Source organism: Clostridium sp. AF29-8BH (assembly GCF_003478145.1).
Classification (GTDB): domain Bacteria; phylum Bacillota; class Clostridia; order Lachnospirales; family Lachnospiraceae; genus Otoolea; species Otoolea fessa.
The window spans coordinates 1-57,671 of record NZ_QUEL01000017.1; the positions used below are offsets into that span (position 1 = coordinate 1).

Annotated in this window: 43 protein-coding genes, 2 tRNA genes and 2 pseudogenes (1 of these 47 running past the window's edge); 6 read left to right on the forward strand and 41 right to left on the reverse strand. The window is 47.8% G+C overall.

Features of this window, described 5'->3' with window-relative positions:
- From DWZ16_RS10425 to hrcA, 21 genes and pseudogenes are all read right to left on the reverse strand, one after another.
- A partial coding sequence (locus tag DWZ16_RS10425; RefSeq protein ID WP_147353417.1) for a restriction endonuclease subunit S occupies nucleotides 1-1,301 on the reverse strand: 1,301 nt, incomplete at its 3' end.
- The gene (locus tag DWZ16_RS10430; RefSeq protein WP_118522741.1) at nucleotides 1,261-1,881 is read right to left on the reverse strand and encodes a hypothetical protein; all 621 of its coding nucleotides are present in this window, start codon (nucleotides 1,879-1,881) and stop codon (nucleotides 1,261-1,263) included. The genes DWZ16_RS10425 and DWZ16_RS10430, both read right to left, overlap by 41 nt.
- Nucleotides 1,882-3,444 (reverse strand): type I restriction-modification system subunit M, encoded by a 1,563-nt coding sequence (locus DWZ16_RS10435; RefSeq protein ID WP_118522742.1) that lies wholly within the window; start codon nucleotides 3,442-3,444, stop codon nucleotides 1,882-1,884. It lies immediately after the preceding gene.
- A complete protein-coding gene (locus DWZ16_RS10440; RefSeq protein ID WP_118522743.1) occupies nucleotides 3,437-3,664 on the reverse strand; it encodes a helix-turn-helix domain-containing protein in 228 nt (75 codons plus the stop codon). Before DWZ16_RS10440 ends, DWZ16_RS10435 begins: the two co-directional genes overlap by 8 nt.
- A gap of 245 nt (nucleotides 3,665-3,909) precedes the next feature.
- Nucleotides 3,910-4,458 (reverse strand): Uma2 family endonuclease, encoded by a 549-nt coding sequence (locus DWZ16_RS10445; RefSeq protein WP_118522744.1) that lies wholly within the window; start codon nucleotides 4,456-4,458, stop codon nucleotides 3,910-3,912.
- 170 nt (nucleotides 4,459-4,628) lie between these two features.
- Entirely contained in the window at nucleotides 4,629-7,700 is a 3,072-nt protein-coding gene (locus tag DWZ16_RS10450) for an N-acetylmuramoyl-L-alanine amidase family protein (protein WP_147353418.1), read from the reverse strand.
- A gap of 156 nt (nucleotides 7,701-7,856) precedes the next feature.
- A complete protein-coding gene (locus DWZ16_RS10455) occupies nucleotides 7,857-8,348 on the reverse strand; it encodes a hypothetical protein (RefSeq protein ID WP_118522746.1) in 492 nt (163 codons plus the stop codon).
- Nucleotides 8,349-8,513: 165 nt separating this feature from the next.
- A pseudogene (locus tag DWZ16_RS10460) lies at nucleotides 8,514-10,354 on the reverse strand (ATP-dependent helicase).
- 281 nt (nucleotides 10,355-10,635) lie between these two features.
- Nucleotides 10,636-12,093: a glutamate--tRNA ligase gene (gene gltX, locus DWZ16_RS10465; protein WP_118467759.1), complete on the reverse strand. Its 1,458-nt coding sequence runs from the start codon at nucleotides 12,091-12,093 to the stop codon at nucleotides 10,636-10,638.
- 162 nt (nucleotides 12,094-12,255) lie between these two features.
- On the reverse strand, nucleotides 12,256-13,611 hold the full coding sequence (gene mgtE, locus DWZ16_RS10470) for a magnesium transporter (RefSeq protein WP_107001090.1): 1,356 nt from the start codon (nucleotides 13,609-13,611) through the stop codon (nucleotides 12,256-12,258).
- A 371-nt stretch (nucleotides 13,612-13,982) separates the two neighbouring features.
- Nucleotides 13,983-15,092: a hypothetical protein gene (locus DWZ16_RS10475; protein ID WP_118522747.1), complete on the reverse strand. Its 1,110-nt coding sequence runs from the start codon at nucleotides 15,090-15,092 to the stop codon at nucleotides 13,983-13,985.
- A 3-nt stretch (nucleotides 15,093-15,095) separates the two neighbouring features.
- Nucleotides 15,096-16,289, reverse strand: a complete 1,194-nt coding sequence (locus DWZ16_RS10480) for an ABC transporter permease (RefSeq protein ID WP_118522748.1) — start codon at nucleotides 16,287-16,289, stop codon at nucleotides 15,096-15,098.
- 10 nt (nucleotides 16,290-16,299) lie between these two features.
- Nucleotides 16,300-18,114: a zinc ribbon domain-containing protein gene (locus DWZ16_RS10485; RefSeq protein ID WP_118522749.1), complete on the reverse strand. Its 1,815-nt coding sequence runs from the start codon at nucleotides 18,112-18,114 to the stop codon at nucleotides 16,300-16,302.
- A 65-nt stretch (nucleotides 18,115-18,179) separates the two neighbouring features.
- Nucleotides 18,180-18,851: an ABC transporter ATP-binding protein gene (locus tag DWZ16_RS10490; protein ID WP_118492299.1), complete on the reverse strand. Its 672-nt coding sequence runs from the start codon at nucleotides 18,849-18,851 to the stop codon at nucleotides 18,180-18,182.
- A 165-nt stretch (nucleotides 18,852-19,016) separates the two neighbouring features.
- Nucleotides 19,017-21,116, reverse strand: coding sequence for a polyribonucleotide nucleotidyltransferase (locus DWZ16_RS10495; protein ID WP_107001095.1), 2,100 nt, complete (start codon nucleotides 21,114-21,116; stop codon nucleotides 19,017-19,019).
- Nucleotides 21,117-21,332: 216 nt separating this feature from the next.
- The gene (gene rpsO / locus DWZ16_RS10500; RefSeq protein WP_022358577.1) at nucleotides 21,333-21,599 is read right to left on the reverse strand and encodes a 30S ribosomal protein S15; all 267 of its coding nucleotides are present in this window, start codon (nucleotides 21,597-21,599) and stop codon (nucleotides 21,333-21,335) included.
- A 197-nt stretch (nucleotides 21,600-21,796) separates the two neighbouring features.
- Nucleotides 21,797-23,869 (reverse strand): L,D-transpeptidase family protein, encoded by a 2,073-nt coding sequence (locus DWZ16_RS10505; protein ID WP_118522750.1) that lies wholly within the window; start codon nucleotides 23,867-23,869, stop codon nucleotides 21,797-21,799.
- A gap of 459 nt (nucleotides 23,870-24,328) precedes the next feature.
- Nucleotides 24,329-25,483: a molecular chaperone DnaJ gene (gene dnaJ / locus DWZ16_RS10510; protein WP_118522751.1), complete on the reverse strand. Its 1,155-nt coding sequence runs from the start codon at nucleotides 25,481-25,483 to the stop codon at nucleotides 24,329-24,331.
- Between the two features lie 385 nt (nucleotides 25,484-25,868).
- On the reverse strand, nucleotides 25,869-27,737 hold the full coding sequence (gene dnaK / locus DWZ16_RS10515) for a molecular chaperone DnaK (RefSeq protein WP_022359496.1): 1,869 nt from the start codon (nucleotides 27,735-27,737) through the stop codon (nucleotides 25,869-25,871).
- A gap of 144 nt (nucleotides 27,738-27,881) precedes the next feature.
- The gene (grpE, locus tag DWZ16_RS10520; protein WP_118471934.1) at nucleotides 27,882-28,493 is read right to left on the reverse strand and encodes a nucleotide exchange factor GrpE; all 612 of its coding nucleotides are present in this window, start codon (nucleotides 28,491-28,493) and stop codon (nucleotides 27,882-27,884) included.
- 31 nt (nucleotides 28,494-28,524) lie between these two features.
- Nucleotides 28,525-29,568, reverse strand: a complete 1,044-nt coding sequence (gene hrcA, locus DWZ16_RS10525; RefSeq protein ID WP_118471932.1) for a heat-inducible transcriptional repressor HrcA — start codon at nucleotides 29,566-29,568, stop codon at nucleotides 28,525-28,527.
- A 469-nt stretch (nucleotides 29,569-30,037) separates the two neighbouring features.
- Here hrcA and DWZ16_RS10530 point away from each other — a divergent pair, with 469 nt between their 5' ends.
- Nucleotides 30,038-30,721 (forward strand): 3D domain-containing protein, encoded by a 684-nt coding sequence (locus DWZ16_RS10530; RefSeq protein WP_182427335.1) that lies wholly within the window; start codon nucleotides 30,038-30,040, stop codon nucleotides 30,719-30,721.
- A gap of 225 nt (nucleotides 30,722-30,946) precedes the next feature.
- Here the strand turns inward: DWZ16_RS10530 and DWZ16_RS15495 are convergent, their stop codons facing one another.
- Nucleotides 30,947-31,090 (reverse strand): hypothetical protein, encoded by a 144-nt coding sequence (locus DWZ16_RS15495; RefSeq protein ID WP_022358601.1) that lies wholly within the window; start codon nucleotides 31,088-31,090, stop codon nucleotides 30,947-30,949.
- Between the two features lie 318 nt (nucleotides 31,091-31,408).
- Here DWZ16_RS15495 and DWZ16_RS10535 point away from each other — a divergent pair.
- Both DWZ16_RS10535 and DWZ16_RS10540 read left to right on the forward strand, forming a co-directional pair.
- Nucleotides 31,409-31,482, forward strand: a tRNA-Pro gene (locus DWZ16_RS10535).
- Nucleotides 31,483-31,500: 18 nt separating this feature from the next.
- Nucleotides 31,501-31,572, forward strand: a tRNA-Glu gene (locus DWZ16_RS10540).
- Between the two features lie 41 nt (nucleotides 31,573-31,613).
- Here DWZ16_RS10540 and DWZ16_RS16890 read toward each other — a convergent pair.
- A complete protein-coding gene (locus tag DWZ16_RS16890; RefSeq protein WP_412694332.1) occupies nucleotides 31,614-31,745 on the reverse strand; it encodes a hypothetical protein in 132 nt (43 codons plus the stop codon).
- 67 nt (nucleotides 31,746-31,812) lie between these two features.
- Between DWZ16_RS16890 and DWZ16_RS10545 the strand changes: the two genes are divergently transcribed.
- Nucleotides 31,813-32,442, forward strand: a complete 630-nt coding sequence (locus DWZ16_RS10545) for a DUF4397 domain-containing protein (RefSeq protein ID WP_118522752.1) — start codon at nucleotides 31,813-31,815, stop codon at nucleotides 32,440-32,442.
- 181 nt (nucleotides 32,443-32,623) lie between these two features.
- On the opposite strand, the gene DWZ16_RS10550 is transcribed toward DWZ16_RS10545, so the two are convergent.
- The 4 genes from DWZ16_RS10550 to DWZ16_RS10565 all read right to left on the reverse strand — a co-directional run bounded on the left by DWZ16_RS10550 (nucleotide 32,624) and on the right by DWZ16_RS10565 (nucleotide 37,259).
- Entirely contained in the window at nucleotides 32,624-33,034 is a 411-nt protein-coding gene (locus tag DWZ16_RS10550; RefSeq protein ID WP_118522753.1) for a metal-dependent transcriptional regulator, read from the reverse strand.
- Nucleotides 33,035-33,275: 241 nt separating this feature from the next.
- A complete protein-coding gene (locus tag DWZ16_RS10555) occupies nucleotides 33,276-33,563 on the reverse strand; it encodes a DUF2325 domain-containing protein (protein ID WP_022358490.1) in 288 nt (95 codons plus the stop codon).
- A gap of 211 nt (nucleotides 33,564-33,774) precedes the next feature.
- Nucleotides 33,775-34,761 (reverse strand): glycyl-radical enzyme activating protein, encoded by a 987-nt coding sequence (locus DWZ16_RS10560; protein ID WP_118522754.1) that lies wholly within the window; start codon nucleotides 34,759-34,761, stop codon nucleotides 33,775-33,777.
- 110 nt (nucleotides 34,762-34,871) lie between these two features.
- Complete coding sequence (locus tag DWZ16_RS10565) at nucleotides 34,872-37,259, reverse strand: glycyl radical protein (RefSeq protein ID WP_118522755.1); 2,388 nt, start codon at nucleotides 37,257-37,259, stop codon at nucleotides 34,872-34,874.
- Nucleotides 37,260-37,438: 179 nt separating this feature from the next.
- On the opposite strand from DWZ16_RS10565, the gene DWZ16_RS10570 reads away from it, so the two are divergent.
- Nucleotides 37,439-38,347, forward strand: coding sequence for an AraC family transcriptional regulator (locus DWZ16_RS10570; RefSeq protein WP_118522756.1), 909 nt, complete (start codon nucleotides 37,439-37,441; stop codon nucleotides 38,345-38,347).
- A gap of 96 nt (nucleotides 38,348-38,443) precedes the next feature.
- Here the strand turns inward: DWZ16_RS10570 and proC are convergent, their stop codons facing one another.
- The 14 genes and pseudogenes from proC to DWZ16_RS10640 all read right to left on the reverse strand — a co-directional run bounded on the left by proC (nucleotide 38,444) and on the right by DWZ16_RS10640 (nucleotide 57,007).
- Nucleotides 38,444-39,274: a pyrroline-5-carboxylate reductase gene (gene proC, locus DWZ16_RS10575; RefSeq protein ID WP_118522757.1), complete on the reverse strand. Its 831-nt coding sequence runs from the start codon at nucleotides 39,272-39,274 to the stop codon at nucleotides 38,444-38,446.
- A gap of 105 nt (nucleotides 39,275-39,379) precedes the next feature.
- Nucleotides 39,380-39,994: a GntR family transcriptional regulator gene (locus DWZ16_RS10580; protein WP_182427336.1), complete on the reverse strand. Its 615-nt coding sequence runs from the start codon at nucleotides 39,992-39,994 to the stop codon at nucleotides 39,380-39,382.
- Nucleotides 39,995-40,184: 190 nt separating this feature from the next.
- On the reverse strand, nucleotides 40,185-41,156 hold the full coding sequence (locus DWZ16_RS10585; RefSeq protein ID WP_118522759.1) for a hypothetical protein: 972 nt from the start codon (nucleotides 41,154-41,156) through the stop codon (nucleotides 40,185-40,187).
- Nucleotides 41,157-41,191: 35 nt separating this feature from the next.
- Nucleotides 41,192-42,250 carry a TRAP transporter substrate-binding protein gene (locus DWZ16_RS10590; RefSeq protein WP_182427337.1) on the reverse strand — a complete coding sequence of 353 codons (1,059 nt, stop codon included), beginning with the start codon at nucleotides 42,248-42,250 and terminating at the stop codon, nucleotides 41,192-41,194.
- 30 nt (nucleotides 42,251-42,280) lie between these two features.
- Complete coding sequence (locus tag DWZ16_RS10595; RefSeq protein ID WP_118467183.1) at nucleotides 42,281-43,561, reverse strand: TRAP transporter large permease; 1,281 nt, start codon at nucleotides 43,559-43,561, stop codon at nucleotides 42,281-42,283.
- 16 nt (nucleotides 43,562-43,577) lie between these two features.
- A complete protein-coding gene (locus DWZ16_RS10600) occupies nucleotides 43,578-44,087 on the reverse strand; it encodes a TRAP transporter small permease (RefSeq protein WP_118467181.1) in 510 nt (169 codons plus the stop codon).
- A gap of 68 nt (nucleotides 44,088-44,155) precedes the next feature.
- Complete coding sequence (locus tag DWZ16_RS10605) at nucleotides 44,156-44,872, reverse strand: hypothetical protein (protein ID WP_118522761.1); 717 nt, start codon at nucleotides 44,870-44,872, stop codon at nucleotides 44,156-44,158.
- A 16-nt stretch (nucleotides 44,873-44,888) separates the two neighbouring features.
- Nucleotides 44,889-45,968, reverse strand: a complete 1,080-nt coding sequence (locus tag DWZ16_RS10610) for a Gfo/Idh/MocA family protein (protein ID WP_107001112.1) — start codon at nucleotides 45,966-45,968, stop codon at nucleotides 44,889-44,891.
- 383 nt (nucleotides 45,969-46,351) lie between these two features.
- On the reverse strand, nucleotides 46,352-48,928 hold the full coding sequence (locus tag DWZ16_RS10615) for a transglycosylase domain-containing protein (protein WP_243021998.1): 2,577 nt from the start codon (nucleotides 48,926-48,928) through the stop codon (nucleotides 46,352-46,354).
- A 283-nt stretch (nucleotides 48,929-49,211) separates the two neighbouring features.
- Nucleotides 49,212-49,934 (reverse strand): cation transporting ATPase C-terminal domain-containing protein, encoded by a 723-nt coding sequence (locus tag DWZ16_RS16895; RefSeq protein WP_412694333.1) that lies wholly within the window; start codon nucleotides 49,932-49,934, stop codon nucleotides 49,212-49,214.
- Nucleotides 49,889-51,826: an HAD-IC family P-type ATPase gene (locus DWZ16_RS10620; protein WP_412694334.1), complete on the reverse strand. Its 1,938-nt coding sequence runs from the start codon at nucleotides 51,824-51,826 to the stop codon at nucleotides 49,889-49,891. The genes DWZ16_RS16895 and DWZ16_RS10620 overlap by 46 nt, the downstream gene beginning before the upstream one ends.
- A gap of 217 nt (nucleotides 51,827-52,043) precedes the next feature.
- Entirely contained in the window at nucleotides 52,044-53,006 is a 963-nt protein-coding gene (locus DWZ16_RS16225; RefSeq protein WP_243021999.1) for a hypothetical protein, read from the reverse strand.
- 288 nt (nucleotides 53,007-53,294) lie between these two features.
- Nucleotides 53,295-55,247: an oleate hydratase gene (locus DWZ16_RS10630; RefSeq protein ID WP_118522763.1), complete on the reverse strand. Its 1,953-nt coding sequence runs from the start codon at nucleotides 55,245-55,247 to the stop codon at nucleotides 53,295-53,297.
- Nucleotides 55,248-55,817: 570 nt separating this feature from the next.
- Nucleotides 55,818-57,007, reverse strand: a pseudogene (locus tag DWZ16_RS10640) (MFS transporter).
- A gap of 116 nt (nucleotides 57,008-57,123) precedes the next feature.
- On the opposite strand from DWZ16_RS10640, the gene DWZ16_RS10645 reads away from it, so the two are divergent.
- Nucleotides 57,124-57,671 carry the 5' portion of an AraC family transcriptional regulator gene (locus DWZ16_RS10645; RefSeq protein WP_118522764.1) on the forward strand. 352 nt of this gene lie beyond the right edge of the window, so 548 of the gene's 900 nt are visible here — the first part of the coding sequence; its start codon is at nucleotides 57,124-57,126; the stop codon falls past the right edge of the window.

A 57,671-nucleotide genomic window follows, 5' to 3' on the forward strand; every position in this document is an offset into this window, starting at 1 on the left:
GTCTGTCTGTCTGTCTGTCTGTCTGTCTGTCTGTCTGTCTGTCTGTCTGTCTGTCTGTCTGTCTGTCTGTCTGTCAAGACGGTGCTACCTTTTTCTGCAAATGTCAAGAGTAAATCACGATAGTATTCATATTGTTTTTGGCGTGCTTCGATTTCAGCAGGCAATCCAATGTTCAAGTCAGTGCAAATAGCTTCAAAATTATCTAATACTCGAACCAAACGTTCTTGTACATTCAACGGTGGGAGCGGAATAAAAAAATCATTAAGCTGTTTCAAATTTAAATTCGGTTGTGCAGAACCCTTGATATTTTTTTGCATATACCGCTTCATCAAATCTGATTGCAATAAATACATTACATATTTGGGGCAGTTGCCTTTTGCAAGTCTAATGATTGCAAGAGCTTGATTAGTATTTGCTGGTAAAATCTCTTTAGGAACTATTGCACATTTCCCAATTGTTGCTCCTGCAATGGTAATAAGGATATCATTTTCTTCCAACATAGATCTTCTCAAAAATGTGGTATGCGTTTCTTCATCCACATAAGACAGCTTATTTGGAATAATCTTCGATCCATCAAATGCTTCAGTTTTTACAAAAGATACCCCTGTTTTAGTATAGCTTTTAGGTGTTGTACCTTTGGTAATAACAGAACATATATCCCCCAAACGAACGTGTTTGATTGTAGTATCAAATGTAAGTATATTATCTCTGTAATACTCATACTGTTTCTTCCGAGCTGTAAGCTCGGCTGTAAGCTCGGCTGTAAGTAACGTGAAAGAGTCCAAAATATGGACTATTTCACGTTGTACCTCCAGAGGAGGTACAGGGAGCATAAACTCTTCTGTGACTTTCAAGGAAATTTGTGGTAAAGACCCCATTCCCGATGCTGCATCCCGGAAAGTTTGAATACTATTCTTTAAAACATAATATAAAAATTTAACACTGACAATATCCTCTGATGTGTATGCCCACATTTCATTTTTAAATGTAAAAGGCTTATCATAATACACAACATCTATAACTCCACGGCTTTGAACCAAGACTGCTGGCACTCGTGTAATGTTAGCTTTTGGAATATCTTTTTCATGAGCATCAATGATTGTTTTGCCACCTGCAAATATTCTAATTTCACCATCATCACACGCTATTTCTTTCATTTTTCCAGCAGTTATTGATGTCCCCTTTACTCTCGTATAGATATCTTTCACCTTTTGGAACGGCACACCATCTGGGCAATATTCCTTTATTAGTTCATTTACTCTATTCATTTTCGCCCATTTTCCTTCCTTGATAAAATTCATTATCTCTTTTAGCCAACTCTGCAAAGACTTTCTCCATGTCTATTGGCGGTAAATGTGAGGTAACTTCGTCCCAATCGATAATTTCATAATTGAAATGAAATTTATCGCCATTCTCTTTATAATAGGCTTCTGCTACAGCACATAAGATCATGCATATTCTTCTAATATTCATTCTATATTCACGTTTCTGTTCATTTCCAAATCGAGTAATTGAACTGGAATCTGAATAAATATCAAACGGTTTAGCTTTTTCAATAACCAACGAAAAATGATCTATTGGTTGATTGGTTCGTAAACTATCATTTTTCATATTGGGATTTCCTTCATGTAACAATGAACAGCGCAAACTATAAATTACCTCTCCTGACAAATACGGCATATCATCTTTGTCTTCTGGATTCTTTTCATATTTACCTATTTCTTCGTCATACCATAAAATATATCGTTTTCTGCTGCTTCGTTCAGTTGGATATGCGGCCTTACCACAGATGTCTGGCAAGGTGAGTGCAGAACTTAATGCTACAAAATATAGTTCGTTTTCCAATGCCTTTCTTATGTCTTGAACCAGTCGAATTATCATTTACACCTCGATTTCTGCGATGATCTTATCAATCTCATCACGAAGCACCTGCTCACGAGCAACAATTTCCTTGATTTCCGCATTCAGCTTCTCAATATCAATTTTTTCTCTTGTATCTTCGGCTTCGACATAAGTGGATACCGACAAATTATAATCATTACCGGATACTTCTTCATAGCTTGCCAGATGTGCAAAATGCTCCTCTTCTTCACGCTTAGCAAACACATCCACGATACGGTCAATATTCTCTGGTGTCAGCTTGTTATTGTTAGTCACCTTCACACACTCACTTGTGGCATCAATAAACAGCGTTTTATTATCCGTCTTATTCTTTTTCATTACCATAATACAGGTTGCAATCGAAGTACCGAAGAACAGATTACTCGGCAACTGAATAACGCAATCCACATAGTTGTTATCTACCAGATATTTACGGATTTTCTGCTCTGCACCACCACGGTACATGATTCCCGGAAAACATACAATGGCGGCAGTTCCGTTAGACGCAAGCCATGACAGGCTGTGCATGATAAATGCCATATCTGCTTTACTCTTAGGTGCCAAAACTCCTGCCGGAGCAAAACGAGGGTCATTAATGAGCAATGGATTTTCGTCTCCCGCCCACTTGATAGAATATGGTGGATTAGACACGATCAGCTCAAACGGCTCATCATCCCAATGTTGCGGACTAAGCAATGTATCTTCACATGCAATGTTAAATTTATCAAATCCCACATCATGCAGGAACATATTAATACGGCACAGGTTGTAGGTTGTGATATTAATTTCTTGTCCGTAAAAACCGTTACGTATAGCGTCCTTGCCAAGAATTTTCTCAGCCTTTAAAAGCAATGAACCCGAACCACAAGCCGGATCATATACTTTATTAATTTCCGTTTTGTCTACAGTTCCAAGGCGTGTGAGCAGTTCGGACACATCTGCCGGAGTAAAGAACTCTCCACCAGATTTTCCGGCATTCGATGCGTACATGGTCATAAGGTACTCATAGGCATCGCCAAAGGCGTCAATGGAATGGTCTTTTACATCTCCCAGATTCATTTCGTCTACGCCATTCAGCAGTTTTACAAGCTTCTCATTACGCTTTGCAACGGTAGAACCCAGTTTATTGCTGTTTACATCATAGTCATCGAATAGTCCGGCAAAGTCGCTCTCTGCCTCACTGCCTTTCGCTGATTCCTCTATGTGACGGAACACACGCTCCAGTGTTTCATTTAAGTTTTCATCATTCGCAGCATTGGCACGGACATTACAGAAAAGTTCACTCGGAAGGATAAAAAAACCTTTTTCCTCTACCAGTCCTTCTCTTGCTTCTTCTGCATTCTCATCCGGCATTTTTGCAAAGTCAAAATCAGTGTTGCCCGCATCAATCTCACCGCAGTTTATGTAATTACACAGGTTTTCGGAAATATAGCGATAGAACATCGTGCCAAGAACATAATTTTTGAAATCCCAGCCATCGACTGCTCCTCGCAATTCATCTGCAATTGCCCATATTGCACGGTGCAGCTCATCTCGTTCCTGTTCCTTTTTGGTATCAACCATTCTCTTTTCCTCCGTTATCCTCTGGTACAAATTCCAGAATATCGTCAACGCCACAGTTCATAACACGGCATATACTCTCTATACTCTCGAGGGAAATATACCCATTACGTTTCAGCCGTGTGATAATATTTGCAGAGAAACCAGCCTCCTTCTGCAACTGTGCATTTGTCATATTTTTTTCTATCAATAAATGGAATAATTTTTTATAACTGACCGCCATGTCATTCCTCCATTCGTCTGCCAACAGATATATAGAAAGTGTATCACGAAAACGTGAATAATTCAACTTATGAAATAATACCATCTGTCTAAAATTCCCACCTAGAATTCCATACAATGATAATTTTTTCCGTAAAGAAAAAACGGCTGATCAACACCTTAATCAACCGCTTTAACTATTCCTTATAATCTGCACAAAATTCTTCTTTTTATATTTCCCAATCCGGTATACAAACCATTCAACACCTACAGCAATTCATCAATCTTCGTAAAATCAACTTGCAGATCATCATAAATCCCTGCCGGAACAAGATCGGAAAATGTATATTCGTTCATATCATTTTTTTCAAAATTATATACAATAATCCTGTTTTTCGTTTTATCCACGATCCAATATTCACGGACACCGGCTGTACGATATTTAAAAAGCTTTATCATATAGTCAATTCGCTGACTTCCCGGTGAAACCACCTCAATAATCCAATCTGGTGCTCCCGCACATCCTTTATCATTTAATTTAGATGGATCGCAGATCACGCTTACATCCGGCTCTACGTAAGTATGATCATCCTCATTTAAAAATACTGCAAACGGAGCGACATAAGGCCTGCATATCCCGCCTTTCTCCTTAATATAGTCCCGAATAGCTGCAAATAATTCGCCTACAATTTCCTGATGAGCCCGGCTTGGAGGTGCCATCATATACATGGTACCATCTATCAATTCTGCACGGGTTCCTTCCGGAAGATCATATATATCTTGTACTGTATACGTTTTGTATTTAGGTAATGGCATAGCTCCTCCTTTCTCGGCTAAAATATACTTTCCTCTATAATAAATAGTTTATCGTATCTCCGTTCTTTTATCAATCGATTCATTGATACGTTTTCAATTTTTAAAGCCAAAATGTTGTCAAAAAAGCGGCTGACCTCCCGATCAACCGCTTTAAATAACTCTTTTACCTATTATCTTCTCACTTCTTCATCCCAGCTGCCGTCTTCTTTCACATACCAGCCGTCCGGTGTCCGGCGTTTTGAATACATAATGCCGGCACTGCCGTCGTGATTCGAATTCAGATAATACCATTTTCCATTGATGAACTGCCATCCTGTAAGCATACCCTGGTTTTCGTCCATATAGAACCATCCCTGGTACAGGGTGTCATAGATCCAGCCGGTACTCAGATATCCCTCAGCGCCAAATGCCCACCATCTGCCGTTGACTTTTTCCCAATGAAATGCACCGGTATTGCCCATAGGCCAGGTGCCGTCACTGTAGCGGAGCCACCAGCCTCTGGCATCCTTTATCCAATGGCTGTAACCGTCATTCACTGCCTGATTCGATGCACCGGTGATAACCCCCTGCTCCTCGCTGCGGTAGCCTTTCTGGCTATCTTTGGTTACTGTGCCGGAACTTACGCTGCTGCTTTTTCCACTGCTGCTTTTTCCACTGCTGCCTTTTCCGCCGCTGCCTTTTCCGCCGCTGTCTTTTCCGCCGCCTGAATGACTGCCTGAGCTTGAAGGCGCTTGCTGAACCGTCACATTGACTGTTTTTACAGCATCATTGAAATTGGCCATCGAAGCTTTCACATATACCTGATAAGTTCCCGCATCTGTAAAGCCTGGGATCTCACTCTGGTAATCCACTCCATTCTTAGAATAAGTAAATACCACTGCATCCGGACTCACATTTGAAAGACCGGTTTTCACAGATGCATGGATCTGCGGTTTCTGTTCGGTACCATTATAGGTAAGCGGATCTGCCGATACAGTCATGGATGCAAAATCACGTGCTACGATATTGCCTTTGATAGATGTGCTATTTTCTGTCAGCTCATAATTCTTTGCATTGTCACCTGCTAACGTAATATTTGCCGCCTCAATATCATGCTCTCCAACATCCGCACTCTGATATGCCCAATTTACCTGGTCAGCACGAACATCCTGAGAATCAGGAGTACCGGAATCACTGTAAAGCTGAACAGATAAATTCTGCTCCTCCCTAATATCTGTCGTTCCATCATAGACTTTATCGAAAGAGTTTCCTGTTATCCGCGCATTTAATTTACACTTGTCGATTGTAAATATAGCTTGTTTCGATTCATTCGTATAATTTCTCTGACCCAACAGATAGACAGTGTATATTCCAGCATCTTTTCGCTCTGTAACTTTACTATTATCAGTTCCTGTCCAATATGTCCAATCTTGGATTATATAATCCGCCCTATCCACTGCATCTCCGCCCTGCCAGTTCTCAACCACTTTGATCTCCGGGCTCCAGGATTGACCATTATAAATGACGGTCTCTGGTTCGAGTGTTACTTTTGTATCTGCAAACCTCCGTTTGATAATACTCGTTGGGTTGCCAGAGCAAAATACCTTCGACTTGTAATTATCTACTGTCACTCTTACAAATACAAACTGACCCGACTCTGCTACATTCACAATCTTCGGACACTCCGACTTCCACTGATCTTCTTGTAAATCATCCGTACTACTTGTACGCTTCAGCTGATATTCATACCTTGCACCACTAGGAATGCCACTTGCGTTAATGGCAGCTGCCGGATATCCTTTAGATCCATTATATATACCGCTGGTAGCCGTTACGATCAAATTCCAGGAAGCAGGAAAAGCTGCTTTATTAACCGTCAATGTTATATAAACCGGATTTTCTCCGGCTTTATAGAATCCACTTGCCTGTGTATTCACCTTGATTTTAAATACACCAGCCTTGGTCACCGTCAACTGACCTGTTTTCTTGTCAATCGTTCCTTCTCCCTTATCACTTCCTGTATACTTAACAAGTTCATATTGCAGGTCTCCGGCGTTAACCGGTTTCTGAATAGTCGCAAGGTTTTGAACATTGATCGACATATTGTTGCAATAATCTGCACTTATTTTCGTTTTATGACCTGTAATTTTATCTGGAGTCTGCTTTACATCATCGGGCAGACTTCCGTTTCCGCTGATTGTGCCGGTATTGATAAATCTTCCGTTTTCTTCTTTTACAAATGGACCGTTTGAAACAAATTCTCCTTCATTGGTAAGTGTGCCACTATTAATTATCGTACTTCCAGAGGTTACCTTTCCGCCTCTTGCAACAGTGAAGGAACTATTTCCAGTAATGTTTAATCGATCAGTATTCAGTTCGTTGGCTTTGATCGTTACAGATCCACGCCCCTGCAAAAATCCTATTCCACCACTATTAGATTTTGTTGAAATTGTTCCGTCTGAAAGTTCAAAAATACCCTCATTCTCAATTCCGGGTTTTCCACTTCCAGTTGCCGTTAATGATCCACCCTTCATCCGGAAATTTCCACGGACAAACACGCCATTCTTGCCTGTTCCCGCAGCAGTAACAGCGCCTCCGTTAATATTTAAAGTTCCATTTCTTCCCACAACAATGCCCCCTGAGAATGAAGCGCTATTTTTTCCCCCATCGGCAGTTGCTTCTATCGTTCCACTTTCTATCGTCAAGTTACCTTCGACTGCTATTCCGCTGGATCCATCACTACTTGTTCCTGTCGTTGGATAATTCTTAGCTGTCAAAGAAGCGGGTGCTGTTCCTTCCTTAATCGTCGCTCTTACATTTTCCTTAATTTTGAGGCCAACTCCTCCAACACCTTTTCCTTTCCCCTCTAATACATTGCTTCCCTTTAATACTATCTCCCATGTTCCCCGGCTTAACTCAAGGTTCTGTATGGTAGTAGCATTCGTCATTCTTAATTGAAAGCTATTTTCTCCTGAATTAGTAACCTCTATACCGCGAGCGTTCAATAAATTCATTACGTCGTCGTTAAGACTAGAAAACCCACTCTCATCATAGGCAAGACCTTTACAAGTTTTCCCTTCGTCAAAATTTACATTTAACACAACATTTTTATAATCATACACCGGCATCGCCGCCTGGTCTCCCGTCACAGACACTTCCACCACCAGTGCCTCTACATCTTCCGCCAGTTCATATGCCTCCGGCAGCTCTGCTGCAAACTCATAGGTGCCTTCCAGAGGCCAGCGGCCTTCTTCATCCTGCACGTACTCGTTACAGTTCCAGCCAGTGATCGAAATTTTTTCCTCTTCTTCCCCCCCCCACTTCGCTTTCTTCTCCGACCTGGGCAATAATAGCCTGTGGTAAGTACTCCGTGACCTCTTCGAAGGATGGCTGGGATTCCTCGGTAACTCCGTTAAGCTCTAATTTTCCATCCAGCAGGTTCTCTTCCGGATCATACCAGGACCAGGAGAAGATCTGGACTTCACAGCCGGTATCACTGTTCCGCCTGGAACTGTCGTATCTTCCATATCCGATGGTGTACTGACGGAAGGAGCACCTTCCTGTTTCTCGTCATCCTCTGCTTTGTCAGCAGAATCTTTCTGATCGATGGTTTCTTCATCATCCGGCCCGGTTTCAGAATCGTCCGCGCCCGTACCGGAAGACGAGGCTGTATTCCGTATGCATCCGCTTTCTACAGTGCAGACGTGGGTACATTCCGTCGGCTCTTCTCCTATCTGGGACGAGGTTGCTTCCTCATCCGGCTCGCCGTAGCACTCCTCGGTATGCACATGGACACATTTTTTCCTCTCCGTCTTCTGCGGCATATCCGCCCATGCTGTATTTCCAAATAATGTCGATACTGCCAATGTCATTGTCAGACACACCGCTGCCGCCCTTCGTATATCTTTCATTCTCCCATCTCCTCTCTGTTTACCTTTCATCTCTTTTGACGCCCATGAAGATTAATTCTCATGATGTTATTATTAAACAATTTTCAAAAAATGTCAATAAACCGTACACAATATATGTTTAATACCGTCATTTATATGATTTCCCGATTTTCATTGTGAATTTCGTTACCTGCTATCTCCATCCCGCCCCAGATACTCCCACACAAACCGCGATACTTCCGCCTTTTTATGGTATCTCTCCCGCACCGCATACACATGCAGCCGGGTCTTTGCACGCGTCATTGCCACATAGAACAGACGTCGTTCTTCCTCCATATCCTCGTCCAGCATCGCGCGGCTGTGCGGCGTGATGCCTTCATTGGCATCGAGAATATAGACAATGGGAAATTCCAGCCCCTTGGCACTGTGCATCGTCGCGAGCGTGATCGCGTCCGTCTCCGTCCGCCGCTGCGCCGCCTGCCGGAGCAGTTCCTCCTTGTACGCCTCGATGTGTGCAAACCACTCGTCAAAGGTCTTGAAACCCGCCGCACTTTCTTTTAGCTCATCGGCAGTCTCTAAAAGCTCCTCCGGCCGCATCCGCCGGAATGCCGCATACTCGATCAGATATTCATCGTATCCCATGCCCTGGCGGATATAATTGACGGCTGCCAGAGGTGACATCCGGGCGATGGCCCGCAGATCCCCTTCCAGGCTCTCGATCCGCTCGGCAATCCAGTCTTTCTCCGCATAGAATGCCTTCATCTTCTCGAACGAAACCGTCTCATCCGGCATCACATCCCGGCTGATATAACGCTTCGGACGGTTGATGACCTGCAAAATATCTTCCCGCGCCCGGCTTCCCAGGGCGATCCGGATATAGGTCAGAATATTTCGCGAAATCCAATGTTCATAGAGGTTCGGCACCGTATCCCGTGTCCGGAAGGGAAGGTTGTATTCCATCAGCTTTTCCATCAGAAAACGAGGACCAGCATTGGTCCGGTATAAAACTGCGATATCCCCCGGCCGCACTCCCGACTGCAGATACAGCTGTATCTCCCTGGCAATGGCCAGATTTTCTTCCCCCGGATCCTGCCAGAGCTTCGTGATCACGTTCTTCCCATGACGTCCCGTTGTATGGATGGCCTTTGAAAAACGTTTCTGGTTTTCCCCGATCAAGCGCAGAGCCGGTGCCACGATCTCCTCGGTGCTTCGGTAATTCACATCCAGAAGAATCCGTCCGGCACCCGGATAATCCCGCTCAAACCCCAGCATAATCTCCGGTTTGGCCCCACGAAACCGGTAAATCGACTGATCATCATCGCCCACGATAAAAAGATTATCTTCCGGCTTGGCTAACATCCGCACGATCTCATATTGAAGTCGGTTGATGTCCTGAAACTCATCAATCAGGATGTACCGATACCTCCTCTGCCAGGCAGACAGGATATCTTTTCTTTCCGTAAAAAGTTCCAGACACAGCACCATCATGTCATCGAAATCGATGAGTCCGGCCCGGCGCATTTTCTCTTCATAGCCCGCATAGAGCTGACGGAAAACTGTATCCGGACAGTTTTTGGAATAGTAATGTTCCAGTGCAATCCTCTCTCCCTTGACAGAGCTTATCTCACTTAAAATGGAGGCTGCAAACTCATTTTCATCCTCCGGCTCCAGACCTCCGGCCTGAGCCAGCTCCCGGACAAACTGCATCTGCTGCTCTTCCCGGACAATATTGTCAGCGTATATCGGTATGCCAGCTTTAAGATCCTAAAAAAGATCGAATGAAAAGTACCGAAGGTGACTCTGGAGCCGCCGCCGGTCAATGCTTCATACCGCTCCCGCATCTCCTCGGCTGCTGCCCGGGTAAAGGTAATCACAAGAATATCCCCCGGATCGATTCCGTACTCCTTCGTCAGATACTGGACCCGATGGGTTATCACCGTTGTTTTCCCTGATCCCGGTCCCGCCAGAACCATCATGGGACCATCTTTATGCATGATTGCCTGTGTCTGTGCTTTACTGAATGCCATTTCCTGTTTCCTTACTCCACAATTCAAGAATATCTCGGCATATTTGCTTCGAAATTCGCATTTTGACGTGCAAGACATCCTTCTGCCGCGCATCTGAAGCAAATCTGTCAAGTACAAATGTAAGAAAAGTGCGCCTTGGAATGTATTTCTCACAAAGCGCACCTTTTCACTGCTTTTCATGCATCTACGATACATGAAAAAGCAGTTGTTTATTTACTACCTACTGATTTAATCTGCGAAGCCAAACTTGCTTCAAGTCGAACATCGACGGTTACGACAGCCTACTGCTGTGCCTCCAGAAGTTCAATCCCCTTCTTGATACGGCTGATCGACTCCTCCTTGCCAAGCACTTCCATGATCTCGGTCGCGCCTGCCGGCGTCATCTGCTTGCCGGATACAGCGGTACGGATCGGCCACATTACAAAGCCGGTCTTAACGCCCTCTTTGGATACATACTCGGACAGCGCCGCGTACAGGGCGTCGTTGGAGTAATCTTCCTGTGCTTCCAGAATCGGCAGAACATCTTTTAATACCTTTAAGGATGTCTCCAGATTGGTCTTCATCTTCTTGTGAACATACATCTGCGGATCATACTCCGGCAGTGTCTCAAAGAAATCGATGTGTCCCTCGATATCCGGGAAAATCTCGATTCTCGTCTTAACCATCGCCGCGATCTTCTTCAGATCCAGATCCTTGGTGATTACTTTCTTGATGTACGGCTCTGCCATCTCATAGAACTTATCAAAATCCATCGCCTTGATGTACTCGCCGTTCATCCATTTCAGTTTTACCATATCGAAAACAGCCGGAGATTTGCTGATATTCTTGTAGTTGAACTCTTTTACCAGCTCATCTAAGGAGAAAATCTCCTGATTATTTTCCGGTGACCAGCCAAGCAGGGCAACGAAGTTGACAACTGCCTCGGAAACGAAGCCCTGATCGATCAGATCCTGATAGGAAGAATGACCGCTTCGCTTGCTCAGCTTCTTGTGCTCCTCGTTCGTGATGGTCGGGCAGTGCACATAAACCGGAACCTTCCATCCGAATGCGTCGTACAGACGGTTGTACTTCGGTGAAGAAGACAGGTACTCGTTACCGCGGACTACATGGGTGATCTGCTGTAAATGATCGTCCACCACATTTGCGAAGTTGTAGGTCGGGAATCCATCCGATTTGATTAAAACCATATCGTCCAGCTCGGAGTTATCTACGGAAATATCCCCATAAATCTCATCGTGGAAGGTAGTCTTTCCCTCGGTCGGGTTGTTCTGACGGATGACAAACGGCTTTCCTGCCTTTAAGTTTGCCTCTACCTCTTCCTTGGAAAGGTGCAGGCAGTGCTTATCATAGGTCATGATCTCTTCGCCGTTTACTTCTCTCTTTAAGCTGTTTAAGCGTTCCTGATCGCAGAAACAGTAATAAGCTTCGCCTTTATCGATCAGCTTCTTCGCATATTCCATGTAGATGCCCTGTTTCTGACGGTCGCTCTGTACATACGGGCCAACCGGACCTCCGATGTCCGGACCTTCGTCATGCTTCAGTCCGGTATCGCGCATCGTATTGTAAATGATCTCGGTCGCGCCTTCAACGAAACGCTCCTGATCGGTATCCTCGATTCGCAGGATAAAATCGCCGCCCTCATGTTTTGCAATCAGGTATGCGTATAATGCAGTTCTTAAGTTTCCTACATGCATTTTGCCTGTCGGGCTCGGTGCGTATCTGGTTCTGATCTTTGTCATACTTTTCACACGGCTGTCTGGAAGCTTATGTTCCAAACAGTTTTTCCTTTCCTAGAAATAATTAAAATATTGGAATTATAAAATAAAGTAACTGTTCCGTAAGTCTGCGCATTTACTGCGCTGACCATACGAAAACATGGGCCAGCAGGCAGGTAATTTATATCACGCCTTCATATTCAGCAGATGGCACGCCAGCTGGAAATAAATCATCAGGCTGCACGCATCCACGATCGTCGTGATCATCGGCGACGCCATGATCGCCGGGTCGAGATGGATCGTCTTCGCCGCAATCGGAAGCACACATCCGATCGTCTTCGCGATGATAACCGTGCAGAACAGGCTGATAACTACCGTCAGGCAGATGAGTACCTGCCCCGGATACTGGATCATCAGACGCACGAAATTGACAAGCGCCAGAGAAAGTCCACAGAGCATTCCCACGCGGATCTCTTTCCACATAACCTTCAGAATATCCGCCGGTTCTACCTCGCCGACCGCCATACCACGGATGATCATCGTGCTCGCCTGGCTGCCGGAGTTTCCGCCCGTATCCATCAACATCGGAATAAACGTAACCAAAAGCGGAATCACCGAAAAGGCATTCTCATATTTTAACAAAATACCGCCGGTCACCATACTGCTCAACATCAGGATCATCAGCCACGGAATACGATTTCTCGCAAGCTGGAACACGCCCGTCTTCAGGTACGGCTTCTCACTCGGCAGCATCGCCGCCATCTTCTCGAAGTCCTCCGTCGCCTCCTGCTCCATGACATCCATGACATCATCGACCGTGATGATGCCGACCAGACGGTCTTCGCCGTCCACAACCGGTAAACTCAGGAGGTTGTACTCATTGAACGTCTCCACGACCTTCTCCTGGTCTTCCGTCGTATATGCCTTGATCACATGCGGATCCATGATATCGCCCATGAGCGCCGCATAATCATTCATCAGAAGATCCTTGACCGTCACAACGCCCTCTAAGCGGCGTTTTTCATCCATGACGTAGCAGGTGTAGATCGTCTCCTTGTCCACACCATATTTCCGGATATAAGCAAATGCCTGCTCCACCGTCATATTTTTCTTGAGTCCCACGTACTCCGCCGTCATGACGCTTCCAGCGCTGTTTTCCGGGTAATTGAGGAACTGGTTGATCAGTTTTCTCGTATCCGGGCTGGAGTTCTGAAGTACACGCCGCACGATCGTCGCCGGCAGCTCCTCCAGCATATCGACCGCATCATCGACATACAGGTCGTCAATGATGGCACGCAGCTCATTATCCGTGATACTGGTAATGATGTGCTGCTGCTGTTCGACTTCCAGACAGGCAAATACCTCCGATGCCAGCTCTTTCGGCAGCATACGGAATACAACGACCGTCTTTTCTGAATCCAATTCTTCGATAAATGAGGCAATATCCACCTCATTCATCTCGACCAGCTGGCTTTTCAGCTCCCGGTACTTCTTCCCGGTCAGCAGAGCCAGCAGCTCTTCTTTCTTCTCTTCTTCTAACATTCCCGTCTCCTTCCAAAATATTGTCATTTTGGAAATCGGACAGGCTGCTCCCTTCCTGCTCCTGCACACAGGCAGAATGCCGGAAACTTATCCACAGATGCGGCAGTGTACACAAGGAATCCGCTGTTTGCAGCTGTCATTCCTGCAAATGCATGTGTACGCTGCCTTCGGTTCTGGGTAGCTGCCGTCTGATTCCGCCTTATGACTCCGGCTTTCCATTGTGTTCACTCCTCTCCTGATTTTCTCGCATGAAAACATCCGGCAGATTGATGTTCGATACCGGATGTCTCTTTTTATTATAATAATTGAATGAAAAAATAGCAATCTTTTTATCGAAGTTATCCAAAAAAACGTTGTTAAAAAGTAATTATTCACGGGTAGGCACTTTTGGAACCGAAAATGCCGCTCAGATACCACCACGGCGGCAGCAGCTTTCGCATACCCGCGGCTCCCGGCAAAAAGAGCGAAGCGTCAAAAAAGATCGGGCAGAGCAGGAGGCTCGCAAGGATAAACACCGGAATCAGCGCCGCCAGAAATCCCGGCTTCCGGCAGACTGCCAGGCATCCAAAGGCATACATGGTCACGAAGAAGAGATAAAAAAGCAGCTTTCCCGCCTCTAAAAGCGGCTCTGCCCCATTTCCCGACGCCAGAAGCGCCGCATAGGCCGAAATGGATGCTAAAAATACAAACGCCGCGATCTCCGCCGTCTGCAGAAGCCACCGCTCCCGGCTCCGGACCGCCGTATAAAGCCCGCGCTCCGCATCCTCGCCCGCCATGACAGTTGCCGCCAGCCCCATGATAAAAAGGAAAACCGCCGTCAGCCCGCGCACCGGAAAGACCACCTTCATCGCCCCTGTCTGCAGTGCCGTTCCTCCCTGTAAGGTCTGATAATCAAAGGTAAAGGTGCTTCCGTTGCTGCGGTATTTTTCATAGAGTTCCATCAGCACGCCGCACGCCTTTTCCCGCGCCTCCGTCGTCTGGCAGCGCGCCATCACCGTCTGGAATGCCGCTCCATTTTTCCCATAGTCCGCCAGCAGTTCCCGCCCGTACACCTCGAACAGTTCAGAAAATATCTTTTCTGATATAATTTTCTCTGCCACTGTGGATGGCGACACCAGCACGCGGACCGCACGGGTATAACGCCCCTCGTCCAGCCGTTCCTTTAATCTCTCTGGAAACAGGTAGGCGCACTCCGCCCGTCCGGTCATAACCGCCTCCTTTGCCTCTTCCTCCGTCCCGCACGGATAAAAGAAAAATGAACGGCTCTCTTCCGATTCCAGTCTTTCTGCAAGCGCCTGATTCCACGCATCCGTTCCCGGGCAGAGCGCCACCGCGATCCGCCCGGAATCCCGTTTTTCCACCTGATGGAGCGCGCCCATTCCCAATGGAAAGATCAGAAGAAACAGGAGGAACACCGGGCGGTAAAGAGCCCGCCGCAGCGTCATTCCAAACATACAGAACCACCACGCCAGCTTCCGCATCCGTCAATCCCTCCTTTTTCCGGCGGCAAGCGCCAGTGCAAAGCATGCCAATGCCGCCGCAGCCAGTTTCCACAGCACCGGAACCGTCCCTGTCTCCTCGCCCGAAGCGATAAAGCGGATTCCATCTATCCAGAGCGCCGTCACCGTCATATTTCCGACTTTCTGAACCAGTTCCGGCAGAAAGACGGACGGGATGATGCCGCCCGCCAGAAAGAGAAATACCACATTGACCGCAAACAACGTCAAAATCGCCGCTGCCGAACTTCTGCACACCTCATAAAACAGCAGAATCCACGCCGAAACTGCCGCGCAGGTCAGCCCCCACGCCGCCAGTTCTTCCCGCCCCGCCAGCGCATATCCCTTCTGCACCGCCCAGCCATAGCCGCCCGCCGTGACTGCCATCAGAAGAAGCGTCATGCACAAGCATTTGCAAAAAAGCGGATACCACCGCCGGATCCCGATGCGCCGAAGCCCCTGTTCCAGCGCCTCCGTCTGGGGAGCCAGAAACGGTGCTGCCGGGATTCCGGTGAGAATCATCAGAAATACAATCCCCGAAATTCCATAAAAGACCGCCGTCGATACATTCCCTGCAGCGCTGACCGTTTTCTTCCGGAAAAGTGCCTCGCGGTTCATCGCATATTTTAAAAAGATACGGTTCAAATCCTGTTCAGACACCGAAATCTGTTCCGGCACTCCCTGGATATTTAAACATTCATTTGCCGCGTAGATCGCCGCCTGCGAAGTGCCAAGCATCGAACTGCCCGACTCTGCCAGCTCCCGGAAAACGGCGCCTTCCAGCCCGCTCTCATCCGGAAACCAGATCGTGGCGGGCTGGTTCGTTCCGTCCAAAATGCCGCGCGCCATGCCGGACGGCACCTCGAAAACCGCCTGAAGCTCCCCGCTTTTCATCTTTTGGAACGCTTCATCGTGTTCCAGATATGAAAAGTCGCAGAGACTTTCCACGCTGTCCAGCGAGGCAATCATTTTGGTTATCTTTTCCGAAAGCGCATCGTCCTCCGGAAGCACCACGCCCACCTCAATTTTCTTTAATGAAGTTTCCCCATATAAAACCTTAGATGCCGAAAACGCCGCCATGCCGACGAGCAGCACCATCACCGCCAGCCCTGCCAGAAAATACGGCAGCTGGCGGAGCAGGCGCTTTCCGGTCAGCAGCAGATATATCATATATGTTCGCATTTTCCGCCGCCTATGACATGACTTTCAGGAGAATTGCGAACAGGTTGCCTGTTATCTCCGTTGTGACCTGGTTATAATCCTCCTCGGAGGAAGCCAGCACATCAAATGGAACGCCGTCCGGCTGCGCGATCTCATCCTCCAGCGGGTTGACATAATAGGAACCGGCAAATTCAACATAAGAACTGCTTCCATTTAACAATGTAGTTTCCAGACGCAGGGAATCCATATCGATATGGACGCTCTCGCCCTTTGAAAGGTCGCTGACCGCGCCATTCGCCGTGAGCGACGCCTGAGACGCACCGTTACTCTGCAAATCCAGCTTTACCTCATAGCTGCCGTCCGCGATCTGATAATCGCCATCCAGGATAAACTGGTATTTCTCTTCGTCATCTTCCAGGGTCGCAATTACCTGACCACTCCAGCTCTTTCCAGCCTCGTAAGCGCCTGTTTTATCCAGGGAAACCGTGATAATCTGACCGTCCGAATCCTCAATATTTAACGCCCCATTCACATTCGACAGCATGTTGTAACCGCCGCCAAAGGAAACATCGCCGTAAAAACGGACATTTTCTTCCTCAACCGTTGCATCCGTCTCATAGGAAAATCCAGCCATTTTGCCATCTTTTCTCACATAGACATCCATCGTCACATCCCCGATGGTATTTTCCATTCCCTCTACCAGATTGTCCAGCACCGCTTCCGCCTGCGCCCAGAGTTCCTTCTGCTGTTCCTCCGGATCCACGCTCTCTCCGTCCCCGTCCGCTGCATAGATGCTGCTTGCGTCGCCTGCCAGTTCCAGATAGCGCACCACATCCTGTTTGAGTGTCTCATCATTCAGGAAAAATTCTCTCGTCGTCTTTGCAAAGCGAATCAGCGCATCCTTCGGCAAAGTCACATGGTAACCGCGGCAGTTCTCGCTCTGTCCGTCGATCGTAAACTCTTTTTTGTCATTCTTAGTGACGGTCATAGCCGTTTTGAGGTCATCAATCGCCTTACTTCCCTCTTTGTAGCGGTTCCAGAGTGCTTTCAGATCCATCATCGGCTCCTCGTCCGAAAGCGCCGCCTTGTACTGTCCCAGATAATTTGCCAGCCCCTCAATATCAATCCCCTGCTCTTCGAGCTTCTGCGCCGCATACGGAGAATTAATGAGCTGTCCTTCCAGATCATTGACATAGTCAAGGGTAAACATGCGGCTGGAAAGTGCCGGAATCGCCGCCATGATCTGTGTATCATCCATGTAAAGCTGTGCGTCCGCCAATTCTCCGCCGCCATACTGCAAGGAAAGATTTAGCAGCTGCCGTCCGCTGTCCACATCGCGCTTCACATCCAGACCGATGCCCGCACCGCTCATCTGGTTCAGGGATTCATCGGAAATACCTGTCATGCTTAATTCCATCCCCGTCTGCGCGGATCCCTTCTGTAAAAGTTTTTCCAGCTCTTTCGTCCCAAAGATCTCCTCAGACGGATTTAACTGCCCTTCCGCCGTGATGCTCTTGAACGCATCGATCACTGTGTCCTTCGGGTCTGCCTGATGGCTGAGCATCACACCGCCGCCGACCACGGCCACCGCTGCGGCTGCTCCGGCTGAAATGAGCCATTTCTTCCTGCCAGAACCATTTCCGCCCGTTCTGCCACCGTCACTGCCGCCTGCAGCATTTCCACCGATTCCGCCGCCAGCACCAGCGGAGCCGCCTGCACCGGTTCCATCCGCTGTGTCAGATGCGGCCGTAAGCGCCTGTGCCGCTGCCTCTGCCGGGTTTAGCGGGGTTGAATTGCTTGACATGTTTGCATTGTTTGTATTGTTTGTGTTGTTTCCCTCTTCCATCTTGTACCTCCTCCTGTTTTCTCACTCCTAAAACGTTACTGTTCACGCATACGTGCCCAGTAACCTTAAAACCTCTGTATCAGCTCCCGCGCCGAAAGCCCTGCCTCCGTTGGAACCAGCACACCGTCCTTTAATACATAAAGGGTTGTACACGCCCCTATCTCTCCCATCTCATGGGACGTTAAAAGAACTGTCCCCCCTGCTTTCACATAGCTCCTGATATAAGTCAGGATCTGCTCCTTTGCCTCCAGGTCAAGCGCTGCCCCCGGTTCATCGAGAATCAGGATATCCGCGCGCCCGGAGAGTGCCGCCGCGATGCTCAGCCTCTTTTTCTCTCCGCCGGAAAGCCGTCCCGCCTGCGTTTTCAAGAATCGGTCCACGCCCAGCACACGACCGACGCCGCATTCCAGATCCCGCTCCATCTCCCGCCGTTTCCCCCGGAACCAGAGACGGTAATTATCAAATGCCGTCAGCTCCGGGATCAATGGATTTTCCTGAGGCACATAGGCGATTTTTTCTTCTAATAGACGATGTCTTCCAAGCGCCTCCTGCCCGTCAATCCGAATACTCCCCCGATTCGGCTTGCGGATCCCCGCGAGGATCGAGAGCAGCGTCGTCTTGCCGCATCCATTTCCGCCGACAATCCCGATGCATTCCCCTGGATTTGCCCGAAAAGAGACATCTTTTAGGATCGTCCTTCCGCGGTACCGTTTTTCTATCCCTGTTACCTCTAACATATTTTTCCTCTTTGTAAAGTAAAAAGGAACACCGCAAAGCAGAAGCGAACCGCTTCTCTGCCTTGCAGCATTCCTTACTTTATCTGGTCTGCGCCGCAGTGATGCAGGCACATTGATTTTATGATGGATGATTGCAGCACATCGTGTGCATTTGCAATCTATTTATTATTTATTTTCAGCCAGATCGCCTGGTTTCATGCTCAGGTTGATACGACCCATCTTATCGACCTCGATTACCTTTACAGTAACTTCATCGCCGATGTTGACAACATCCTCTACCTTCGCTACGCGCTTGTCCGAAAGCTTGGAAATATGAACCATACCATCTTTGTTCGGAGCCAGCTCTACGAATGCACCAAAATTCATGATACGGACAACGGTACCTGTCAGAATCTGACCCGGCTCGATGTCGGTCACGATGCCCTTGATGATGGAAACTGCCTTGTCGATCATTGCCTGATCGGTGCCGCATACAGATACGCTTCCGTCATCCTCGATATCGATCTTAACGCCGGTCTGCTCGATGATCTTGTTGATTACCTTGCCCTGTTTGCCGACTACATCGCCGATCTTCTGCGGATCGATGGAGATCTGAACGATCTTCGGAGCATACTGGCTGACGGTCTTTCTCGGCTCGGAGATAACCGGCGCCATAACTTCATCCAGAATGTAGAGTCTTGCCTCTCTCGTCTTAGCGATTGCCTCCTCGATGATCGGGCGGGTCAGACCGTGGATCTTGATATCCATCTGGATGGAAGTAATACCCTTGTGAGTACCGCCTACCTTGAAGTCCATATCACCGAAGAAGTCTTCCAGACCTTGGATATCGGTCAGAACGATGTAATCATCATCGGTGTCGCCTGTTACCAGACCGCAGGAAATACCAGCTACCGGAGCTTTGATCGGTACACCTGCTGCCATCAGGGACAGAGTGGATGCACAGATACTTGCCTGGGAGGTAGAACCATTGGATTCCATCGTCTCAGATACGGTACGGATTGCATACGGGAACTCTTCCGCAGTCGGAAGTACCGGCACAAGCGCACGCTCCGCCAACGCACCATGACCGATCTCACGGCGTCCCGGTCCTCTGGACGGTTTGGTTTCGCCTACGGAGTAGGACGGGAAGTTGTAATGGTGCATATATCTCTTGGATGTCTCATTCTCATCCAGTCCGTCGATCTTCTGTGCCTCAGACAGCGGAGCCAGTGTACAGATATTTAAAATCTGTGTCTGTCCACGGGTGAACATACCGGAACCGTGTACACGCGGCAGAATGTCGATCTCTGCTGCCAGCGGACGGATCTCGGTGATACCGCGGCCATCCGGACGCTTGTGATCTTTGAGGATCATCTTACGGACAGTCTTCTTCTGGTACTGATATACAGCCTCACCCAGAACAGCCAGCCACTCCTCGTTATCAGCGAATGCCTCTTCCAGGCGCTCGGTGATTGCGCGGATATTCTCTTCTCTCTTCTGTTTCTCGTCTGTAAATACAGCCTCTTCCATCTCTTCCTGCGGAACCAGCTCACGAATCGCTGCAAACAGCTCTTCCGGAACTGCACAGCTCTCGTAGGAATGTTTCGGCTTGCCGCACTCTGCTACGATGGTGTCGATGAATTTGATGATCTCCTGGTTTACTTCGTGTGCCTTGAAGATCGCGTCGATCATGATGTTCTCCGGAACTTCCTTTGCGCCAGCCTCGATCATGATAACCTTCTCGCGGGTGGAAGCAACGGTCAGAGCCATATCAGATACTTTCTTCTGTGCGTTAGTCGGGTTTACGATAAACTCGCCGTCGATCATGCCGATCTGGGTGGTCGCACACGGACCATCAAACGGGATATCGGAAATGCAGGTTGCGATTGCAGAACCTAACATTGCGGTATACTCCGGGCTGCAGTCCTGGTCAACGGATAATACGAGGTTATTTAAGGTAACATCGTTGCGGTAATCCTTCGGGAACAGCGGACGCATCGGACGGTCGATAACACGTGCAGTCAGAACTGCGTTCTCAGATGCCTTTCCCTCTCTCTTGTTAAATCCGCCCGGAATCTTTCCGACCGAATACATCTTCTCCTCAAACTCAACGCTTAACGGGAAGAAATCAATACCGTCACGCGGCTTGTCAGAAGCTGTCGCGGTTGATAATACGGTTGTATCTCCATAATGCATAAATGCAGCACCATTTGCCTGAGCTGCTACACGGCCAACATCCACTGTTAAAGTTCTGCCAGCCAGTTCCATCGAAAAACTCTTGTACATCTCATATCTCCTTTCATCTTGTTTTGCAGAAGAACCTTCACATTCTCATACGCCGCTTTCGGTTCCAAAAGTGCCTTTCTGTGAAAAGTAATACCGAAACTACTGCTCTGCCCGCAAATATGTTTTTCCGCTTTACGGGTACAGCAGCGGTCTCGGACTTTTCTTCTACATAAACAACTAGGGTGGATTGCTCCACCCTATACGTTTTAATCTTAATTACTTTCTGATGCCTAACTTCTCGATCAGTGCACGGTATCCTTCCAGATCGGATTTCTTTAAGTAATCCAGAAGACCACGTCTCTGTCCTACCATCTTCAGAAGTCCGCGGCGGGAATGATGATCCTTCTGATTGGATTTTAAATGCTCTGTAAGCTCAGCGATTCTAGCGGTCAGAATTGCGATCTGAACCTCCGGTGAACCTGTATCGCCTGCTTTTCTTCCGTACTGTTCGATAATAGCTGCTTTCTTTTCCTTTGAAATCATTGTGATTTCCTCCTTAAAATTATTCTTACCGTATGCTAAGTTTATGTCGGAGTCGTCAAAAAACTGAGCACCGGCGGACTCATACGTATTTAGTATAACACAATATGTTTTCGGTGTAAATCATTTTATGCAGGTTTTTTCTCGATTTTATTCCCGTTTCTTCCTATGCTCCTGGTCCCACTGCAATATTTCCACCATTATCCCCCGAGGACCTCCCGGTCCTGCCTGGTCGGTGCCGCAGTCTCCGGCGCTTTCGTCTCCGCCTGCGTCGGCGCTGTGGTCGGTGCCGGACCCGGTGCCTGTGTTTCTGCCGGTGCTGGCGCCTGCGTCTCTGCCGGAGCTGGTGTTTCTGCTGGCGCCGTGGTCTCTGCCGGCTTCGTCTCCGCCGGTTTTGCCGTACCGCTCGTCGTACTCTTCTCCGTACCAGGCAGATTGTAGCAGATCACCGGAGTTCCTGCCGAAATATTGTCAAAGATCGTCTTTGCAACACTCGGCGGCAGGTTGATACAGCCGTGGGAACCGCCCGTCTTGTAAATCGTACCGCCAAAACTGCTTCTCCACTTCGCATCATGCATACCGATACCATTATTGAACGGCATCCAGTAATTAACCGGCGTCCGATAATTCTCACCCTTCAGGACCGCATTTTTCTGCTTATATGCCAGCGGATACGAGCCTGCCGGGGTTCCCCAGCCTTTCGCCAGGTTTCCAGATACGAAATCCGACTCTACCACCAGCTTTCCTTCTTTATAGAAGAAAAGGTGCTGTCCGGTCAGGTTGATCTCCACGTAAGTATCGCCGTAGTCATTTGCCCCATGGCTCGCCGCCTTCTGGGAATACTCCGGCTCACGCGTCGTACTCTCGCCGGAGGCAATTATCGCTGCCAGCGCTTCCGTCTCTGCCGCCTGGTTGATCTTCCAGCCATACGTTCCGCCGCTTACCTGAATCGTGGAACCATACGATGTTTTCAATGTTTTCGCTTTGTTTGAAGTATTGTGTGCTTTCGCCATCTCAGACACGTACTCCGACACCTTGGAGGAATCTACCGAAACACTTCCGTCTGCATTGGCAATCAGCCACGCATGAATCTGATCTCCATTTAAGGTCTCCGTCGAATCGCCAAACTGGTATGTCACGCTCATTTTCGCGTATTTATTCATCTTATCCAGCTGTTCTGCCAGAGATGCATCGTCTTTCAATACCGTCGGCTTCTTATAGACATCTGCTTCCTCCAGCGATAAATGATCCTGCAGATTCTCGATCGCACCCGTTACCGCCTGTGTCAGCTTCTCCGCCTCGACTGCCGTTCCTTCCTGTTCGGGCTCAATCGAATATCCCTGTCCGGACACATACTCTGAAATCTTTGCATTGACCGGTTCTACCGCTTTCTCCGGGTCTAAACACGATAAATTCCGGATCTGGCTTTCCAGCGCCGCATCGTCATACGCCACCATCGTTCCGATCGTATATTCTTCCTGTTTCATATGCCACAGCCATGCGAACGGGTTCTGCGCCGCTACCATCTTTTCCAGGCTTCCGTCAAACTCCGCATGCAGCTTGATATCGGTTCCGGCGATGGTTTCTGTCTGATTATTTCTCTCATCGATCGTCAGTGTATAACCATTCACACCTTCCGCAATCAGTTCCTGCACCTCTGCCGCTGTCTTTCCGGACGCGTCAACACCGTTGATCTGCGTATTCGGAAAGAAACGGGTCTTATATTTCTGGGACATTCCCACATAGACGCCTCCGGCTGCCACGAGCAGAATGCCCGCCGTACAGGCAACGATCCACGCCGCCTTTTTACCGTTTTTTCTATGCTCAGCTTTCAGAGCTGCCTTTTCCGGGGTGGCTTCCGTCCAGGATGCCGTCTTTCCGGAATCCTGTCCCCGCTGCGGCGCCGCATGGGCTGCCTCCCGCCCTGTACCCGCGCTCTGATTTCCACGGGCACGGCTGCGCTTTCGACTGGCTGTCTCCTCCGGCTCTTTCTCCGGCAGGCGTTCCGGCTCTTCCCACCGGTTCTGATCCTGACGCTCTGACTGGTGTATGTTTTCCATGTCCAGCTCTGCTTCCCTCAGGATCCGTTCTTCCATATCCCGGTCGAAATAATCATCATCCAAATAGCCCTCATCCGGCTCATCCAGATAATCTTCATCTTCCAGCATAATCTCCCGGCTGTTCATCGCCGTATTTCGTCTCACCGGCTCCCGCCCATCTTCGCGGCTGCCGGAACGTGAATTTTTATTCAAATTCCCGTTTCTATCTGTCATCTTCCTATTCTCCCTTTAAAAATCCAATACGGGTTCCTATTCCCGGAAGGACCTGCCATTCAAGTAATGGTTTTATCATTTGGCATATTTTTCTGACAAAAATCCATGCTATCTGTGTTGCTGGTCCTCCATCGTCCTATTGTATATAAGTTTTAAACGGAAGTCAACTTACAAAACTCTGTCATTTTCTGGTATATTCTGTTACGTTTCTGTTCACGGGTAGGCACTTTTGGAGCCGAAAGTGCCGTAAGAAAACGTGGTGGCAGCAGGAATTTGCCGTATTTAAATGCGAAGCCACGGCAAATTCCGTTACTGGGCACGTATGCGTGAACAGTAACTATATTCTGTTACAGAACGCGTAATGGGACGTAATTTTCTATGAAACAGAAACAAAGAGCTGCCGCGCCGCATTTTTATGTCAGCCCGACAGCTCTTTTCTATTTTTGTCCTGTCCGTATTCTATTTCTCCAGCTTTCCGAACAGTCCTTTCTTCTTATGTTTCTCGCCCTCCGGTGCAATTCCGTTCATGGCATCGTCAAACTTGCGAAGCGCTTCCTTCTGTGCCTCGGTCATGCGCTCCGGAACCTGTACCACCAGCGTCACGAAATGGTCGCCGCGCACGTTGCGGTTACGCAAAGACGGAACACCTTTTCCTTTCAGACGGACTCTCGTATCTGTCTGGGTTCCCGGTTTGACCTCATACTCTACCTCGCCGTCCACCGTCTTGATGCGGATCGGACCACCGAGTGCTGCTTTCACGAAGGAGATCGGCACGGTTGAGTAGATCGTTGTATCCTGACGCTTGAAGATCGGGTGCTGGGATACCACTACTTCTACCAGCAGATCTCCGCGCGGACCGCCGTTGGTACCTGGTTCGCCGTTGCCGCGGTCACGCAGCATCTGACCGTTGTCGATACCTGCCGGGATCGTCACTTTGATCTTCTTTCTCTTCGCTACATAGCCGGTTCCGTAGCAATCCGGGCATTTATCCTTGATGATCTTTCCGGTTCCGTTACAATCCGGACAGGTCTGTACATTCTGAATCTGACCAAAGAACGACTGCTGCGTGTACATGATCTTGCCTTTACCGTTACATTTCGGACAGGTCTGCGGCTGGGTTCCCGGTTTTGCACCCGTTCCATGACATTTCTCACAGGTTTCCTTTAAGTTTAACTCCAGCTCTTTCTCACAGCCGAAGATCGCTTCTTCAAAAGTAATCCGCACACTGGTACGCACATCCGCGCCGCGCATCGGTCCGTTGCTTCTGCCGCCGCGGCTGCGTCCGCCGCCAAAAATATCTCCGAAGATATCTCCGAAAATGTCTCCCATATCGCCGCCGTTGAAATCAAAACCACCGAATCCGCCAGCGCCGCCTGCACCGCCGTCAAAAGCCGCATGGCCGAACTGATCATACTGACGTCTCTTCTCCGGATCACTCAGTACGCTGTAGGCCTCCGATGCCTCCTTAAATTTATCGGCTGCCGCCTGATCGCCCGGATTTGCATCCGGATGATACTTTTTGGCCAGGGTTCTGTATGCTTTTTTGAGTGTCGCATCGTCCGCATCCTTCGTGACGCCTAAGACCTCATAGTAATCTCTCTTACTCTCTGCCATTTCAGCTCTTCCTTCCCAAAATCCGCCGGTGCATTTGACCGCATCCGGCAGAGTTTCTATCGTATCTATTTATCTTCCCAAAACGTAACTGTTCAGTACCTTCACAGTCACGCGCAAAAATCCATTAAAAATTGCCTACGGCAATGGGATTTTTGCCTGCTGGCCCATGTTTTCGTACGGTCAGCGCAGTAAATGCGCAGACCTACTGAACAGTTACCCCACAACCTACAAATGGGGGTCTGCCGCAGATTCCTGCGACAGCCCCTCACTGCGTTTTTCTATTGATACCCCGATGCCCCGGATTGCTCCGCACTGCGTGCTCCCGCAATCCTCAAAAACATTCGTAATCCGCTCATTTTTCTTTGAAAAATGGCTGCCTATTATATTATACCTCTTTAAAGTCTCCGTCAACTACATTATCGTCATGCGGTGCACTTCCTGCATCAGCTGCACCCTGAGCTCCGCCCTGTGCTCCTGCTGCGCCAGCTGCCTGTGCCTGCTCGTAAACCTTGCTGAAGAGTGCCTGTGCGCTGTTCATCAGTTTTTCCTTGCCAGCCTTGATTTCATCAATCTGTGCATCGGTCATCTGGTCGATCGGAGCTTTGTTGATAGCTTCTTTCAGTGCATTTAAGTCAGCTTCTACGGCTGCTTTATCGTTTGCATCGATCTTATCGCCTACATCCTGCAGAGCCTTCTCGGTCTGGAATACCATGGAGTCAGCTTCATTTCTTGCATCGATGCCCTCTTTTCTCTTCTTATCCTGTGCCTCGTACTCAGCTGCCTCTTTGACTGCCTTATCGATATCGGAATCGGACATATTGGAACCAGAGGTAATCGTGATGTGCTGCTCTTTACCTGTACCAAGGTCTTTTGCAGATACATTTACGATACCGTTTGCATCAATATCGAAGGTAACCTCAATCTGCGGAACACCTCTTCTTGCCGGAAGAATGCCATCCAGACGGAAGGTTCCCAGTGTCTTGTTGTCCTTTGCGAACTGTCTCTCGCCCTGTACAACGTGGATATCAACAGCGGTCTGGTTATCAGCTGCGGTAGAGAAGATCTGGCTCTTCTTGGTCGGGATTGTGGTATTTCTCTCAATCAGTCTGGTTGCTACACCACCCATAGTCTCGATGGACAGGGACAGCGGAGTTACATCCAGAAGAAGGATATCACCGGCACCAGCATCGCCAGCCAGCTTACCACCCTGGATAGCTGCACCGATTGCTACGCACTCATCCGGGTTTAAGGATTTGCTCGGCTCTTTACCAGTCAGACGTTTTACTTCTTCCTGTGCTGCCAGCATACGTGTGGAACCACCTACCAGAAGTACTTTGCTTAACTCAGAAGCAGTGATACCAGCATCTTTCAGTGCGTTCTGTACCGGAATTGCGGTTCTCTCGATTAAGTCTCTAGTCAGCTCATCAAATTTAGCTCTGGTCAGGTTCATATCCAGATGCTTCGGTCCCTCGCTGGTTGCAGTGATGAACGGAAGGTTGATATTGGTTGTAGTTGCGGAAGAAAGCTCTTTTTTCGCTTTCTCAGCTGCTTCTTTCAGTCTCTGAAGCGCCATCTTATCAGCGGAAAGGTCTACACCCTCTGCTTTCTTGAACTCGTCGATCATCCACTGGGTAATACGGTTATCGAAATCATCGCCGCCCAGATGTGTATCGCCGTTGGTTGCCAGAACCTCGATAACGCCGTCACCGATCTCGATGATGGAAACATCGAATGTACCGCCACCTAAGTCATATACCATGATCTTCTGCTCTTTCTCATTATCAAGGCCATACGCAAGCGCTGCTGCCGTCGGCTCGTTGATAATTCTCTTTACATCCAGACCAGCGATCTTACCTGCATCCTTGGTTGCCTGACGCTGTGCGTCGTTGAAGTAAGCCGGAACAGTAATAACTGCCTCGTTTACCTTCTCGCCCAAGTAGCTCTCTGCATCTGCTTTCAGCTTCTGAAGAATCATCGCTGAAATCTCCTGCGGCGTATATTTCTTGTCATCAATGGTTACTTTGTAGTCGCTGCCCATGTGTCTCTTGATAGAAGAAATGGTCTTCTCAGCGTTGGTAACTGCCTGACGCTTTGCCGGCTCGCCGACCAGTCTCTCGCCTGTCTTTGTAAATGCCACAACGGACGGTGTGGTACGGATACCTTCTGTATTTGCGATAACAACCGGTTTACCACCTTCCATAACGGCTACACAACTGTTTGTTGTACCTAAGTCAATACCGATAATCTTGCTCATAGTTATTTCCTCCTGAAATTATCTTTTTCTGGCAGTTCTCTTTCTCCTCATAGGAGCTAAATTCTGCCGCCTGTCTGTCTATATTATATCAAATCAACCACCAGCACCGAATTCTGGGTGCCAGCTGTCTACGTGTTACCTATTTTAATTTGCCACTTTTACCATGCTATGGCGAACCACGCTGTCGCGGTATACATAGCCTTTCTGGAACTCCTCGGCTACCACATTCTCACCCAGGTTTTCATCCTCAATATGCATCACTGCATTGTGGAAGTTCGGATCAAATGGCTGACCAACCGCTTCGATTGGCTTTACACCTGCATCGCCCAGTGTTTTTACGAGCTGCTTGTAAACCTTATCCATGCCCTCGGCGAAAGCACTTTTTTCTTCGCCCTCCGGGATGGTCGCCAGACCACGCTCGAAATTGTCCACCACCGGGAGAATCTTCTCGATGATGTCCTTTGCGCCAATCTCATACATTGCTGATTTTTCTTTCTCCGTTCGTTTCCGGAAATTGTCAAATTCAGCCATCGTGCGCTTCAGGCGATCCGTCAGCTCCTCGATCTGCTCATCTTTCTTATCCTTCTTCTTGGAGAAAAATCCTTTTTTCTCTTTTTCTCCCTCCGGCGCTTGTGCGTCTTCCGAAGAAGCTTCCTTTTCCTTCACTGCCTCAGCTTCTGCCTGGGTTTCTGTTTCTTTTACCTGCTCCTCATTTGCTGCCTCGGCTGCTTTGGAATCTATCTCTGTCTTTGCCATGTCTCTCACCTCTTTATTTTGCACATCCGTGCTACTCGGTATCTTTATGATTGAATGTCTGATCGAGCTGGCTCTTTAATGAGCGCAGGGTCGATACAACTTTGTCATAATCCATTCGTTTCGGTCCAACGATTCCTATCGTTCCCCGAAGTCCGTCCCCCAATTCATAATTGGCAGTAACGATACTGCAGTCCTTCATCGACTGCACCTGTGTCTCACTTCCGATGTAGACCTGAATCTCATTTTTCTTATCGCTGTCCGCATCGTCCTCGGTAAGAATCTCTCTCCAGAGGTCTTTCTGCTCCAGTGTCCCGATGAGCTGGCTGGCTTTCGCGCCATCGCTCAGTTCTGGATATTTGAAAATGTTCGTCGTACCTTCGGTGTAAATCTGTAAATCTTCCTCGCCGGAACGAATCGCCTCGGCCACCTCGCTTAGTACCACATCCACGATGTGGCTGCGCTCACCTGCCTGCCCTTTCATCCGGGTAATGACATCCAGATTAATCTGCTCCATCGTCAATCCGTTGAGACCGCTATTTAAAAGAATATTCAGATTCAGGATGTCCTCATCGGTCAGTTCCGCATCAAGTGTCACAATCGAGTTCTTGATAATGTTGCCTTCTAAAACAGTGACAATCAGGAGTTTCCCGGTTTCCACTCTGGAAAGCTGTATAAACTTGATCTTCGTCTGGTGATACTGCGGTCCGCTGATCAGCGTCGCATAATTCGTATTGCTCGCCAAAAGCTTTGCCATCTGCTTCAACAGAAGCTCCACCCGATCTACTCTCTGGATGACCATATCACGCACCTGCGTGACCTCCGTCTCCTTCTCATGAATCAACTGATCCACATAGAAACGATATCCTTTATCTGAAGGAATCCGGCCTGCCGATGTGTGCGGCTGAATGATATATCCCAGTTCTTCCAGATCCGACATCTCATTTCGAATCGTCGCCGAACTGAGTTTCAAATCGGAATACTTGGAGATCGTTCTGGAACCAACCGGCTCTCCGGTCTCCAGATAGTTCTGGATAATCGCTTTCAAAATCTTTTCTTTTCTCTCATCCAGTTCCATCCAATCTCTCCTTCCGTGCATCCGCTTCCGCCGGTCTCTTAAACCCGCTCTGGAAGTTTTCTGTTAGCACTCAATCTATCAGAGTGCTAATATCTACAGTTCATACTATATTACTTGCGCAAGTATTTGTCAATGATTTTTTTCGGTTTTTAAAAAAATTTTTTCTTCTTTTTTCGAATAAAATTTTCCATTCTGCATACCCTGTTTTTAGGCACGCTGATTTTCACACTTTCTATAAGTAGAAACTCACTCACCCGCTTTCCTGTTTGCGTTCGAACAAATTTTCGGCTTGTCGAACCTCCGACCGCTCCCAGAGCCCTATTTCCGGCTCTCCGGCTTGACATTTAACATTTTTGTAATATAATAGTAACAAATTATAACATTTGTAAACGCATTGCAATATTTGTGAGATACACAATCGTTGCGGTGAGACAAATGAATCTAAATTGAAATGAGAGGTTTTTATTTGATGAATATGATGAACACCATGCGGCGCGGACTTGCCACAACGGCAATGAGCCTGGTCTGTCTCATGGCAGGCACCATGAATACACTGGCAGCCACAGATGCCGGAACCGAGCTTGTCTCCCAAATAGATGCGGCAGCCGGTGAAGAAACAAACGGCACTTCCACCGAAGCAGCCCAGACACCATCTGGTCCGGCTTCCGATCCGGAGCTGATTAGAAAGCAGACAAACGCTGCTGCGGAAGAAGCAGCTGACACGAACTCTTCCGAGGCAGAAGTCGCTGCATTTTCAAATGAGTCTGCACAGGCAGAGGCAGAGAACGCTGACGAAGCTGCAATGACTGAAAATACTGACACAAATGCTGCTGCCGAGGCACAGGAAGCAGAGGCACCTGCTGAAATCTACGCCGGACGTTTTACGACAACTGCTTACTGCAGCTGCCGCAGATGCTGCCGTGGTGGAAAGAACCGCACTAAATCCGGCACCATTCCGCAGGCAGGACATACCATTTCCGCCGACTTGCGCGTATTCCCGCTCGGAACTAAACTCCGCATCAACGGCGTTGTCTATACCGTCGAAGACAGCGGCAGCGGCATCCGCGGAAACAAGCTGGACATCTTCTTCAATTCCCACAGTCAGGCACTGCAGTATGGAAAGAGAAGCGCCGATGTCTATATTGTCCGATAATTACATTAATTTTAAGCAAAAAAGGGTCTTGCAGATAGAAAATCTTTTACCTGCAAGACCCTTTTTTTATAATTCTTATTTGTAACTGTTCAGTACCTTCACAGTCACGCGCAAAAATCCATTAAAAATTGCCTACGGCAATGGGATTTTTGCCTGCTAGCCCATGTTTTCGTACGGTCAGCGCAGTAAATGCACAGACCTACTGAACAGTTACCCTTATTTTACTTAATCCGTCAGCGCCTTATGATATTTCGTTTTCCGGTAAATTTTCCAAATAATGATACCCGGAATGCTCACGGTACATACGACGGTACTCACGCCTCCGATCACTCCATATATTCCAAATAAGATGGCTGCGATGATGTTCATACTTAATTCCTCCTGACTCATTCATTTTTCAATGCAAGCTCACTATGCTTTGTTCCCCATTTTATTCTTTTTATCCAAAATGAAAAGAGTTTCGGCGCATCCTTAGCAGGACTTTAATCATCCTTTCGCTTTCTTACGTTATTCATAATAATTTCGAAATATAAGTTAAAAGCGTGAAAATATTGATTTTAAAGGGTTTTTTCAATTTTTTAAAACTTTTTTCAATTTTTTTTAAAAAAACGCTTGCATTTTTTGGGAAGGCGTGATAGTATATAGGAGTCGCTGATGAGCACCGCTTCAAAAGCGAGAAAATCATATCGAGGCGTGGCTCAGTTTGGTAGAGCGCTGCGTTCGGGACGCAGAGGTCGCGTGTTCGAATCACGTCGCCTCGATTGAACAAAATTAAATATGGCCTGTTGGTCAAGCGGTCAAGACGACGCCCTCTCACGGCGTAAACCCGGGTTCGATTCCCGGACAGGTCATTGGAAAGAGATTCGAGATTCGAGTCTCTTTTTTATTTTCTTCATTCTTGACCTTTCACCAAATCATGTAAACTATAACTGATTTTTGCCGATGCTCCGCATTCCAGATCGGCAAAATACGCTTTTCTACAGTATCGAACAGGATTTTCAGTCCAGAAAATTCCTGCCTGCAAATAGTAACTCTCCTTTTTTCTTCTTCATATACTGCAATATAGCCAATATGAAAAGAGGTATCTTTTTATGGAAACATACAACTACGATGCAGCAGCAGTGCCTGAGGGGGATGCTGACATGACTCCGGCGGCGGCACCGGAGACGGATGCGGCAGCAGCTGGAACCAGTGATACGGCACAGTCTGGATTTAGTTCTCAGCCTCCTGTTATCTTAACATATCCGGACAGCTCATCCAATGATCTTCAGGTATCTCCGGGCTTTGGACCATACGGAGATGTGATGCCCAGCCTGCCGTCCAATAATCATGGCAGCCCGAACACCGGTGGCTGCATAAACTGCGGCGGTTCCAACTGGAAGCCATCTCCAAATGGCGCACTCTGGACCTGGGGCATTCTCTCGCCGTTCTTTTCCACCTCGTCGGAGATCGCGCACCTGCGTTTCTACAATGCCGCCTCCATCCGCGAACCGATCGATATCTACCTGAACGGACGTCTGGTCGTATCTGATCTGGATTACATGAATTATACGCGCTACATGCACATCATCCCCGGCATCTACCAGCTGACCGTCTACCGCCGAACCAATCCGGGCTTCGCCATCGTCAACACAAATATCCGGCTTCGCAGCGGTTACAGCTACACGCTGGCGGTTCTGGGTACTTTTAATGATTTTTCGGTGCAGATGCTCAACGCCTGATCGCTTTTATTTGAGAAAAGCTTCTTCACGCGAGTGCACATCCCGCGGAGCGTTTTTTCATAGGACGTAATTTCCTATGAAAAAAGAGACCGCCACGTTCACGCGTGCGGTCTCTCTTCCGTGTCCTCTGCAATTATAAATTTATGATGAGAATATAACTGTCCGAATCTTGAACAGCCATCTATTTTTCCGGCTCATCTGTCCGGTTTGCTTTCTCGATCTTTGCCAGATGCGCGGCTGCAAATTCTTTGATTGCCTCAAAACTCTGCGGGCTGATCACATGTTCAATGCGGCAGGCATCTTCCACTGCCACCTCTCTTGGCACATCCAACGCTACCAAAAGCCTTGTCAGTAATGTATGACGCTCATAAATCATCTCCGCGATCTTCCGTCCCGACGGCTCCAGAGTGATATATCCCTCATGATCCATCGAAATATAACCGTTTTCACGAAGATTCTTCATCGCAACGCTGACGCTTGGTTTTGAATACCCCAGCTCATTGACTACATCGATCGAACGGATCATCGGCTTGCGATAGCTTAACATAAGAATCGTTTCCAGATAATCCTCTGCTGACTGCTGTATTTTCAAAGTGATTCCCTCCAAACTTCTAACACATAACCGGCCTGGCTTCGTGCCTTCCCGTCTCCCGCAGAATAGTCTTCCCAAGCTGCCGACCAGTTACCATAATACTATATACTAGAATACCATATTTGGAAGAATATTTCAAACCATATCGAAATCAATCTATCGTTTCCAGAAACCGACGGAGTGACTGTTCACGCATACGTACCCAGTAACGGAATTTGCCGTGGCTTCGCATTTAAATACGTCAGCAAGCTGCACAGTGTTCCTGCAAAATTTCTTCCAACGCGGTTTTGCTGCTGGTGTGGCAGCGGACAACTTCTGTCCGGCTTCCCTTTGCACCATCAACCGCCGTCCGAATCATTTTATGGGAAACGGTGCTTGTAAAGAGTACAAGCAGATCCGGCGCTCCGATCTGTTTGCCGAAATCCGCCGTCATCTGTGTAAATACCTTTGCCTTACAGTTAAATGATTTGCAGATTTTCACGTACTGGCTGACCATGCGGTCATGACCACCTACAATTACAACACTCATATTTTATCCTCCGAAAGTTAGTTCTGTCTAACTGCTGATGAAGTTAGTATACACTAACTTATCTTGTTTGTCCAGAGGAAAATTGAAATTCATAGAAAATTCATAGAAATAAACGTACCGTGCAAGACTATTTTTCACCAACCAACCTTATCTCACACGGTACGCATTTTCCCATTATCCATTTTTATCCAATACTAATTTTTATCGTATTTTACGCTTTTAACACCTCCTCTGTTACTCCCGTTTTTCCTATTCCAGCTTTATACACCTCCAATCCTGATATCGCTATATCAAACATCCAATCCGTTTCGCACAGAAATCCCATTTTCTGATACACATCCCAACGGCTCATCGACGCATGTTCTTCTAATTGATAGTTTCTTCCCAGCTGCCGGTATGCATGAAGCCCCAGTCTATGATATGGCAGAAATTCCAATTCCTGACAATTTTTAAGTTCCTGGCATAACTGCGCCGTTTTCCGAATATTTTCCACATCATCATTGACTCCTTCTACCAGCGGCACACGGACATGAATCGAATGCGGCGCGCAGATCGCATCGGCTTTGCGGATATTTTCCAGAATACAGGCATTATCCTGCCCCGTCCATTTTTTATGCTTTTCCGGATCCATAGTTTTCACATCCACATAAAACATCTGCAGATGCGGCACGATCCGTTTCACATTTTCAAACGAAGTAAACATATCTAACTCTGCCGCCGCATTGATGCAGGCGTCATTACAGGCCTCCAGCAATGCTTCCGCAAAATCCGTCTGACAGAACAGATCACCTCCTGAAAGTGTCACTCCACCATCAGAATAGAAGAAAAACATCTCATCCTTCTGGATCTCGCGCATTACTTCTTTTACGGTCATCTCCCTGCCATAGATCTGCTGTGCCCGGTAATTGCAGGCATCCACACACTGAAAGCACTGTTTACAGCGGCTGTGATCCCTCACGATCTCTCCCGTTTTTTCGCTCCGGCGAAGTGCCTGTTCCGGACAGACCTGGATGCAGGCGCCGCATCCGGTGCAGCGCTCTTTCATATAGTAGACTTCCCGCTGCCCCGACTGCGACTCCGGTGTCGAACACCAGGCACAGCGCAGGGGACAGCCCTTAAAAAATACAACCGTCCGCATTCCCTTCCCATCGGAGAGGGATAACCGCTCAATCCGAAGAATATTTGCTTTTAATTCCATACGCTGTTCCTCCTGTCAAGTACACCTTGCCTGCTGCCAGCCACCGCGCATGATGCACAGTAGCTGATTTGCCGCATTTTTATGAAACACGGCAGATTTCACTCTTTTTCCTAGCAGATATTGGAATGTGAAGTTCTGGAAATGATATCGTCCTGTACTTCTTTTCCAAGCTCTGTAAAATATGCTGTATAACCAGCTACACGTACCAGCAGTCCGTTGTAATCCTCCGGATGCTTCTGTGCTTCTTTTAAGGTCTCCGTATCGATGACATTGAACTGTGTGTGGAATACGCCCAGGGAGCAGAGACTCCGCAGGTAGTTCATCAGTTCTTTTGTCGAGTTCGGGCTGTCTCGGAATACCGTATCCATCTTTACATTCAGCAGGGTTCCCTGATTGAAACGGCCATGCGGAATGTGGGAAATGGATTTCAATACAGCGCCCATACCCTCGGTATCGGTTCCCTGGTTCGGAGATACGCCGTCTGCTAACGGTTTCCAAGCCAGACGTCCGGACGGAAGTGCACCGACCTCCAGACCAAACGGAGTATTTCCAGATACCGGAAGAATACCCGGTGTCATCTTGCCGAATTTGCTGTGGAACGACTCGATATAGTCCGCGATAAAACAGAACATATCACCGGTCAGCTCGTTTACTTCGTCGTCATCATTGCCGTACTTCGGAGCTTCATCACACATCTTCTTGACATCCTCATAACCCACAAAGTTTGCATCCAGTGCATCCAGAAGACGCTGCATCGTTACTTTTTTCTCATCAAATACAAGTTTCTTTACTGCAATCAGGCTGTTGATCAGGTCTGCTACGCCGATCGCATCAATACCATTTCCAAGGTTATATTTCGCACCGCCCCACGCGTAATCTTTCGCATTCTCTACGCACTCATAGAAGGAAAGGGAAAGTGCCGGAACGACCCTCTGAAAGCCAATGTCATCGCATACATGGCTGGAAGCCACGGTTCCGCGAAGTTCATAGCGGATCTGCTCTTTGACTGCCTCTTCAAACTCTTCGTAGGTATTAAAGGCAGTCGGATCGCCGGTCGCCTCAGATGCCTGAATGCCATATTTACGGCTCTTACCGTTTAACAGAGCAAATTCAACCGCAGAACCTAAGTTGAAGTCTGCATATGCGGTGTAGCATCTCTGTTTTCCTTCCAGGTTCGTCTCTACACAGCCGCATGGATTCCAGTTATATGCTTCTTTTAACGGGATTCCCTTGTTCAGGAGCATCTCGATACCAACTTCATCGTTGTGGAATGCCGGGAAACCGGTTCCAAGCTTGATAACCTCTGCAATCTTCTTTAAGAAGCTGCTCGGATTCTTCGCCATATTGTAGCGGACAGACAGGGACGGCTGATATAACTGTACTTCTGCGGTTGCCTGCAAAATCAGGTACGACACGTCATTGACTGCGTCCATGCCGCGCTCATCCACACCGCCGCAGCATACGTTCTGGAACATTGGGTAACCGGCGGAAAACTGTGCGGTTACCTGATCCTGGAACAGGCACTGCTCAGAGAATTTAACCCATAAGCAGTCCAAAAGTTCCTGCGCCTCTTCCTCTGTCAAACGGCCAGCCTCGATATCTGCCTTATAAAATGGGTAAAGATACTGATCCATACGTCCCGGGTTGTAGCTTGCTGCATTCTGCTCCATGAAAATACAGGTCTGATAAATATACATCGACTGAATCGCCTCGCGGAAGGTACGCGCCGGTTTTTCCGGAACCTGATCGCAGGTCTCTGCAATCTGTAACAGTTCTTTTCTGCGCTTCTCATCCGGCTCTGCCTCTGCCAGCTTTCTCGCCTCTGCCGCATAGCGGTGTCCCAATGCGGAGATACCGTCAGCTGCCAGCTCCATCGCTTTCAAGTATTCAATCTTCTCATAGTCACCCGGACGGGTAATATCAAGTGTATCAAGCACTTTATGGATATGCGCCTTGATTCCCTCCATGCCTTCTTTAATGACTCTGGAATAACCCGCAGTCGTCTCGCCCCAGCCACGAACTGATTTACGGTTGATGTAAAGAGCGCCGCAGTCACGTAAGGTTGCCGCAAAATCCGGGCATTGTACCAGCCACTGCTCATACGTGGAACGTCCCTTCCAGTACGGGCGGATGATCTCCTCAAATGCCTTCCGATCCTCTGGGCGCAGATAGAATGGGTCATATGGACGGGTACTGATGGTATCCAGCTCCTCATCCAGAACCGACCAGCAGGTATCGACACTTAAAATACCGCCGCGCTGCTTGCTTCCGGCATTGCCGACAATCAGCTCATCCCCCCAGATTTTTACAGTTTTCTCCAGGCACTGTTTCTTAAATGCATATGCTTTCCGAATGCACAGCGGCTGTCCCTCCGATTCCTGGAAGCCCTTTGTCAGGATAATTGCATTTTCCAGATCCATCTCTGGCTTGGTCTTTAATACTCTCTGTTTTAATCGGTCAATCCGATCCATGTATGGTTTTCTTTCGATTGCTGCCATCTGATTTCCTCCTATTTTTTTCTCACATTCCCATTCTGTGGGATTTATTTTTTTAGTACCTGCTATAAATCTCTTTTCGTTTAAAAGTATAGCAATTCTTATGTGGAAATGGTACAATATCAATAACTAAAAATACCAAAATCTTAACATATTGAATTTTTATAGAAAGAAGGGATCCTTTGAAATCTACTTCCCAGTTACAGGAAATCAACCACTATCAAGATCAAGATTTTCCGGTCAATGTCTACTATTCTGATATTCATTCCATGCAGCCGCCGGGACGCTGGCTGCGCGACTTCCACTGGCATGATGAGCTGCAGTTTACCCTCGTACTAAGCGGAACATTGACAATGCAGGTAGATAATCTTTCTCTGCCCGGACAGGCTGGAGATCTGATTTTCGTCAACACCTCCCTGATTCATGCCGTCACACAGATGTCGGAAGACGGCTCCTATGCGAGCCTCAATTTTCCTTACCGCCTTCTTGCCTTTTTTCCTGGAAGCCGCATGGATCAGGACTACGTCCTGCCCTATACCGCCGGTGGGAAATTCTCCGCTTTCTCTATTCACCCGGAATCCGAATGGCAAAAAGAGTTGATCGGACTGCACAAAAAAATAACCGATTTATTTCTTTCCAATCAGGTTAAAGGCAATGAATATTCTATCTGCATTAAGATTGCCTCGATGTGGAATCTGCTGATTTCCAATTTTCACAGCAGTGGGAATTCTACCTCTATTAACCTCCTGCGCCAGCAGCGCCTGCAATCCATTCTCCTGTTCATCTATGCACATTACGCAGATGATTTACAGCTCTCAGACCTGGCTGCATCAGCCAATATCAGCGTCGGAGAATGCTGCCGGATTTTTCAAAATATTCTTCACACAACTCCCTATGGATATTTAACTAATTACCGCATCCAGACCAGTGTTTCCCTCCTTCACCGCGATCTGCCCATCTCACAGATTGCCGGACTGGTCGGATACAACCAGGTCAGCAATTACATCGCCACATTCAAACGGATCATTGGCTGCACACCGGCACAGTACCGGAAACAGCACTTATCAAAACCAGATATCCCAAGCAGTTAATGGGAAACCGGTCGGCTTCTCTTCATCAGGGAAACCGACCGGCTGTTAAGGTGGTATAAAAATATAAAGGGGGGCTTTTTCAGGATGATGCAACGATTATTTTAATTTTCCAATTTCATCAAATCGTTTATAAGCATCGACAACCGCATTGATCACGCTGCTGCGGAACCCACGGTCTTCCAGTGTCTTCACACCGATCATCGCCGGACCAGCCGGAGAACACACATCATCTTTTAAATTCTCAAGATGCTTTTCGCTCTGTAAAAACAGCTGCACGGTTCCAAGGATTCCTTCCAGTGCATATCTTCTCGCCTGATAACGTAAAAGACCATTGTAAACGCCGCCGTCTGCCAGAGAATTAGCAAACATTGCGATAAACGCCGGGGATGTAGATGTTAATACTGTGCCTGCCACAAACTGGGAGGCCGGAAGGCTGTCAAATCCACCGGCTTCACGTAGAATATACCGGAATTCGTCCTCCTGTTCCTTCGTGTAGCTGTCGCCCTGTTCGATCAGGATAAAACCTTTTCCAATCAAGCAGGCTGTATTCGGGAGAATACGGATAACCGGAACATTCTTTCCTTCTAACTCTAATTCTTTCATATAGGTTGAAACCTCAACACCCGCTACAATCGAAACGATAATTTTTTCCTGCCCTTCTTCTGCACATGCCGCAAAGACCGGTTTCACCTCTTCCAGAACACCCTTTAAAAACTGCGGTTTTACACAGAACACAACATAATGAGCTGCCTTGATCGCTTCTCCATTGGTCTCAACAAAGTTGCATCCCAGCTCGTCCGCTAATTTCTGTCCTTTTTCTGTAACCACATCTGTAATCACAACTTCCGATGGATCAATTCCCTTGCAGGCTGCCGTTGCAAGAGCTGTACCCATAGTTCCACTTCCAATAAAAGCAATTTTTTTCATAGCTGGTCTCCTTTCAACTTAAAGTCCGAGTTAGTAATATACTTCAAATATATCTTATGCGGCTTATATTTCCCTTCGCCTTTCAGCGAAGGGAAGTTCCCGCTCTCAGCGGATAAATTTTTCTTTAAATGCCTGAACATGCGCTTTCTGAACCGATATCAATTTATTTACATCTCTCTCCTGAAGACAACGATAAATTTCTTCATGATGTCCAATATCCATATCATCAATCGAAGATAAATTAATCCGGTTTAAAAACAGAAGACGAATACTCAAATCCTGATAATTATTCATCTCCCGCTCAAGAAACGGATTCCTAGTCATAGAAGAAATAATTCTATGAAATGCTCGATCCAAAAGAACTCTTTCTTCCGCATCTGTCTCCTCTCTCAGGACTTCCAGGCTGTCTTTCAGCCGCTTTAAATCTTCTTCCGTCCGATTCATAGCAGCAAGCTCTGATTCAAGTGGAGACAGAGCAAATCTCATCTGATAAATCGATTCCACTTCATATAAGGAAATCTCATTTACCATAATACATTGTCTCGGGACAATTTTCACAAAGTTTTCCCATGCCAGTCGATTCAGTGCCTCACGGATGGGAGTTCGTCCCATCCCCAGCTCTTCCATCAATTCAGCCTCTACTAATGTCTGTCCGGGGCGAAGTCTGGCTGTAATAATCATCATCTTAATCTTCTCGTATGCCACATCACTAACTCGCATTGTTTCCCTCATCTTTCTTGTAGAACAAATCTGTGATTTGCATCCAACTTCTTTTAGTCTACAGGAATGCTTATTTTTATAATAGCGCAAATAAGGATCAAATTCAATTAGACTTTTGTATATACCCCGTTTCTGATATAGTTACTGTTCACACATACATGCCCAGTAACCTGATATACCCTATTTTTTCTTATAATTTTTCGACGCATCGCTTGTAATTTTCTTCCGCGTTGCCGCCCTTATGCCAGATATCCGCGATCGCTTCCGCAATTGGAAGCGGATCCGATTCATTGTACATAACATTTCGTCCCAGCAAGATTCCGCGGATATTGCTGCTGATTCCGATCTCTTTCGTGTACTCTTCTACAACCTCAATCGGCTCACTCTTTACCTCGTCTGGAACTACCAGCACCGGACAGGTGGTCGCCGCCGTCGGAACTGCATATTCATGATTCAGCGGAACTTCAATCCATTTGCCGGATGCACGGCAGCCAAGAGCGCCTACCACGCCGACTACCTTACACAGACTCTCTGAATCCGTCTTCATCGTAAACCCCGTTTCCGTTGTTTCTACATACAGCGCCTCGATAAAAATTGGAAGACCAGCTGACTCTGCTGCATTGACAGCTTCTGCACAGTACCGAACCGTATATTTGCTTCGCTCATCCATCGGATTCAGACGGATCATAAACTTTACACCGTCCATCCGAAGTTTCACTAGGCGATCGACTGTATAACAGGACGGCATATCGTCCATCTCCCATACTGTATTTTTCAGACCGCCCCGGTTCACAGTGCCAACCAGCATCTTCCCATCCAGAAACGCCTTTTCTCCACGTTCCCGCTGCAATTTATTGAGGATAAATAAATCTTCAATAATATCCGGTGTCGCCTCGATTCCATCAATCTGGTCACTCTGCAGCATCCGCACCAGGCGGGATAAATACTCCCGCCTATTACTTAAACCAATCGGATTTCCTTTGTACTCATTGATCATTCTGGCATTGTGATCCGCTGCCGCAAATACCAGCTTATCATGCGGAAATCCCGGTTTTTTTCGCGCCGCCGCTTCCTGCTCAACAACCTCCGGAGAAAAGGCTTTTATCTTGTTTAATTCTTCAAAAATCTTGTCATTCAAAAAACTTTGATAATCAAATCCCATATACACCTTTGCCTTTCTCTGTCACTGAACACATTTTATTTTCCATAATTAACGATTGCGTCAATTTTATCTCTTCCGCCTACTTTATCGCCCCACTGATCATATACGCTCTGTGCTGCCTCGATAAATGGTTCGCGATCCGGCTCTGTGATTTCGATGCCCTCTCCCTTTAACAGTTCCAAACACTCATCCTCAGATGCTGTATAAAGTTCTCTCTCTTTATCGATCATTTCTTTGGTGCACTCATCGATAATCTGTTTGTGCTCGTCCGAAAGAGAATCATAGAAATTCTTAGCAACTACGCAGATACCTAAGTCGTTGGTCCATCCAACCATTGCCCAGTGCGGCGCTGCCTCATAAAACTTCTTGGAATAATAGTTTGTATTGGCCGCTTCTGCACCGTCAATGATGTTCTGCTGCAGCGCTGTGTATAATTCGCCGTATGCCATCGGCAGCGGGCTTGCGCCGAATGCGGTAAAGGAATCCAGCTGTACCTGATTTTCCATAGTACGGATCTTGAGGTTCTTTAAATCTTCGATGCTGTTGATCGTCTTCTGCGTTGTCATGATATGTCTGGTTCCCAAATCCAGGAAGCCCATCAGATGGAAGCCTTTCTCCTCACAGTCACCGCTATAGGACATTCCAATCTCGTCAGAGTCCAGAACGGAATACATATGTTCCTTATCTCTCCAGAGGAACGGAAGACAGAATATATTAACAGATGGAACAAAGCTGGAGAACGGCGCTACCGACGTCATCGCCATCTCTACAGTGCCAAGCTGCATACCCTCAATGACATCTCGCTCGTTGCCAAGCTGGTTATCCGGATATACTTCTACTTTAATTTCGCCATTGGAGCGCTCTTCCACAATCTCTTTAAAATACTCCGCTGCTTTTACCGGAGGTTCGGTTGCTGCCTGTGATAAGGAAACCTTTACGGTCACCGCACCACCGGATGAACCGCCTGTATTAGCCGCTGCCTTTGCGGACTCTCCTGTGGAAGCGCTGCCGCCTCCTCCACATCCTGCCAGAGAACCAGCTGCCACCAGCATCGCCATCGTCATGCTTACAAACCGTTTCACATTTTTCTTCATAACAATAAATCCTCCTTTCATTTCATCTTTTTATCCCATTAACTGCGGCAGCCATAAATAGGTCTGCGGGAAATATGTAACAATAATCAGTACAACTAACATTGCAAGAATCGTAGGAATTACAAACGGGAATACCTCTCTTACACTCTTGCCGGTCAATCCACAGGCAACGAATAAAGTTGCTCCATAAGGCGGTGTTACGTATCCAATCGCCAGGTTGATGCAGACAATAACACCAAAGTGAATCGGGTCGATTCCATAAGCGGTTGCTACCGGGAATAAGATCGGCATTAAAACGATAATTGCAGAGAAACTTTCCATAAACATTCCAACTAAAAACAGCGCAATATTTAAGAAAATAAGGAATGCAGTCTTACTTGTGATGAATGTATTCATAACCTGGATTAAGAGCTGCGGCAGCTGTTTTGCTGTGATAAACCATGCAAAGATATAAGCGCAGCCTGTGATAATCATGATGCCAGCCGCTGTCTGCGCGGACTTAACAAAAATACCAGGTAAATCTTTCAATGTAATTTCTTTGTAAATAAACATACCTACCAGGAAGCCATAGACAACCGCCACAGCCGCTGCTTCAGTTGCAGAAAAGATACCGCTGATGATACCACCGATAATGATAATCGGAAGTCCTAAACCAGGAAGTGCAGAAAACATCGTTCTCCGTACTTCTTTCGGATCAAACTTGGTTGTCTGGATATATGCATCTCCGCCCCTGGAAGCGTGAATATAGGAGTAGACCATCAGTGCCACACCAATCATAACTCCAGGAATAGCGCCTCCGAGGAATAACTGACCAACAGATGCACCTGTGGAATATCCAATCAGAACCATTAAGATACTTGGCGGAATAATCGGTCCGATACTTCCTGCTGCTGAGAGCAGAACCGTTACGAAACTCATGTTATAGCCTTTTTCTTTAAATGCAGGCGTCATGATCGAACCGATTGCTGCTGTTCCAGCCGTTGCTGAACCGGAAATTGCCGCGAAAATCATGGATGCCAGTACGGCTACCATCGCCAGACTTCCTTTTACAAAGCCGATCGACGCACTTGCAAAATCTACAATCCGTTTGGACATACCGCCCTGATCCATCAGATTTCCTGCCAGCATGAACATCGGAATCGCCATGATCGGCCAGCTGTCAAGACCCGCAAACATTCTCTGCGGTACCAAAACCAATGGGAAATTTCCCTCAAGCATAATCGAAAGTGTCGTTCCCATTCCGAGTGCAACAAAAATAGGGGCTCCGATTAGAAACAGACACAAAATACAGATAAATAAAAATCCTAACATATCGCAGCCTCCTTTACTAATCTATAAATTCTCTCGGTTCTTCCGGTGCATTCTTGTTTTTTAAGCGTTCGATAAAGGTAAGGAGCTGTTCCATAATCATCAAAGCTCCACCGGTTGGGAATGCCGCGTAAATCAAAGCCATCGGAATCTGCATCGCCGGAGACGTCTGAGCCGTCGTAGACTGTACTACTTTGAACCCGAAATATGTCATAATACATAAGAAAACAATCGTTAAAAGATCTACAATCGCGGTCAAAATGCGTTTCGGCTTTTGCGGAAGTGCAGATGTCAGAACATCTACCTGAAGGTGAGAACGATTTCTCATCGCAATCGCCGATGCCATCAATACCAGCCATATCATCAGATATCTTGCTAATTCTTCGGTCCATCTAAGAGGACTCTGTATTACAAAACGGAAAAAAACCTGAATAATAACCGTAATTGTCATCGCAAGAAAAAGAACAACTACTACCGCATCATTTACATTTCGAATTATCTGGAGAAGTGGGTTCCCCTTTTCTTTCATAACGTATCCCCCTTTCCTGGATAGTTTTTACAAAGGCGGCAGCCTGTGAAACTGCCGCCGGTTTTTCATTAGATCTTTCTCTCCAAGCCGCGTTTCTCATAGTAAGAATCCGGGATATCTTTCGGATCTTTGTACATAACCATCACGCACTTACCGTCACTGCCGATAGTCGGCACATCCATAATGAATAATGGCCATCCAAACCATTTGTACCAACCAAACTCCCACATGGTTGTACAGTTCAGGCAGTAGCACTGGAATCCTTCCTTATTATAAGCTCTTGGATCCGGTTTATCTAAAGTCTGTACCTTGTCTGGACATTCGGTTACCAGCCAGCCGCCGCTGTTACAACGCGGAAGTGTAAAGGTAATCTTCTCCTCATCCTCTTCCCAAATCTGATCGCCGTTATCATGAAGAGCAGACCATAATACTGCACGGTTCTCCAGGAAATCTTCCATTGGGAAATCTTTATATGTAGCCTGACCCGCTTTATATTTCTCCATCCAGTCCTGCAGACATGGCGGATAGCACCATAATGCATAGTCTTCCATACATTCAAAGATCGCCTCATCCGGTGCCCATTTCTTGAAATTGCGTAATGTCTGATTTACCCAGCGGACTGCGAAATGGTGAAATCCTGTCTTTTTCTCTACATTTAATTTGTGCAGCTCCAGCGCTTTTTCCATATCACCGGCTTTGATCGCTGCCTCTAATTTATCAATATTGCGAACCGCATAATCATTGCGAACCTTTTCCAACGTCTCTGTATACATCTTCTTTTCCATAATCTATACCTCCTTATTACCAAGCTGTCTTCTTTCCGTATTTTTCATCTTCCTGGATCGGGAAATGCACTTCTTTACCAAGGTCGCTCGACTGATAAATCGCACGGATAAATTCAAGTGTTCTTCTTCCCTCTACGCCGTCTACCATCGGCTCACGATCTTCTTTGATCGCATGGATGAAATCAGTAAGCTGTCTTCTGTGATTTTCGGTTGCCACATAGCCAGCACCCGTTGCTGTATCACCAGAGTCAACTTTTACCTTGGTCAGGTAATCATCCTCGTTCATGCCTTCTACTTTCCATTCTACGATCTCTTCTTCCACAATCTTGATCGTACCTTTTTCACCATGGATTTCGATGTGACGCGGATAACCCGGACGGACTGCACTACTACTTACCAGGCTTCCCAACGCCCCATTCTTAAATTTGAATATTGCGTTGGCTACGTCATCTACTTCAATATCCGGATGCAGGGTTGTCATATAATTACCAGTCAGTCTCTCTACATCGCCGACTAAATAAAGCATTAAGTCAATAAAATGAACGGTCTGGCTAATCAGGGAACCGCCGCCCTCACCTTTCCATGTACCTCTCCATGCACCGGAAGCATAGTATTCATCGCTTCGGAAGCATTTTCCAGAACAATCAACCGAAAGAAGTTTACCAAGCTTGCCTTCATCCAGCGCTTTCTTGATCAGCTGAGCCTGATCCATGAAACGGTACATAAAGATAACACCAAATTTAACGCCCGCTTCTTTACATGCTGCAATCATCCTGTCAGCTGCATTACAATCGACAGAAATTGGTTTCTCACACATTACGTGTTTGCCAGCCTTCGCGCAGTCCACAACCATCTGCTCATGCAGGAATGGAGGTGTTACTACACAGACAGCATCGATATCATCTCGTTTCAGCATCTCTTTATAATCCGTGTAATAAGACGGAATATTGTACTCTTTGCTGAATTCCTTTGCCACATCCTCTTTCACGTCACAGAATGCAACAACCTCTGCTTCCGGGATATCCCGAAGTGCTCCTGCATTTAACGGACCTGCCATACCGCCGCCGATTATACCAAATCTGATTTTGTCGCCCATACTCTTTTTCCTTCCTTTCTTTTTTAATCTTTTATTAGTACATGCACTTTGTTATTTCTTTAATATATCTTAGATATCTTACTGATATATTAGCACTTTATTCTTTTATTTTCAAGTCGTTTTCTGATTTTATTTGACGAACTTTAAATCGTATTGATCTTTTATCATGTTTTATTTCATTGTATTGTACATTTCCATTCCATTTTCCCCCATATTTCCCTTATTGCATAAACAATCGGTCAATTTTATTCTCATTCAAATATTCTTCCGCCATTGATTCCACATAAATCTTGAACAGATTTCATAGAACAATTCTTTTCTACAAAACAAAAAAGAGCCATTTAATGTCTCTGCATCAAATGACTCTTCTCATTTTCAATTCTTTACTGTCCAATCTCCGCCGCCGGACCCACTGCCGGTTCCTGCGCCGGACCGTGTCCTGGTCCGATGTCGCTGCCCGGTCCTGCCGGCACGATCGTCGTGCTAGATTCTGCCGGATCTTCAACTGTCTCGGCAGTTGTTTCCGGCACCACCGCCGGGGCTGAATACCGTTTTCCTGCCGTACCCGTCTTGTAGATCCGCTGCATCCGCTCTTTGATGGATTCGCTCTTGATCTGCTCGATCTTGGCGCTGGCGTCTTCTTTTAACTCCTTGCTGCTGCGACCGGAATCGCCGCTCTTTGCAGACTCCAGAAGCTTCGCCGCCTCATCCGAGAGCAAATGATCCCTTCTGAAATTCGCCGCGGTATATCCGCTGGTTGTGATTTCAAATGCATCCGGATGACCTGCCAGATAGGTTCCTTCTCCGCGTCCATTGTCCGTCTCCGGGGTATCAAAGGACGCCGCCGGAAGCCCCTCTACCATCTTTTCCATCGCATTTTTCCAGATCTTCGCCGGATACGTGCCGCCGTACAGGCTGGAAAGTGTCTTCTGCTGGTCGTAGCCAACCCAGACCGTCATCGTATAATATGGCGTCATGCCGCAGAACCAGCCGTCACGGCTGCCGTTGGTCGTACCGGTCTTTCCGGCCGCCTCTATATTGCCGCTCCACCCCATCGACGCCGCCGTACCTTTTGTGACAACTCCCTTTAAAATATCGGTCATCAGCACGGCGCTGCTCTCCTGGTAAACCTGAACCGATTCATAATCTTCAAAAATATCTTCGCCCTGGTTATTGATCATCTTGATAATACAGGTCGGTTCGCGGTACTGTCCCCGGTCTGACAGCGCCGCATAAGCGCCCGCCATCTCCTCGGTCGTCATACCGGTGGTAAAGCCGCCCAGGGAGGTCGCCGGATAATAGTCCGCCGCTTGCACACTCGCGAAGCGCATCTGGGTTAAATATGCCATGCCAACATCCGGTGTGATATCATCATAGATATACCATGCCACACCATTTTTACTTCGCTCGACCGCATTTCGAAGCTCCAGCCTCTCGCCGGAAAGGGACTTCACATCCACGCCCTTCTGCTTCGCCGCGTCAATATCGATATTCGGAATCCTTGTTTCCGATGTGTAACCATTTTCCAGTGCCGGTGTATACACAATCAACGGTTTGATAGAACTTCCCGGCTGTCTCGGGCTCTGGAACGCACGGTTTAATGTGTAGGTATCCGTCTCCTGACTGCGTCCACCCACAATCGCCACGACGCGGTTCGTCTTGTTGTCAATAACGGTGGACGCGCCTTGCAGCTTGTAAACGCCGTTTTCGGATGTATTGCCATCAAAGGACAGAACTCCATCTAATGCATCCTGCAGGATCGTCTGCTTGTCCGGATCCAACGAGGTATAAAGGTTATAGCCGCCCGTATAGAGCGCATCGCGCTCCTGGTTGTACACCTCGTTGTAATTGGCATTGTACTCTTTGTAAGCCTCGTCGCTGCGGAATCCATACTGGAATTCAAAACCGTCACGGCGCATCAGATAGCGAATCGCACAGTCGATCGCATACGTCGTCTCATAGTTGTGCAGCGGCACTCTCTGACGGTTGACCGTGATCTCCTCCGCCTTTGCCTCTTTGCACGCTTTCTCCGTAATAAATCCCATACTCAGCATATCTTCCAGAATCTTATCGCGGCGTGTCAGCGCATTTTCCGGATGACGGTACGGGTTGTAATACGTCGGCGAGTTCGGAATCGCACACAAATATGCCGTCTGGCTCAAGGACAGTTCATCCGCATCCTTGCCAAAATAACCTCTTGCAGCCGCCTGAAGCCCGTAGTACGTGTTTGCGAAGCTAATATCATTGATATAGAACTCCATAATCTGCTCTTTGGTGTATTTCTTCGTCAGATCTAAGGAAATCAGCATCTCCTTGATCTTCCGCTCCATCGACACCTCGCGGGTCAGAAAACGGTTTCTCGCTAACTGCTGGGTGATCGTACTCGCGCCGTGCTTTTCTGCTCCCTCAGTCAAAAAGTAATTGACTGCGACACGAAAAATACCTTTTATATCAATGCCTGGATTTTCCCAGAACGTCCGATCCTCGATCGCCACAAATGCGTTAACTGCATTCTGCGGTATCTGGTCATACGTCAAATAACTGGAATCCTCGTCTCCCGTCAGCTTCGCCAGCACATTACCGTTGGAATCATAAATATAACTTGCCTCCTGCAAACGGAACGTATCCAGCGTACTGTTTTCCACCACTCCCTCTATCTGGCTTTTATAGTCCTCATAGAGCGGAATCAGCTTATATGCGCCAAATCCGGCACCGCCAATCACCAGCAGTACCAGACACACCAGAAGCGTCTTGAACATGGTTCCAAAGATCCTTGCCATCGCATGGAACACGATCTGCCCACCGCTCCGGCTGTTATTTTTGCCCGCTTTCTTTTGCTTGCCGACATCAATTTTCCCGCTTTTCTTTGCGGTGCCCCGCCTGCCCGAAGATCGTGCGGATGAAGCTGCCGGCTTCTTTCGAACGCCGGAGGCGTCCTCTCTCGTCTGTTTCTCCCTCATCTCTTTCCTCATCTTCCTATGTATCTATGGTTGCTTCCATTCTATTTTCAGGCGGCACCTTAGACTTCAAAAATGCCTGTCTGCGGACAGCAACTTTTTATACTTTTCTGACAAAATCAGCTTGGACTCTATTTTATTATAAGTTTTTTTGTCCAAAAGAACAAGCCTGTTTTCGAAATCTGCTCAATCTCCTGCCGCGTGTTACTGTTCGCGCATATGTGCCCAGTAACGGAATTTGCCGCGGCTTCAAAAATACCTATCTGTAAACTGCATTTTCGCTGTATCAATGCCGTTTCCGAAGAAGAAATGCTAGAAGTTCATGCACTAACAGCGGCGTGGCGGATAACAGGAGAAGCGCCAGCCACTCTGCCGGGTGCAGCCGCACCGTGTGAAGGAGTTTCATCAAAAAAGGAATCTCCGTCACCGCAACCTGCATCAGAACCCCCACAAGGAATGCCGCAAGCATCAGCGGATTTTTCCCAAGACTGCGCGAAAATGCCGAGCCCGTGAGCGAGCGCATGCCGACCGAATGAAAGAGCTCCGACAGCCCCAGAACGGTAAATGCATACGTCTGCGCCCGCAAAAGCTCCTGTCTGCTGAAAAATGCCCCCAGCGTGACCGCTGCAATCAAACACCCGTAAAATGCCATGCAAAACCATCCGCCTCCGGCAAACAGCGACTCGCCCGTCCGGCGCGGCGGCTGACGCATCAAGTTTTCCCGGTCGTTTCCATCCATGCCGAGTGCCAGCGCCGGAAGCGAGTCCGTAATCAGATTGATCCAAAGGATGTGCCCGGCTCCCAGCGGCGCCGGTATTCCGATAGCAACGGCGGCAAACATGGTTAAAATCTCCCCCAGATTGGAGGAAAGCAGAAACAGTATAGATTTTCGTATATTTTCATAGATGCCGCGCCCTTCCTCAATTGCCCTCTCGATCGTCGCAAAATTATCATCCGTCAAAATCATATCCGCCGCCTGCCGCGCCACATCGGTGCCACCTTTTCCCATCGCGATCCCGATATCGCTGATTTAAGCGCCGGCGCATCATTTACGCCGTCCCCGGTCATCGCCGTCACGCACCCGGCGCGTTTTAAAGCCCGCACAATCCGGACTTTATGTTCCGGCGACACCCGTGCAAAGACTGATACCGAACCGATTCGTTCCTCCAGAGCTCCCTCATCCAGCGTTTCCAGCTGCGCCCCCGTCATGCATTCTTCCCGCCGTTTGGCAATCCCCAGCTGCCTGGCGATCGCAAGCGCCGTGTCTGCATGATCTCCAGTGATCATGACCGTCCGCACAGATGCCCTGCGAAATGCCTCAACTGCCCCGGCTGCTGCCTCCCTCGGCGGATCCATCATGCCTGCCAGACCCAGAAATATCAGGTTCTGCTCCAGCTGTCCCACCTGTTTCTCCCGCTTTCCATCCGGCATTTTTCCTGTTTGAAGCTCCCTATACGCCCCCGCGAGTACTCGCAGGGCACGCGCGGACATACGCGTGATCTCCGCCTCAATCTCTGTCCGCCTCTCCCTGGTCAGCGGCACAATTTTGTCCTCTTCCATCTCATAACGACACCTTTTAAGAATCACATCCGGCGCCCCTTTTACACAAGAAATCCAGTTTTCTCCCTGCTCATGCACCGTCGTCATTCTCTTCCGATCCGAATCAAAGGGAATCTCCCCTTTCCGCGGATATCTCCGACGCAGATGCTCCGGAGATACATCACAGTTTTCACAAAATCCGTACAGCGCCCGCTCGGTGGCATCCCCCACCGTCTCCCCGGCATCGCTGCACAGCGCAAATACCTCCAGAAGCCGTTTTCCCACTTCTCCTTCCTTAGAGCGCGCCAATTCCTGTTCCGTATACTCCTGTCGATTTACATAACATGTCGTCACCGTCATCTCATTTTTCGTCAGCGTCCCCGTTTTATCTGAGCAGACCACGCTGACTGCCCCCAGTGTTTCCACGGACGGAAGACGGCGCACGATCGTGCCAGCCCGCGCCATTTTCGTCACTCCCAGCGCCAGCACAATCGTCACCGTCGTCGGAAGCCCCTCCGGCACGGCAGCTACCGCCAGGGAAATCGCGGTGAGCAGCATTTCCATCACGTCGCGCTTCTGCCAGACAGCGAGGGTAAATAATAAAACGCACAGCCCAATCGTAAGAATACTCAATAGTTTCCCCAGATCCGACAGCCTTTTTTGCAACGGTGTCTCCTCCTCCGGCGCCTCGCGGATCAGAGAGGCAATCCTCCCTACCTCCGTATTCATGCCGGTGGCGATGACAATTCCCTTTCCCCGCCCTGCCGTCACGTAAGAAGTCATAAATGTCTCATTTTTACGCTCTGCCACCGGAAGCGCACCGGCGGCTAAAAAATGGCTGTTTTTCTCAACCGCCCGCGATTCGCCGGTCAGCGCTGATTCTTCTGCCCGCATTTCAGCTGTCTCGGTAAGACGCAGGTCGGCTGGAACCTGCCTCCCGGCATCGAGCACGACCAGATCCCCCGGCACCAGCTCCCGCGCGGCAATCTCCCGCTCTTTTCCTTCCCGGATCACAACCGCCTCCAGCTGCGTCATCCGTTTTAAGGATTCGAGCGCTTTCTCCGCCTTCCCCTCCTGAATCACGCCCACCGTGGCATTTAATACGACAACCGCCAGAATTACCCCCGCATCGCCGTACTCGCCCAAAAGCAGGGAGATCCCGGCTGCCGCAAACAACACAAAAATCAGGGAGTCGCAAAGCTGTGCCCCGATGCGCACAATCAGACTCCGCGGTGGTGCTTCCCGCAGCTCATTTTCCCCATAATGGCGCTGCCGCACCTCCACTTCCGCTGCCGATAAGCCTGTCCGCAAATCGACCGAAAACTCCCTGCACACCTCTTCCACCGTCCGGTTCTCATACATGCGCATTTCCCCCTTTTTCTGTCCCTGTTCTGTACTTTTCACAGACTGCATTTATTCATATGCGGAAAATAGGGGGGATTAGAACTGAATGGTTAGAATAAAGAAATGGAAAGCATAGTCCTGTTTGATGCTCAAATGGCATCGGAACTCTTATTGTTTCGATGCCATTCTATAAATTCTGTGATTTAATTTTATCGTTCTGTTTCTGTCACATACCTTACACCTGTGGTTCCGGCTCCTGCGTCTGCGCGGCCGGTTTGCGCTCCATCGGCATATAACCTTCTTTCTTCCGCTGTATCGGCTGTACAGTCACCGTTGTTGCCGTATCCCGGAACGCCGGGAGGCTGCCTGTCTCCATGTAAGCGTGGAACGGAAGTTCGCCCTGCACTGGGTCTTTCACGGCCTCATTTTTCTCCACTTCTGGTCGTTCTCCTCTGCGCGATGGACGGCGCTCAAACCGCTCCCGCCTTCCAGAAGCCGAGCGGTCTTCCCGTTTCTCATTTTCCGGCACCGCGCGGTTTCCGCTACGTCTGTCCGCTGCTCTCTCGGCTCCCGAAACACGCGCTGCCCTCTCTCTCTCTGAGCAAGCTCTTTCTCTGCCCTGCGTGCGCTCAGTATTCCCCTCAGCAGCACGATCCGCTGTACGGTTCCGATAGCTTCTCTCCGATCGTTCCGGTCTGTCACTGCCAGACGGACGTTCTTGTGCGCTGCGCTCCTGTTCCGGCTTTTCGGCTTTTTCCGGTGTTTCCAGACGTGTTCCCCTATTCGGACCACTTACGCCTCTTGGCGCCTGTGTCCGCTCCGAAAGAGGTCGAACCTGCATCTTATTTTTCTTTTCCTTCTCCCGGAAGCTTTTAAGTACGATCGCCGCCGAATACTGGTACGCATAGATACAGCTTTTCATCAGTTCCTGCTCTTCCTCCGTCTTGCAGGAACTCAAGAGCATCTCTTCCTCTTCTTTTTCCAGATATGCCTCTCCGTTCGTATCGCGTTCCTTTACCGGCTTGTAGATCCGGTATTTCTTGTAATACGGCGGACATGGAAACTGCTTATTCTTAACCGGTTCCGGTACAATCCGCAGTTTGTAGGTATCGGACATGCGCGCCAGAACATTATGTATTTTCTCACAATTCTCTCTCGTATTTGTCTCCCGCGCCGGGATACAAAGTAAATAATCCATCTATTTTCCCTCACATCTATCAAACGATCCTTTTCAAAATCGTTTTCTTCTCAAATTTTCTACATTTACGCCAATCTTTATTGTATCATGTCAGAGAAAAACGGGCAAGTGAAAAAGAATGCGCCTCACGACAATTTCCTGTTACACAAAAAAGGCTGCCACACGAATGCCAAACGAACGTTTTCCGTCCGGGGCCTTCTGTTTGTGACAGCCTGTCTTCCTTTATCTAACGCAGCCATATTTACCTGCGTGTTACTGTGAACAGTAACACCTGCGTTCCTCAGTCTCTTACACCATCCAGTCTTTCAGCACGCCGTGATCGCGCAGCAGCTTTCCAACCACCGTCTTGTCAATCTTCCGGAGAATCGGCTTTTTGAGTGCTTCAAGCGGCATCGGCAGCTTCATTTCCAGCGGCGATCTGCCGTCCATCAGCTTGACCGTGCTGTCCAGAAGCTCGCGGATATCGTAGACACTTCCCCATACCTCCGGTACGCCGCGGTCTACACCGCACAAGCCATACACCGCTTCCATCGCGGTGCGGACGGAATACTCGGTCGTGAAAATAGTATCACGCGGGGTCTCCGCAAACTGTCCCAGAAATGCCGCATTGACACATCCATCCGGGATAACGTCCGGGCGGTCTCCGGCACGCCGCGGCATAAAGAATGCTGTAATATACGGCATCATCGTCGGCGTACAGTTCGCATGGTTCTCAGCCAGTTCCTCGATCTGATCCTCCGGGATTCCGAGATGGTACAGCCATTCTTCTGTGATCTCCTTGCCCGTGCAGGCGCGCATCGGCTTCTTCACATAATCGCCCGGTACATCCGTAAATAAACTGTATACCCAGACGCAGATCTCGTCCTTATCCTGCGCTTTGAACTGTCCCTGACGGTTGATCGTCCAGCTGAGCAGCCAGCTTGAATCACGGCAGCTCACGATACCGCCTGTTACGACGCGTCCACTTCTCGGATCCCTGCGGCAAATCTTGCGGATCTGGGAAATGATTGTCTCATCCGAAGTCGTGACCGTCGCAGACTCCCAGTTCGTCTTCTGGATATCCGAGCAGAATTTCTCCGGATGTCCAAATGCCGGATCCTGCGCAGCAATCTGACGCCACAGACTCCAGCAGCCGCTGGTACGCACTTCCGCACCTTCTACCGGTGCCTGATTCTGGTCGCCGTAGATCGTTCCCTCAGTACAGCTTCCGTTCGTAATAAAGACAAAATCATCTTCAGTCAACGCGATTTCCTTCTTCTCGCCGCCCTTCACGTACTCGATCGCCTTCGCAACCTTTTTCTCACCCTGGATGTCAAACCGCACATTCGTAACCTCGGTGCCAAACTGGATCTGGACGCCTGCCGTCTCCAGATATTTCTGCATCGGCAGAATCAGCGACTCATACTGGTTGTAACGCGTAAATTTGAGTGCCGAGAAATCCGGAAGTCCGCCAATGTGGTGGATAAAACGCTGAAAATAGCGTTTCATCTCTAATGCACTGTGCCAATTTTCAAACGCAAACATTGTTCTCCAGTACAGCCAGAAATCCGAATCAAACACCTCATTATCAAACACATCCTCAATGGATTTGTCATACAGATCCTCATCCTTCGTGAAGAACAGCTTCATGATCTCCATGCTGCCTTTCTGGCTCAAGCGGAATTTGCCGTCCGTGTGTGCATCCTCGCCTCGGTTGACCGTCGCACGGCAGAGCGAGTAGTTCGGATCATGTTTATTCAGCCAGTAATATTCATCGAGAACCGATGCCCCCGGCACCTCCAGGGACGGGATGCTGCGGAACAGATCCCACAGGCACTCAAAATGATCCTCCATCTCGCGGCCGCCGCGCATCACATATCCACGGGTCGGATCCTGAATACCGTCACATGCACCACCTGCTACCTCCATCGCCTCCAGAATATGGATATTTTCTCCCGGCATCTGTGCGTCTCTCACAAGAAAACACGCCGCCGCCAGAGAAGCCAATCCACTTCCGACGATATAAGCCGATTTGCCCTCGATTCCCGCCGGTTTCTCCGGGCGCGCAAACGCCTCATAATTTCCCTTCGAATAATAAATTCCCTTGCTGTTTTTCTCCTGGCTGCCGCGTTCCGTATTCCGGTAATCCGAAGCCGACTTAACCACTTTTCCTGCCTTTTTCCGCTTCGACGCCGCTGCCGCCAGCCCCGCTCCAACTGCCAGTGCCGATACCGCACCCGCTTTCCATGCTTTCTTATTCATGTCCTGATCGCCCCTGCCTTTCTTCAACTTTCAAACCACTTCTTTTTTACATTACCCCGATATCTAGTTTTTAATACTATCTAATAGTAGTTTGATAGTAAAACTTTTTTGGAGAAAAGTCAAGGGCATCATCTTCTGGCACTTCCTGTTTGCCTTTGGTCATTCCATTTTCTTACTACCTTTTGTACTGACTTTTCATGAGCTTTGGCTTTATACTTCTTGGCTTTGAATTGATTGTAAAATGTGAATCCCAAGTATTTTATCTCTATTGGTCTTCCTATTTTACTTTTCTTGCGATTTACTTTTAGAAGTAGCTTAGATTCAATATATTTTGTAATTGAGTCCATCACTCTTTGGGCAGTTTTTCTGACTTATTACTTCTATGTAATGAATTGTAAAAAAGCTTTCATTTATTATTTTTTGCCTTGCAAAATTCAAGTCGAACGTCCGTGAGACTTGGCGCGTGATTCTGGTCAGCGAAGCTGACATATTCCTATCAGAATCACTGCGCATCCTCGCGGAGCGTTTATCTCAGTCGGAGAATGGACTCCCACTGAGACAAATTTGCTATTACTCACCACCTGAAGAGGTGGGAGTCTTCTCGACTGAGATAAAAAGCACGATTAATAAAATAACCGGGAACAATAGCCCAACTCCCATACCTGCACGAATATTGTCTCCTGCACTTTGTGTAACACGTCCAACAATCCCCGGACCTATGCTTCCACCCAGGTCCCCCGCCATAGCAAGCAAAGCAAACATAGCCGTTCCACCTGCCGGAAATCTTTCTGATGAAATACTGATTGTGCCGGGCCACATAATCCCAACAGAAAAGCCACAGATAATACATCCAATCAAACCTGATATCGGATTCAACGATACAGAAGCAAGCAGGTAGCATATCACACATAAAATTCCAGATCCGATCATAAATTTCATCAGATCCATTTTATCACCATATTTTCCGAAAATTATACGACTGATCCCCATTGTAACAGCAAACATGCAGGGACCGGCCAGGTCACCAACTGTCTTTGACAGCCCCAGAGCAGCTCCGCATAAGCAGATGCCCATTGTGCCATAGCCAGTTCTGATGCACCGGAGCAAATCATCAAACATATGGAAAGCCAGAAAAGAGGTTTTCGAAACAGTTCTTTTATTCCCATTCCTTCCCCCTCATCTACCAAATGCTCGATCGGACAGGTTGCAAAATTATAGATATTTATGGCCGGAACAAGCGCCCATAAGACAGCCAGCCATTTCCAGCTGTCCATGCCAAACACCACAAAAAACAGTGTAGAGATCACAATCGTTCCCACTGCTCCCCAACAATAAAAAGAGTGAAGCAGGCTCATCGTTGCCTCTTTGTTATCAAATGGACACGCCTCCACGATCGGACTGCAAAGCACTTCAATCAGACCACTTCCGACTGCATATACAATCACACTCAGGATAATTCCAACAAGCGGTTCCGGCAAAAGCTCCGGCAAAAAAGCCAGACCAACCAATCCTGCTACGGAACATACCTCAGAAGTAACAATACAGATGCGATACCCTATTTTGTCCACAAACTTTGCACAAAACAGGTCTACCAACAACTGTGTAAGGAAAAAGCAGGTAGAAATCAATGCGATTTTTCCAAGTGCAATCTGATAATCATTATGAAATTTCAAAAATAACAATGGGGCAAAATTAGCTGCAATTGCCTGTGTAATAAATCCCATATAACAGGCTATTTTTGTTTTCCGGTAATTTGGCATGGTCATCACTCCTCGTTTTTATTGAATTATATAACATAATATCTTTATTTTTATTGATTTATTTCCAAAATTTATTGTATAATATCGTAAAGTATGTTTCAAAGAGTGGGGGTTCTATGAATATAAATACAACCTATACCAAAATCATTACAGGTGAAGATTTGATGGAGACAGCTCAGCACGGAAGCACTCTCTATCCTTTCCAGTTTTATTATGAAGATCTGTCCGTTTTTGATTTCAACTGTATCGAATGGCACTGGCATACTGAATTGGAGTTTATTTATATTGAATCCGGAACCGTTACTTTGTGGATTGGAGAAGACCAATTTCATTTAACCGAAGGAAATGGCATATTCATTAATACAAAGGTACTCCATCGCCTTTATTCTCCCTCAAAAGCCCTCATTCCCAATTTTGTATTTATGCCTTCTTTTATTGCCCCTTGCGACAGCCTGATTTATCAGAAATATATTCTGCCGATCATTTCTTACCCATTGCCATTTCTCATATTTCATAAAGAAGTATGCTGGCAAGCAAAGGTTTTATCTATCATGCGGCAAATTATTTCTGCACAGGATTCCGTTTTATCCAAAGAACTCCTTACCAGTTCTCTCCTTCAGAATCTCTGGCTGGAAATATTTGAAAATACAGACATTTCATACCA

What these genes read in the sequence shown, in the direction of transcription:
- DWZ16_RS10430 (WP_118522741.1), bottom strand. Translation starts at nt 1,881, where the DNA reads ATGATAATTCGACTGGTTCAAGACATAAGAAAGGCATTGGAAAACGAA.
- DWZ16_RS10435 (WP_118522742.1), bottom strand. Translation starts at nt 3,444, where the DNA reads ATGGTTGATACCAAAAAGGAACAGGAACGAGATGAGCTGCACCGTGCA.
- DWZ16_RS10440 (WP_118522743.1), bottom strand. Translation starts at nt 3,664, where the DNA reads ATGGCGGTCAGTTATAAAAAATTATTCCATTTATTGATAGAAAAAAAT.
- DWZ16_RS10445 (WP_118522744.1), bottom strand. Translation starts at nt 4,458, where the DNA reads ATGCCATTACCTAAATACAAAACGTATACAGTACAAGATATATATGAT.
- DWZ16_RS10455 (WP_118522746.1), bottom strand. Translation starts at nt 8,348, where the DNA reads ATGAAAGATATACGAAGGGCGGCAGCGGTGTGTCTGACAATGACATTG.
- gltX (WP_118467759.1), bottom strand. Translation starts at nt 12,093, where the DNA reads ATGACAAAGATCAGAACCAGATACGCACCGAGCCCGACAGGCAAAATG.
- mgtE (WP_107001090.1), bottom strand. Translation starts at nt 13,611, where the DNA reads ATGTTAGAAGAAGAGAAGAAAGAAGAGCTGCTGGCTCTGCTGACCGGG.
- DWZ16_RS10475 (WP_118522747.1), bottom strand. Translation starts at nt 15,092, where the DNA reads ATGCGGAAGCTGGCGTGGTGGTTCTGTATGTTTGGAATGACGCTGCGG.
- DWZ16_RS10480 (WP_118522748.1), bottom strand. Translation starts at nt 16,289, where the DNA reads ATGCGAACATATATGATATATCTGCTGCTGACCGGAAAGCGCCTGCTC.
- DWZ16_RS10485 (WP_118522749.1), bottom strand. Translation starts at nt 18,114, where the DNA reads ATGGAAGAGGGAAACAACACAAACAATACAAACAATGCAAACATGTCA.
- DWZ16_RS10490 (WP_118492299.1), bottom strand. Translation starts at nt 18,851, where the DNA reads ATGTTAGAGGTAACAGGGATAGAAAAACGGTACCGCGGAAGGACGATC.
- DWZ16_RS10495 (WP_107001095.1), bottom strand. Translation starts at nt 21,116, where the DNA reads ATGTACAAGAGTTTTTCGATGGAACTGGCTGGCAGAACTTTAACAGTG.
- rpsO (WP_022358577.1), bottom strand. Translation starts at nt 21,599, where the DNA reads ATGATTTCAAAGGAAAAGAAAGCAGCTATTATCGAACAGTACGGAAGA.
- DWZ16_RS10505 (WP_118522750.1), bottom strand. Translation starts at nt 23,869, where the DNA reads ATGACAGATAGAAACGGGAATTTGAATAAAAATTCACGTTCCGGCAGC.
- dnaJ (WP_118522751.1), bottom strand. Translation starts at nt 25,483, where the DNA reads ATGGCAGAGAGTAAGAGAGATTACTATGAGGTCTTAGGCGTCACGAAG.
- dnaK (WP_022359496.1), bottom strand. Translation starts at nt 27,737, where the DNA reads ATGAGCAAGATTATCGGTATTGACTTAGGTACAACAAACAGTTGTGTA.
- grpE (WP_118471934.1), bottom strand. Translation starts at nt 28,493, where the DNA reads ATGGCAAAGACAGAGATAGATTCCAAAGCAGCCGAGGCAGCAAATGAG.
- hrcA (WP_118471932.1), bottom strand. Translation starts at nt 29,568, where the DNA reads ATGGAACTGGATGAGAGAAAAGAAAAGATTTTGAAAGCGATTATCCAG.
- DWZ16_RS10530 (WP_182427335.1), top strand. Translation starts at nt 30,038, where the DNA reads ATGAATATGATGAACACCATGCGGCGCGGACTTGCCACAACGGCAATG.
- DWZ16_RS15495 (WP_022358601.1), bottom strand. Translation starts at nt 31,090, where the DNA reads ATGAACATCATCGCAGCCATCTTATTTGGAATATATGGAGTGATCGGA.
- DWZ16_RS10545 (WP_118522752.1), top strand. Translation starts at nt 31,813, where the DNA reads ATGGAAACATACAACTACGATGCAGCAGCAGTGCCTGAGGGGGATGCT.
- DWZ16_RS10555 (WP_022358490.1), bottom strand. Translation starts at nt 33,563, where the DNA reads ATGAGTGTTGTAATTGTAGGTGGTCATGACCGCATGGTCAGCCAGTAC.
- DWZ16_RS10560 (WP_118522754.1), bottom strand. Translation starts at nt 34,761, where the DNA reads ATGGAATTAAAAGCAAATATTCTTCGGATTGAGCGGTTATCCCTCTCC.
- DWZ16_RS10565 (WP_118522755.1), bottom strand. Translation starts at nt 37,259, where the DNA reads ATGGCAGCAATCGAAAGAAAACCATACATGGATCGGATTGACCGATTA.
- proC (WP_118522757.1), bottom strand. Translation starts at nt 39,274, where the DNA reads ATGAAAAAAATTGCTTTTATTGGAAGTGGAACTATGGGTACAGCTCTT.
- DWZ16_RS10580 (WP_182427336.1), bottom strand. Translation starts at nt 39,994, where the DNA reads ATGCGAGTTAGTGATGTGGCATACGAGAAGATTAAGATGATGATTATT.
- DWZ16_RS10585 (WP_118522759.1), bottom strand. Translation starts at nt 41,156, where the DNA reads ATGGGATTTGATTATCAAAGTTTTTTGAATGACAAGATTTTTGAAGAA.
- DWZ16_RS10590 (WP_182427337.1), bottom strand. Translation starts at nt 42,250, where the DNA reads ATGAAGAAAAATGTGAAACGGTTTGTAAGCATGACGATGGCGATGCTG.
- DWZ16_RS10595 (WP_118467183.1), bottom strand. Translation starts at nt 43,561, where the DNA reads ATGTTAGGATTTTTATTTATCTGTATTTTGTGTCTGTTTCTAATCGGA.
- DWZ16_RS10600 (WP_118467181.1), bottom strand. Translation starts at nt 44,087, where the DNA reads ATGAAAGAAAAGGGGAACCCACTTCTCCAGATAATTCGAAATGTAAAT.
- DWZ16_RS10605 (WP_118522761.1), bottom strand. Translation starts at nt 44,872, where the DNA reads ATGGAAAAGAAGATGTATACAGAGACGTTGGAAAAGGTTCGCAATGAT.
- DWZ16_RS10610 (WP_107001112.1), bottom strand. Translation starts at nt 45,968, where the DNA reads ATGGGCGACAAAATCAGATTTGGTATAATCGGCGGCGGTATGGCAGGT.
- DWZ16_RS10615 (WP_243021998.1), bottom strand. Translation starts at nt 48,928, where the DNA reads ATGAGGGAGAAACAGACGAGAGAGGACGCCTCCGGCGTTCGAAAGAAG.
- DWZ16_RS16895 (WP_412694333.1), bottom strand. Translation starts at nt 49,934, where the DNA reads ATGGGAAAAGGTGGCACCGATGTGGCGCGGCAGGCGGCGGATATGATT.
- DWZ16_RS10620 (WP_412694334.1), bottom strand. Translation starts at nt 51,826, where the DNA reads ATGTATGAGAACCGGACGGTGGAAGAGGTGTGCAGGGAGTTTTCGGTC.
- DWZ16_RS16225 (WP_243021999.1), bottom strand. Translation starts at nt 53,006, where the DNA reads ATGGATTATTTACTTTGTATCCCGGCGCGGGAGACAAATACGAGAGAG.
- DWZ16_RS10630 (WP_118522763.1), bottom strand. Translation starts at nt 55,247, where the DNA reads ATGAATAAGAAAGCATGGAAAGCGGGTGCGGTATCGGCACTGGCAGTT.